General features: G+C 61.0%; 58 protein-coding genes and 1 pseudogene (2 of these 59 only partly in view). 24 read left to right on the forward strand and 35 right to left on the reverse strand.

Annotated features, from left to right (window positions below; translation table 11 throughout):
- From WA302_RS11795 to WA302_RS11805, 3 genes are all read left to right on the forward strand, one after another.
- Positions 1 to 296, forward strand: partial view of a UbiD family decarboxylase gene (locus WA302_RS11795; RefSeq protein ID WP_315903101.1) — the end only. Its footprint begins 1,192 nt before the window's first position; the window shows 296 of its 1,488 coding nt (coding positions 1,193-1,488); its start codon lies off the left edge, out of view; the stop codon is at positions 294 to 296.
- The gene (locus WA302_RS11800) at positions 286 to 756 is read left to right on the forward strand and encodes a MarR family winged helix-turn-helix transcriptional regulator (protein WP_025303393.1); all 471 of its coding nucleotides are present in this window, start codon (positions 286 to 288) and stop codon (positions 754 to 756) included. The genes WA302_RS11795 and WA302_RS11800 overlap by 11 nt, the downstream gene beginning before the upstream one ends.
- A gap of 155 nt (positions 757 to 911) precedes the next feature.
- Entirely contained in the window at positions 912 to 1,544 is a 633-nt protein-coding gene (locus WA302_RS11805; RefSeq protein ID WP_261456522.1) for a helix-turn-helix domain-containing protein, read from the forward strand.
- A 57-nt stretch (positions 1,545 to 1,601) separates the two neighbouring features.
- Here the strand turns inward: WA302_RS11805 and WA302_RS11810 are convergent, their stop codons facing one another.
- On the reverse strand, positions 1,602 to 2,036 hold the full coding sequence (locus WA302_RS11810) for a DoxX family protein (protein WP_049203985.1): 435 nt from the start codon (positions 2,034 to 2,036) through the stop codon (positions 1,602 to 1,604).
- 217 nt (positions 2,037 to 2,253) lie between these two features.
- Here WA302_RS11810 and WA302_RS11815 point away from each other — a divergent pair, with 217 nt between their 5' ends.
- The 3 genes from WA302_RS11815 (at position 2,254) to WA302_RS11825 (ending at position 4,476) form a co-directional block, all read left to right on the forward strand.
- On the forward strand, positions 2,254 to 2,454 hold the full coding sequence (locus WA302_RS11815) for a hypothetical protein (RefSeq protein WP_016927170.1): 201 nt from the start codon (positions 2,254 to 2,256) through the stop codon (positions 2,452 to 2,454).
- A gap of 76 nt (positions 2,455 to 2,530) precedes the next feature.
- Positions 2,531 to 2,929, forward strand: a complete 399-nt coding sequence (gspS, locus tag WA302_RS11820; protein ID WP_025303389.1) for a type II secretion system pilot lipoprotein GspS — start codon at positions 2,531 to 2,533, stop codon at positions 2,927 to 2,929.
- 113 nt (positions 2,930 to 3,042) lie between these two features.
- Positions 3,043 to 4,476 carry an EmmdR/YeeO family multidrug/toxin efflux MATE transporter gene (locus WA302_RS11825; RefSeq protein WP_025303388.1) on the forward strand — a complete coding sequence of 478 codons (1,434 nt, stop codon included), beginning with the start codon at positions 3,043 to 3,045 and terminating at the stop codon, positions 4,474 to 4,476.
- A gap of 30 nt (positions 4,477 to 4,506) precedes the next feature.
- Here the strand turns inward: WA302_RS11825 and WA302_RS11830 are convergent, their stop codons facing one another.
- From WA302_RS11830 to pqqU, 3 genes are all read right to left on the reverse strand, one after another.
- Positions 4,507 to 4,686 carry a hypothetical protein gene (locus WA302_RS11830; protein WP_019453466.1) on the reverse strand — a complete coding sequence of 60 codons (180 nt, stop codon included), beginning with the start codon at positions 4,684 to 4,686 and terminating at the stop codon, positions 4,507 to 4,509.
- A gap of 409 nt (positions 4,687 to 5,095) precedes the next feature.
- On the reverse strand, positions 5,096 to 7,468 hold the full coding sequence (locus tag WA302_RS11835; protein ID WP_025303386.1) for a glucose/quinate/shikimate family membrane-bound PQQ-dependent dehydrogenase: 2,373 nt from the start codon (positions 7,466 to 7,468) through the stop codon (positions 5,096 to 5,098).
- 147 nt (positions 7,469 to 7,615) lie between these two features.
- The gene (gene pqqU, locus WA302_RS11840; protein ID WP_025303385.1) at positions 7,616 to 9,754 is read right to left on the reverse strand and encodes a TonB-dependent receptor PqqU; all 2,139 of its coding nucleotides are present in this window, start codon (positions 9,752 to 9,754) and stop codon (positions 7,616 to 7,618) included.
- Between the two features lie 305 nt (positions 9,755 to 10,059).
- On the opposite strand from pqqU, the gene WA302_RS11845 reads away from it, so the two are divergent.
- Positions 10,060 to 11,049, forward strand: coding sequence for an aldo/keto reductase (locus tag WA302_RS11845; RefSeq protein ID WP_049278899.1), 990 nt, complete (start codon positions 10,060 to 10,062; stop codon positions 11,047 to 11,049).
- Here the strand turns inward: WA302_RS11845 and WA302_RS11850 are convergent.
- Entirely contained in the window at positions 11,046 to 11,939 is an 894-nt protein-coding gene (locus WA302_RS11850) for a LysR family transcriptional regulator (protein WP_041038040.1), read from the reverse strand. The genes WA302_RS11845 and WA302_RS11850 overlap by 4 nt on opposite strands.
- Positions 11,940 to 12,111: 172 nt before the next feature.
- Here WA302_RS11850 and WA302_RS11855 point away from each other — a divergent pair, with 172 nt between their 5' ends.
- A complete protein-coding gene (locus WA302_RS11855; protein ID WP_060433478.1) occupies positions 12,112 to 12,507 on the forward strand; it encodes a (R)-mandelonitrile lyase in 396 nt (131 codons plus the stop codon).
- Positions 12,508 to 12,513: 6 nt separating this feature from the next.
- Here WA302_RS11855 and WA302_RS11860 read toward each other — a convergent pair whose 3' ends face one another.
- The 3 genes from WA302_RS11860 to gabD all read right to left on the reverse strand — a co-directional run bounded on the left by WA302_RS11860 (position 12,514) and on the right by gabD (position 14,893).
- Positions 12,514 to 12,882 carry a glyoxalase superfamily protein gene (locus WA302_RS11860; RefSeq protein ID WP_025303381.1) on the reverse strand — a complete coding sequence of 123 codons (369 nt, stop codon included), beginning with the start codon at positions 12,880 to 12,882 and terminating at the stop codon, positions 12,514 to 12,516.
- Positions 12,883 to 12,904: 22 nt separating this feature from the next.
- A complete protein-coding gene (locus WA302_RS11865) occupies positions 12,905 to 13,318 on the reverse strand; it encodes a GyrI-like domain-containing protein (protein ID WP_197759105.1) in 414 nt (137 codons plus the stop codon).
- Between the two features lie 99 nt (positions 13,319 to 13,417).
- Positions 13,418 to 14,893, reverse strand: a complete 1,476-nt coding sequence (gene gabD / locus WA302_RS11870; protein ID WP_025303379.1) for an NADP-dependent succinate-semialdehyde dehydrogenase — start codon at positions 14,891 to 14,893, stop codon at positions 13,418 to 13,420.
- Between the two features lie 214 nt (positions 14,894 to 15,107).
- Here gabD and WA302_RS11875 point away from each other — a divergent pair, with 214 nt between their 5' ends.
- Positions 15,108 to 15,323 carry a glycogen synthase gene (locus WA302_RS11875; RefSeq protein WP_004935234.1) on the forward strand — a complete coding sequence of 72 codons (216 nt, stop codon included), beginning with the start codon at positions 15,108 to 15,110 and terminating at the stop codon, positions 15,321 to 15,323.
- 37 nt (positions 15,324 to 15,360) lie between these two features.
- On the opposite strand, the gene WA302_RS11880 is transcribed toward WA302_RS11875, so the two are convergent.
- A complete protein-coding gene (locus WA302_RS11880; RefSeq protein WP_049203979.1) occupies positions 15,361 to 16,275 on the reverse strand; it encodes a pyridoxamine 5'-phosphate oxidase family protein in 915 nt (304 codons plus the stop codon).
- Positions 16,276 to 16,279: 4 nt separating this feature from the next.
- On the reverse strand, positions 16,280 to 16,897 hold the full coding sequence (locus tag WA302_RS11885; protein ID WP_261456473.1) for a glutathione S-transferase: 618 nt from the start codon (positions 16,895 to 16,897) through the stop codon (positions 16,280 to 16,282).
- A 98-nt stretch (positions 16,898 to 16,995) separates the two neighbouring features.
- Here WA302_RS11885 and WA302_RS11890 point away from each other — a divergent pair, with 98 nt between their 5' ends.
- The 5 genes from WA302_RS11890 to WA302_RS11910 all read left to right on the forward strand — a co-directional run bounded on the left by WA302_RS11890 (position 16,996) and on the right by WA302_RS11910 (position 21,889).
- Complete coding sequence (locus WA302_RS11890; protein WP_261456472.1) at positions 16,996 to 17,907, forward strand: LysR family transcriptional regulator; 912 nt, start codon at positions 16,996 to 16,998, stop codon at positions 17,905 to 17,907.
- Between the two features lie 147 nt (positions 17,908 to 18,054).
- Positions 18,055 to 18,852 (forward strand): alpha/beta hydrolase, encoded by a 798-nt coding sequence (locus tag WA302_RS11895; protein ID WP_151429327.1) that lies wholly within the window; start codon positions 18,055 to 18,057, stop codon positions 18,850 to 18,852.
- A gap of 1 nt (position 18,853) precedes the next feature.
- Complete coding sequence (locus tag WA302_RS11900) at positions 18,854 to 19,225, forward strand: RidA family protein (RefSeq protein WP_025303374.1); 372 nt, start codon at positions 18,854 to 18,856, stop codon at positions 19,223 to 19,225.
- Positions 19,226 to 19,283: 58 nt separating this feature from the next.
- Positions 19,284 to 20,471, forward strand: a complete 1,188-nt coding sequence (locus tag WA302_RS11905) for an amino acid aminotransferase (RefSeq protein WP_025303373.1) — start codon at positions 19,284 to 19,286, stop codon at positions 20,469 to 20,471.
- 20 nt (positions 20,472 to 20,491) lie between these two features.
- Positions 20,492 to 21,889, forward strand: a complete 1,398-nt coding sequence (locus WA302_RS11910) for an amino acid permease (RefSeq protein ID WP_049203973.1) — start codon at positions 20,492 to 20,494, stop codon at positions 21,887 to 21,889.
- A gap of 37 nt (positions 21,890 to 21,926) precedes the next feature.
- Here WA302_RS11910 and paaY read toward each other — a convergent pair whose 3' ends face one another.
- The 13 genes from paaY to paaA all read right to left on the reverse strand — a co-directional run bounded on the left by paaY (position 21,927) and on the right by paaA (position 33,221).
- The gene (gene paaY, locus WA302_RS11915; protein WP_021505794.1) at positions 21,927 to 22,523 is read right to left on the reverse strand and encodes a phenylacetic acid degradation protein PaaY; all 597 of its coding nucleotides are present in this window, start codon (positions 22,521 to 22,523) and stop codon (positions 21,927 to 21,929) included.
- Between the two features lie 12 nt (positions 22,524 to 22,535).
- Positions 22,536 to 23,474, reverse strand: a complete 939-nt coding sequence (gene paaX, locus WA302_RS11920) for a phenylacetic acid degradation operon negative regulatory protein PaaX (RefSeq protein WP_025303371.1) — start codon at positions 23,472 to 23,474, stop codon at positions 22,536 to 22,538.
- Between the two features lie 79 nt (positions 23,475 to 23,553).
- On the reverse strand, positions 23,554 to 24,861 hold the full coding sequence (gene paaK / locus WA302_RS11925; protein WP_016927188.1) for a phenylacetate--CoA ligase PaaK: 1,308 nt from the start codon (positions 24,859 to 24,861) through the stop codon (positions 23,554 to 23,556).
- A gap of 15 nt (positions 24,862 to 24,876) precedes the next feature.
- Entirely contained in the window at positions 24,877 to 26,082 is a 1,206-nt protein-coding gene (pcaF, locus tag WA302_RS11930; protein ID WP_025303370.1) for a 3-oxoadipyl-CoA thiolase, read from the reverse strand.
- On the reverse strand, positions 26,079 to 26,519 hold the full coding sequence (gene paaI, locus WA302_RS11935) for a hydroxyphenylacetyl-CoA thioesterase PaaI (protein WP_016927190.1): 441 nt from the start codon (positions 26,517 to 26,519) through the stop codon (positions 26,079 to 26,081). The genes pcaF and paaI overlap by 4 nt, the downstream gene beginning before the upstream one ends.
- Positions 26,516 to 28,048, reverse strand: coding sequence for a 3-hydroxyacyl-CoA dehydrogenase (locus WA302_RS11940; RefSeq protein ID WP_197837139.1), 1,533 nt, complete (start codon positions 28,046 to 28,048; stop codon positions 26,516 to 26,518). The genes paaI and WA302_RS11940 overlap by 4 nt, the downstream gene beginning before the upstream one ends.
- A gap of 2 nt (positions 28,049 to 28,050) precedes the next feature.
- Positions 28,051 to 28,842 carry a 2-(1,2-epoxy-1,2-dihydrophenyl)acetyl-CoA isomerase PaaG gene (paaG, locus tag WA302_RS11945; RefSeq protein WP_025303368.1) on the reverse strand — a complete coding sequence of 264 codons (792 nt, stop codon included), beginning with the start codon at positions 28,840 to 28,842 and terminating at the stop codon, positions 28,051 to 28,053.
- Between the two features lie 3 nt (positions 28,843 to 28,845).
- Complete coding sequence (paaF, locus tag WA302_RS11950; protein WP_025303367.1) at positions 28,846 to 29,619, reverse strand: 2,3-dehydroadipyl-CoA hydratase PaaF; 774 nt, start codon at positions 29,617 to 29,619, stop codon at positions 28,846 to 28,848.
- A gap of 8 nt (positions 29,620 to 29,627) precedes the next feature.
- Positions 29,628 to 30,686 (reverse strand): 1,2-phenylacetyl-CoA epoxidase subunit PaaE, encoded by a 1,059-nt coding sequence (gene paaE, locus WA302_RS11955; RefSeq protein ID WP_197825368.1) that lies wholly within the window; start codon positions 30,684 to 30,686, stop codon positions 29,628 to 29,630.
- A gap of 13 nt (positions 30,687 to 30,699) precedes the next feature.
- Positions 30,700 to 31,197, reverse strand: coding sequence for a 1,2-phenylacetyl-CoA epoxidase subunit PaaD (gene paaD / locus WA302_RS11960; RefSeq protein ID WP_025303365.1), 498 nt, complete (start codon positions 31,195 to 31,197; stop codon positions 30,700 to 30,702).
- Between the two features lie 9 nt (positions 31,198 to 31,206).
- Positions 31,207 to 31,965: a 1,2-phenylacetyl-CoA epoxidase subunit PaaC gene (gene paaC, locus WA302_RS11965; RefSeq protein ID WP_197825369.1), complete on the reverse strand. Its 759-nt coding sequence runs from the start codon at positions 31,963 to 31,965 to the stop codon at positions 31,207 to 31,209.
- A gap of 8 nt (positions 31,966 to 31,973) precedes the next feature.
- On the reverse strand, positions 31,974 to 32,261 hold the full coding sequence (gene paaB, locus WA302_RS11970) for a 1,2-phenylacetyl-CoA epoxidase subunit PaaB (protein WP_004935173.1): 288 nt from the start codon (positions 32,259 to 32,261) through the stop codon (positions 31,974 to 31,976).
- 21 nt (positions 32,262 to 32,282) lie between these two features.
- Positions 32,283 to 33,221, reverse strand: coding sequence for a 1,2-phenylacetyl-CoA epoxidase subunit PaaA (paaA, locus tag WA302_RS11975; protein ID WP_033647856.1), 939 nt, complete (start codon positions 33,219 to 33,221; stop codon positions 32,283 to 32,285).
- A gap of 317 nt (positions 33,222 to 33,538) precedes the next feature.
- Here paaA and paaZ point away from each other — a divergent pair, with 317 nt between their 5' ends.
- Entirely contained in the window at positions 33,539 to 35,605 is a 2,067-nt protein-coding gene (paaZ, locus tag WA302_RS11980; RefSeq protein WP_049295901.1) for a phenylacetic acid degradation bifunctional protein PaaZ, read from the forward strand.
- A 43-nt stretch (positions 35,606 to 35,648) separates the two neighbouring features.
- On the opposite strand, the gene WA302_RS11985 is transcribed toward paaZ, so the two are convergent.
- Both WA302_RS11985 and WA302_RS11990 read right to left on the reverse strand, forming a co-directional pair.
- Positions 35,649 to 36,542 carry a Kdo hydroxylase family protein gene (locus tag WA302_RS11985; RefSeq protein WP_025303361.1) on the reverse strand — a complete coding sequence of 298 codons (894 nt, stop codon included), beginning with the start codon at positions 36,540 to 36,542 and terminating at the stop codon, positions 35,649 to 35,651.
- Between the two features lie 479 nt (positions 36,543 to 37,021).
- Positions 37,022 to 38,575 carry a sensor domain-containing diguanylate cyclase gene (locus WA302_RS11990; RefSeq protein ID WP_025303360.1) on the reverse strand — a complete coding sequence of 518 codons (1,554 nt, stop codon included), beginning with the start codon at positions 38,573 to 38,575 and terminating at the stop codon, positions 37,022 to 37,024.
- A gap of 160 nt (positions 38,576 to 38,735) precedes the next feature.
- Between WA302_RS11990 and WA302_RS11995 the strand changes: the two genes are divergently transcribed.
- A complete protein-coding gene (locus tag WA302_RS11995) occupies positions 38,736 to 38,930 on the forward strand; it encodes a hypothetical protein (RefSeq protein ID WP_043140533.1) in 195 nt (64 codons plus the stop codon).
- A 15-nt stretch (positions 38,931 to 38,945) separates the two neighbouring features.
- Here the strand turns inward: WA302_RS11995 and yjdN are convergent, their stop codons facing one another.
- Both yjdN and WA302_RS12005 read right to left on the reverse strand, forming a co-directional pair.
- Positions 38,946 to 39,365, reverse strand: coding sequence for a VOC family metalloprotein YjdN (gene yjdN / locus WA302_RS12000; protein ID WP_025303359.1), 420 nt, complete (start codon positions 39,363 to 39,365; stop codon positions 38,946 to 38,948).
- Positions 39,366 to 39,541: 176 nt separating this feature from the next.
- Entirely contained in the window at positions 39,542 to 40,462 is a 921-nt protein-coding gene (locus WA302_RS12005) for a Kdo(2)-lipid IV(A) acyltransferase (protein WP_261456470.1), read from the reverse strand.
- A gap of 628 nt (positions 40,463 to 41,090) precedes the next feature.
- Here WA302_RS12005 and WA302_RS12010 point away from each other — a divergent pair.
- From WA302_RS12010 to WA302_RS12020, 3 genes are all read left to right on the forward strand, one after another.
- On the forward strand, positions 41,091 to 41,288 hold the full coding sequence (locus WA302_RS12010; RefSeq protein WP_025303357.1) for a glycine zipper domain-containing protein: 198 nt from the start codon (positions 41,091 to 41,093) through the stop codon (positions 41,286 to 41,288).
- Positions 41,289 to 41,302: 14 nt separating this feature from the next.
- Positions 41,303 to 41,551, forward strand: a complete 249-nt coding sequence (locus WA302_RS12015; RefSeq protein WP_004935146.1) for a GlsB/YeaQ/YmgE family stress response membrane protein — start codon at positions 41,303 to 41,305, stop codon at positions 41,549 to 41,551.
- Between the two features lie 95 nt (positions 41,552 to 41,646).
- The gene (locus WA302_RS12020) at positions 41,647 to 42,036 is read left to right on the forward strand and encodes a YidB family protein (RefSeq protein ID WP_025303356.1); all 390 of its coding nucleotides are present in this window, start codon (positions 41,647 to 41,649) and stop codon (positions 42,034 to 42,036) included.
- Positions 42,037 to 42,039: 3 nt separating this feature from the next.
- Here the strand turns inward: WA302_RS12020 and WA302_RS12025 are convergent, their stop codons facing one another.
- The gene (locus WA302_RS12025) at positions 42,040 to 42,972 is read right to left on the reverse strand and encodes a LysR family transcriptional regulator (protein ID WP_043140541.1); all 933 of its coding nucleotides are present in this window, start codon (positions 42,970 to 42,972) and stop codon (positions 42,040 to 42,042) included.
- A gap of 110 nt (positions 42,973 to 43,082) precedes the next feature.
- On the opposite strand from WA302_RS12025, the gene WA302_RS12030 reads away from it, so the two are divergent.
- Complete coding sequence (locus WA302_RS12030; protein WP_060433450.1) at positions 43,083 to 44,135, forward strand: SDR family oxidoreductase; 1,053 nt, start codon at positions 43,083 to 43,085, stop codon at positions 44,133 to 44,135.
- 44 nt (positions 44,136 to 44,179) lie between these two features.
- On the opposite strand, the pseudogene WA302_RS12035 reads toward WA302_RS12030, so the two are convergent.
- The 3 genes and pseudogenes from WA302_RS12035 to WA302_RS12045 form a co-directional block, all read right to left on the reverse strand.
- Positions 44,180 to 45,188: pseudogene (locus tag WA302_RS12035) on the reverse strand (NAD(P)H-quinone oxidoreductase).
- A 153-nt stretch (positions 45,189 to 45,341) separates the two neighbouring features.
- Positions 45,342 to 45,551, reverse strand: coding sequence for a hypothetical protein (locus tag WA302_RS12040; protein ID WP_004935132.1), 210 nt, complete (start codon positions 45,549 to 45,551; stop codon positions 45,342 to 45,344).
- A gap of 509 nt (positions 45,552 to 46,060) precedes the next feature.
- Positions 46,061 to 46,438, reverse strand: a complete 378-nt coding sequence (locus WA302_RS12045) for a hypothetical protein (RefSeq protein WP_025303352.1) — start codon at positions 46,436 to 46,438, stop codon at positions 46,061 to 46,063.
- A gap of 375 nt (positions 46,439 to 46,813) precedes the next feature.
- On the opposite strand from WA302_RS12045, the gene cspE reads away from it, so the two are divergent.
- Together cspE and dsrB are read left to right on the forward strand one after the other, a co-directional pair.
- Positions 46,814 to 47,026, forward strand: a complete 213-nt coding sequence (gene cspE / locus WA302_RS12050) for a transcription antiterminator/RNA stability regulator CspE (protein WP_004935122.1) — start codon at positions 46,814 to 46,816, stop codon at positions 47,024 to 47,026.
- A gap of 316 nt (positions 47,027 to 47,342) precedes the next feature.
- Positions 47,343 to 47,543, forward strand: coding sequence for a protein DsrB (gene dsrB, locus WA302_RS12055; protein ID WP_004935117.1), 201 nt, complete (start codon positions 47,343 to 47,345; stop codon positions 47,541 to 47,543).
- A 217-nt stretch (positions 47,544 to 47,760) separates the two neighbouring features.
- On the opposite strand, the gene rcsA is transcribed toward dsrB, so the two are convergent.
- Positions 47,761 to 48,390, reverse strand: a complete 630-nt coding sequence (gene rcsA, locus WA302_RS12060) for a transcriptional regulator RcsA (RefSeq protein ID WP_025303351.1) — start codon at positions 48,388 to 48,390, stop codon at positions 47,761 to 47,763.
- Between the two features lie 795 nt (positions 48,391 to 49,185).
- On the opposite strand from rcsA, the gene WA302_RS12065 reads away from it, so the two are divergent.
- Complete coding sequence (locus WA302_RS12065; RefSeq protein WP_080271281.1) at positions 49,186 to 49,827, forward strand: GNAT family N-acetyltransferase; 642 nt, start codon at positions 49,186 to 49,188, stop codon at positions 49,825 to 49,827.
- 12 nt (positions 49,828 to 49,839) lie between these two features.
- Here WA302_RS12065 and WA302_RS12070 read toward each other — a convergent pair whose 3' ends face one another.
- Complete coding sequence (locus WA302_RS12070; RefSeq protein ID WP_049296076.1) at positions 49,840 to 51,255, reverse strand: pyridoxal phosphate-dependent decarboxylase family protein; 1,416 nt, start codon at positions 51,253 to 51,255, stop codon at positions 49,840 to 49,842.
- 101 nt (positions 51,256 to 51,356) lie between these two features.
- On the opposite strand from WA302_RS12070, the gene WA302_RS12075 reads away from it, so the two are divergent.
- Complete coding sequence (locus WA302_RS12075; protein WP_336063995.1) at positions 51,357 to 52,232, forward strand: LysR substrate-binding domain-containing protein; 876 nt, start codon at positions 51,357 to 51,359, stop codon at positions 52,230 to 52,232.
- Here WA302_RS12075 and WA302_RS12080 read toward each other — a convergent pair.
- Both WA302_RS12080 and WA302_RS12085 read right to left on the reverse strand, forming a co-directional pair.
- Positions 52,229 to 53,614 (reverse strand): CoA transferase, encoded by a 1,386-nt coding sequence (locus WA302_RS12080; RefSeq protein ID WP_336063996.1) that lies wholly within the window; start codon positions 53,612 to 53,614, stop codon positions 52,229 to 52,231. The genes WA302_RS12075 and WA302_RS12080 overlap by 4 nt on opposite strands.
- A gap of 33 nt (positions 53,615 to 53,647) precedes the next feature.
- A protein-coding gene (locus WA302_RS12085; RefSeq protein ID WP_238476121.1) for a glycoside hydrolase crosses the window boundary here: on the reverse strand, positions 53,648 to 53,676 show its 3' end. 220 nt of this gene lie beyond the right edge of the window; the window shows 29 of its 249 coding nt (coding positions 221-249); its start codon lies beyond the right edge, outside the window — the gene reads right to left on this strand; the stop codon is at positions 53,648 to 53,650.

Here is a 53,676-nt window from a genome sequence, read left to right on the forward strand (position 1 = left end):
TGGTCGGCAATGACATTGATATTGTCGATATCAATCAGGTGGTTTGGGCGTTGGCTACGCGCTCACATCCGGCGCGCGATCATTTTATTTTCCCGGACGTACGCGAGTTCCCGATGGTGCCGTACCTGTCGGAAGAAGACAAGGCGCGCGGCAGCGGCGGCAAAGCCATCATCAACTGCCTGTTCCCCGAGCAGTTCAGCGGCGTAACACGTGCGGGTACCGCCTCTTTCAGGCACTCGTATCCGGAACAGGTCAGGGTAAAAGTCGAGGCTAATTGGAAACAGTATGGGTTCTGAAAAAAAAGACAGGCATAGCGGCCGACAGGGAATGGGATTGCCCGACGGTGCGCTTTACAGGATGACGGAGGTGGTGCGTCACCGCGAAAAACGGCTGTCTGCGTTACTCGCATTGCAAGGGCTCAGCCTCCATGAGTGGCGCGCGTTGCGTATTCTCTACAGTTTTCCGGGCGACGTGGCCATGAGCGAGGTGATAGCGCATTCGCAGACCGATCGCACCGCGCTAGGCCGTACGATCACCCAACTGGTTAATCGGGGGTGGGTCGCGCGCTTCCCCGATCCGGAAGATAAGCGCGCGGTATATCTGCGCGTCATGCCGGCGTCTCGCCCCATTTTTGACCAGGCGAGGCAATGGGTGGCGGATTATGACGCCCAGCTGATGGCCTGCCTGGATGACGCGGGGCTCAGTGCCCTGGATGACGCGTTGCAACGCATGATGTTGTTTATCGATACCCCTTAGCTATTCCGGTCCCAGTTGCGGAGAAAATGCTCGGTGGCGGGGGCGCCGTTTTATCCCGCTTGACCGCATTCTGCTGCACGATGCGGTGTTGTACTGTTGACCGCAGGTAAGGTAATTTGCTGATGGCAATGATGACTGACGCGGGGGCAACGGACATGAACGAAAGAATCGACTACCACATCGAGAAATACCATTTCGCGTCGCTGGATGAAGCCCCGCGGCTCGCGCACCAGTGGAGCGAGGTGTTGAACGAGTGCCGCGAGACGCAGGCCGGGGCGGAAGAGCGTCTGCGCATTGCGCTGCTCAATGTGGACTACGTGACCAGTTTCGAATTGCCATTTCGCTTATTGCTGGTGCGGGCACCGCAGCTGATTGCCGGCCTGCGTGATGAGTTGTCGATCAGTCAAAAAAATGTGGTGTTCAACGGCAAGCGCTTTGGCTGTGTCTACAGCCTGAAAAGCGATTTGAGCGGCGTGCCGGAGGCTTTCCAATACGGCCTGTCGACCCGTATTCACCGAACATCTGCGTCGGGCGTGGATGCGCTGCCTTACCGGGAAATTGCCAAAGCGCTCAAGGCGCCGCGTGAGCGGCTTAAGCTGGCGCTGGAGCAAGGGTTGCCGGTGACGGCGCTGGATGGCTTGTTTTGGTTCGGCATCCAGCGCATTGCTGCCGAGGTGCGCAGGCTAAGAAAAACTGGCATGGCGATCGTGACGGCGGAAACGGAGATCTTCGACACCCTGACCGGCACGACGCGCAAGGTCCCAGTGTACCGCCTGGCCGAGAGTTAAACGCCGTTTCCGCACCGAGGAGGTTCAAACCAAGAACCTCCCTATTAATGCTACCGCTTACCGATAGGCTTCATTACGCGCGATCGTGTATTTGCCGCTGCCCAGCAGCAGAATGGCGAGCCCGCCCATAAAGAACACCAGTTCGTTTTCAATGCCCCAGGCGCCGACGTCAGTGACGCTGAACACCTTGCCGGTGCCCACCATCAAAAATGCCACCACCAGCGTAAAGGCGTAAACCAGCGCGGCGGGGCGGGTGAACAGCCCCAAAATGATCAGTATCGGCGCCAGGATCTCCCCTACATACACGCCGTAGGCGATGAAGGCGGGCAGCCCCTGTTCCTGCAACGCACCGGCAATCCAGCCGACGCCGTGCTGAATTTTCGCCACGCCGTGAAACAGCATCAGCCCGCCGAAGGTCAGTCTGAGTGCCAGCTTGCCGGCGTCCGGACGATCAAAAAGGCGCGTGAACAATGCATTCAATGACTTAACCATGGCCCTTCCTCCTGAATAGGAATGATTTTCAATCAATATATCAATAAGGTGAATGCGAAAGATGTTCTGGATCAGTAAAACGGCGGACTTTACGCCGAATCACCGGGTGAGATTTAGCGGGTGCTTCACACGGCAACGCAGGCTGTCCCCGCGACCCAAATCGCGGTAAAATGCAGCAGTTCACCTTATCGCACGTCATCAGGCCGTCGTACTCGCTATGAAAATGCGCAAACCCCGTCGTCCGCCCGGGCGGTGGATTTATTACATCCTGCATGAAGACATGCTGTGGCCCTGCCCGGTCAAATGGGAGTGGGAGAGCGGCTATAACGCCTGGCTGCCGTTTTATTATTCCCCTACGCTGGAATTCGTCGCCGGCAACCCCGCTCGCGCCACCAAGGTCAGCAGCGGCCGGCGCTAAGCGCGCTGCCCGCCTTGCCGCCCGGCATCCGCTCACCTAAGATAATTGCATCACCCACAGGTTTCCGGGAGCGCCCATGTCTACTCTGTTTCGCACGTTTCTTTGCGGCGCGGTGGCGTTGCTGCTGCTTGCGGGTTGTCAGCAGACGGCGCATCGACCGGCGCCGCCGCTGCAGGCGCAATTGGATCACATCGCTCTGATGCTGGCCGGCGGGCATTTCCTGCGCGTGGACTGCGGGCGCAGCGACGTGCCGGACGACGTGAAATTGCAACGCACCGCGATGCGTGCGGCGCAGCATCGCGGCTGGGATACGCATGCGGTAGGGTATCGACAGTTGCCGACGCTCACCCAGGCGCGTTACCTGACTCTGCAGCAGGACAATCAGCTGCTGACGGACAAATGCGCCACGCTCAGCCGCAGTACCGCGCGTTTTATCGCGGCGGCGCAGGCCGATCAGGAAGACTACATGGAGTAGCGTTGGGTAAGCCTGTCGTGCGCTCGTTACGGGCGCCTAAAAATTCTTTGCAGGATAACGATTTATCGATCATCATTTGAAATGATGTTTCACTTTTATCCATCGAGCCCACCTTGAATCTGTATGCCGCACTGCGTCAGCGCGTGGAAAATACGCCCTGGTACGCCAAACGGAAAAGCTACCGCGTGCTGTTCTGGCGCGAGATCACGCCGCTGGCGGTGCCGATCTTTCTGGAGAATGCCTGCGTTTTGCTGATGGGGGTGCTGAGCACCTTTCTGGTGAGCTGGCTCGGCAAAGAGGCGATGGCCGGGGTGGGGCTGGCGGACAGCTTCAACATGGTGATCATTGCCTTTTTTGCCGCGGTGGATCTCGGCACCACCGTGGTGGTGGCCTTCAGCCTCGGCAAGCGCGATCGCCGGCGTGCGCGGGCGGCGGCGCGTCAGTCGCTGGTCTTGATGACCGGCGTGGCGGTGCTGTTGGCGGCGGGCATTCACCTGGCGGGCGAATCGATCATCGATGTGATCGCCGGCGCGGCGTCGCCGGAGGTGAAAGCGCTGGCGCTCTCTTACCTGCAGACCACGGTGTGGAGCTACCCGGCGGCGGCGATTGCGCTGATCGGCAGCGGCGCGTTGCGCGGCGCGGGTAATACCAAGATCCCGCTGCTGATCAATGGTGGCATGAATATCCTCAATATCATCATCAGCAGCATCCTGATTTACGGCATGCTCGGCTGGCACGGGCTGGGCTTTGTCGGCGCCGGGCTGGGGCTGACGATTTCCCGCTATATCGGCGCCATCGCCATCCTCTATGTGCTGGCGATCGGCTTTAATCCGGCGCTGCACATTACGCTGAAAAGTTATTTCACGCCGCTCAAGATGAGCATCCTGTGGGAAGTGTTGGGGATCGGCATTCCCGCCAGCGTCGAATCGGTGCTGTTCAACGGCGGCAAGCTGTTGACGCAGATGTTCGTCGCCGGCATGGGCACCAACGTTATCGCCGGCAACTTCATCGCCTTCTCCATCGCTTCGTTGATTAACTTGCCGGGCAACGCATTGGGATCGGCCTCGACCATCATCGTCGGTCGGCGGCTCGGCAAGGGCGAGATCGGTCAGGCGGAGCGGCAACTGCGCCATATTTTCTGGCTATCGACCCTTGGGCTGACCGCCATCGCCTGGGGCACGGCACCGCTGGCCGGGGTATTCGCCGCGTTTTATACCTCGCAGGATGATGTGAAAACGGTGGTGAAAACCCTGATTTGGCTCAACGCCGCCTTTATGCCGATCTGGGCCGCTTCATGGGTGTTGCCTGCCGGGCTGAAAGGCGCGCGCGACGCCCGCTTTGCCATGTGGGTGACGATGCTCGGCATGTGGGGCTGCCGCGTGGTGGCTGGCTATGTGCTGGGTATCGAACTGGGCATGGGCGTGGTGGGCGTCTGGTTGGGGATGTTCTTCGATTGGGCGGTGCGCGGCGCCTTGTTCTACTGGCGCATGATCAGCGGGCGCTGGCTGTGGAAATATCCGCGGGCCAAACGCCGGGAGGCCGAGTAACGTCGGCCGCGGGGCACCGGCGAGATGGCCTCAGTATAAAAGCGTCATCGCGCTGAAGAACAACAGCGTCAACGCGATAATGATGACGTTTTGCGTGGCTTTGCGCACCAGTCTGCTGGCGCTCAGTCGGCTGTCGATGACGTAGAGCAGCGGCACCATCAGCAGCACGTAGGCGAACATCAGCATGGCGGTAAAGGGTTGCAGGTTCATTTATGCTTCTCCTGTACGTCATCATGGCCGACTAGGTGCACCAGCACCGCCTCCGTCTGATGGGCCAAGCCAATAAAGGGCGGGGCGACAGGGGGATCCGCTGCGAACGGCAGGCCGGCGCGCCGCGTGTTCACCGCCGCTTGCAGAATTTTCTTTCTATGCTTCCGAGTATGGTCGACCATGCGCCTCCGAATAAGGCCGCCCGCAGGCGGCTGATCGTAGTATTACCATTAAGCTGGAGTAGGATTGCAGGCCGCTGCCGGGGCCATGTATTCATAATATTGCGAATGATAACCATTATCAATAATGAAAGTGAAAAAATTAAGGGTATTGCGAGAGGGGTGTCAGCGGGGAGGGAAAAGAAAAAGCACGCCTTGCGGCGTGCTTTGCGAGGTACTAACGGCGGTGGTTACTTCTGATCGGGCAGGGCGTAAGCGATCACATAGTCGCCCAGCTTGGTGCCGAAGGAACCGTGGCCACCGGCGTAGATCAGCACGTACTGCTTGCCATTGACCTCATAGGTCATCGGCGTCGCCTGGCCGCCGGCCGGCAAGCGTGCTTCCCACAGTTTTTCACCGTTGGTCACGCTGAAAGCGCGCAGGTAGTTGTCAGCGGTGGCGCCGATGAAGAACACGTTACCGGCGGTGGTTACCGGGCCGCCCAGCATCGGCATGCCCATTTTGAACGGCAGTGGCAGCGGTGAGCTGTCGCGCACGGTGCCGATGCGTTTTTTCCACACGATGTCGTTGGTTTTCAGATCCACGGCGGAAATGTAACCCCAGGCCGGCTGTTTGCACGGCAGGCCGAACGGTGACAGGAACGGGTTGAGGGTAACGCCGAACGGCACGCCATATTGCGGCTGTACGCCGGACTCGGTGCCGCTGCCGCCTTTGTCGCCTTCCGGCGGCTCAATCGGGTTGCCTGGGCCGCGCGGGATCAGTTTGGAGACGAACGGCAGCGCGATCGGGTTGGCGATGGCGATTTCGCGATCGGTATCGACGGCCAGGCCGCCCCATTCGAACATGCCCAGGTTACCCGGGAACACCAGCGTGCCCTGCTCGGAAGGCGGGGTGAAGGTGCCTTCATAACGCAGGCTGTGGAACATCACGCGGCAGACCAGTTGGTCATAGATGGTCGCGCCCCACATGTCCGCACCGGTCAGCTTCTTCTCAGGACGGAAGGTCAGCTCGGAGAACGGCTGGGTCGGTGACAGGCGGTCGCCTTTGGCTGGGCCCTGCGGTACCGGTTTCTCCGGCGCCGGCACCACCAGCTCGCCGTTGGTGCGGTTCAGCACGAAGATGTTGCCGGTTTTGGTCGGCACATAGATGACCGGCACTTTTTTACCGCTCTTGTCGGTAATGTCCGCCAGGGTCGGCTGCGCCGGCACGTCCATATCCCACAGGTCGTGGTGGACCGTCTGATAGAACCAGGCCAGTTTGCCGGTGGAGGCGTTCAGCGCCAGCAGGCCGCTGGCGTAGCGCTCCATTTCCGGGGTGCGGTTGCCGCCCCAGATGTCCGGCGTGGCGACGCCCATCGGCAGATAGACGATATCCAGCTTGGCGTCATAGGCGGCCGGCGCCCAAGAGTTCGGCGAGTTCGGCACGAAATGGTGCTCGTCCGCCGGGATGGCGTTCGGATCTTTCGCGCCCGGATCGAAGGCCCACAGCAGCTTGCCGCTGTTGATGTCGAAGCCGCGGATCACGCCGGAAGGCTCACGGTTGGAGTAGTTGTCGGTCACGGCACCGGCAACGACGATCACGTTATCGGTGATCACCGGCGGCGAGGTCGGCTCGTAGTGGCCCGGCGTCGCATACGGCATGTTGCTCTGCAGGTTCAGCTCGCCGTTGTTGGCGAAGTCCGGGCACGGTTTGCCGGTTTCGGCGTCCAGCGCGAACAGGCGGCCGTCGTTGACCGGCAGAATGATGCGGCGTGCGCACATCGCCGGTGCGGCATCGCCGGCGGCGCCCGCGGCTGCAGCGGTTTCGTGGTAAGACACGCCGCGGCAGGTGATGTGCTGGAAGGTCGGGTTGTACTTCAGCTGCGGATCAAATTTCCACTTTTCTTTACCGGTGGCGGCATCCAGCGCGAACAGCTTCTGGTGCGGCGTACACATGTAAAGGGTATCGCGGATCTTGATCGGCGTGACTTCGTTGGTGATCTCACCCGGATCGTTGGCGGTCTTCAGATCGCCGGTCTGGAAACGCCAGGCTTCTTGCAGCTGGCCAACGTTTTTGTCGTTGATCTGGCTCAGCGGCGAGTAACGGGTGCCTTCCTGGGTGCGGCCATAGGCCGGCCAGTCGGCGCCAGTGGCGTCTTTCGGCTGGACTTGCGCGGCGTCAAGGGTGCCGTTGATCTCTTGCGGATCGTTGAATACGGCATAGGCCAGTGCGATGACGGTGATCGCCAGCGCCGCGCTCAGCGCACCGTAGGCGAATTTGCCGTTGGCGACCAGCTTACGGTAGATAAACGGCAGCACCAGCCACAGGCCGAAGAAGAAGGTGACGTCCAGGCGCGGCGTCAGCGCCCAGAAGTCCGGGCCGACTTCCCACAGGGCCCAAATAGTGGTGCCCAGCAGGAACACCGCGTACAGCAGCAGCGCGGTGGCGCGGCGGCGGAACAGCAGCCAGGAGGTCGCCAGCAGCACCAGCCCGGCGATGATGTAATACAGCGAACCGCCCAACTTGGCCAGCCAGATGCCGCCGCCGAGCAGATAAAGCCCGCTCAGCGCGGCAAACAGCGCCGTTATGACGATAAGCGGCGATAGTGACGCTTTATTTTGCATAGCAATACCCTTACCAAAAATGAAAGTCCCCGATTTAGAGATTAAGCCAAATCGGAAAAAACACGCGGTTTCTCCCTATTATTTCAGCGGGAAGCCGCTAGGGTGACGTAAAACCCATCCCGTCTTTTAACCTTAAGGTGCTTTGCCTTATTCAAAGCGGTAAGACAAGGTGGCGCCGCCACCCCAGTTGCGACCCGGCGCCGGCTCGAAATAGCGGCCATTGCCTTCGTTGACGATCACCGAACCGACGTAACGGCGGTCGAAAATATTGTCCACCCGGCTGAACACGTCCAGCGCCCAGCGGTTCCAGGTAAAGCGATAACCGGCGTTTACGCCGGCCACGGTGTAAGAGGGGGCCTGCGCGCTGTTGGCGTCGTTGGCCTGAATGTCGCTCATGTAGCGCAGTTCCGCGCCGGCGTGCCAGCCTTCCGGCGGTGCAAAGGCCAGCGAGGCGTAGCCCATGTTGCGGGCGATGCCTGGCAGGTGATTGCCGGCGGGGGTACAGCCGGATTTACCGCACATTTCGCTGCGGTAGGTGGCGTCCAGCAGCGTCCAGGCCATATGCAGGCGCCAGTCCAGCGCGAACTCTTGATCCAGCGCCAGCTCCAGGCCGCGCCGCCGGGTTTTGCCGGCGTTGGCGTAGCTGGTGCGTCCGCCGCTGCTTTCCGCCACCACCAGCTCGTTGTCGGTATCGGTCTGGAACAGCGCAGCGCTCACCAGGCCGTTGCCGAGGCGCAGCTTGCTGCCCAGTTCGACGGTATCGCTGGTGGACGGCTGCAGGCCGATATTGAGGCCCGTCTGGCCGTCGGGGCGGTAGGAGAGTTCGTTGATGGTCGGGGTTTCAAAGCCGCGGCCGGCGGAGAGATAGACGTTCCACGCCGGATTGATCTTGTAGTTGAGCGAGCCCATCGGCAGCCACTGGTGGTAGCGTTTGCTGCCGCTGTCGTCGCCGTTGCGCGGCGTGATGTAATAGTCGGTCGAGTCGAAGCTGACGGTGCTGTAGCGCAGGCCGGCGTCCAGCGTCCAGCGCGGCGTCAGTTGCCAGGAGGTTTGCAGGTAAGGATCCAGGTTCCAGATACGGTTCTTCTCGTTGCGCCGCTGGTCGCCTTTCTCGCCGTAGTCCACAGTGCCGTCTCGCAGAATAAAGTTTTCGAACCCCTGGCGGCGTTCGGTCATGGTTTCATAATCCAGACCGCCGATCAGTGTTACCGGTAACGATGCGAGAGTATCCTCATGCTTCCAGCGAGTGTCAATGCCCTGATATTTTCTTTCCAGCACGATCACCCCGCCGGCGTGGGTGGGATTGAGCTGCGGCCCCATCGGGATGGACTGGTACTGCGTGGTGTGGCGCTCGCCGTGGTAGGCAGTCAGCGTCAGTTCGTCGCGCTCGCTCATCTGGCGCTGATAGCGCAGGCCGGCCTGGGTCTGATCGAGCGACTTGCGGGTGTTAAATTGATCCGCGCGCGGCGCCTGGCGCGGGTTTTCCTTCCACTCTGCCTCGGTCAGGCCGCCCGGATCGCCGGCATCGATTGAGACGCTGTTGAACATCAGCGTCAGGGTGCTGACGTCGTCCAGCCGCACACCGAGCTTGCCGTTGCCGAGGTTTTTCCGCGCGGCGCTGTGATCGCGGTAGCCCTGAGTGGTGAAGCGTGTGCCCGAGATGGCGTAGTTGACGTCGCCGGCCTGGGTACCGTCGCCGGTGGCGCCGGTCGCTTTCACCCCATAGCGCCAGGTATTGTCGCTGCCGAAATAGCCGCCGGCCTCCAGCGTTGGCGGCTGGGTGCCGGTCTGGGTGTCAACGTTGATCACCCCGCCCGAAGCGTTGCCGTACAGCGCGGAATAGGGGCCGCGCAGCACCTCGATGCGTTCGACGGAATTGATGTCGATATTGGAGGTTTGTCCCTGGCCGTCGGGCATGGTGGCGGGAATGCCGTCGACGTACATGCGCACGCCGCGCACGCCGAACATCGAACGGCTGCCGAACCCGCGTATCGACAGCTGCAGATCCTGCGCATAGTTTTGCCGGTTTTGAAGCTGCAGGCCCGGCACGCTGCCGAGGTTTTCCGACAGGTTAATCTGCGGGGCGGCGTTGCGCAGGTCCTGGCCGTCGATCACGCTGACGGACACCGGCGATCCCAGCTCGGTCAATCCGGTGGGTTGCGCCATCACCACCAGGGTGTCGCTTTTCTCTTCATTATTTTCTGCCGCCAGCGCCTGGCTGGCAAACATGGGATGTAGCAATAGCATTGCAGCCGGGGTCAGCACGGCGCTTTTCTTATTGGTCATGGGATAAATCTGCCACTGGTATTGAAAGGGAATCGCAGGTCGATTCAGAGTTAGCCATCTGTCGCTCCATCTACATGACGCTAAACGAAAAGGGTAAGGCATCCTGACATCAGTATAGAGTATCTCGGGCAGGAACGTTCCCGCAAAAACTCTGCTCCCAGCGACGGTTAACGGATTCATGAGCCTGGCTCATAAGCCCAAGCGTATTTCGCCCCATAGTCATGGCGGCAGTCGCGTTTTACAGTCACCACACCGGAGCGGCTCCGCGTCAGGCGGGGCCGGTATCAATCAGCGGGAGAGTGAAGATGCAAACACGCAAGTTGGGGCGCGAAGGACTGGAAGTATCGGCGTTGGGTCTGGGCTGTATGGGGCTGAGTTTTGGCTACGGCCCGGCCACCGACAAACGGCAGGCGATCGATCTGATCCGTGCCGCGGTTGACGAGGGCGTGACGTTCTTCGATACCGCCGAGATTTATGGTCCGTTCACCAACGAGGAATTGTTGGGCGAAGCGCTGGCGCCGGTGCGCGATCGGGTCGTCATCGCCACCAAGTTCGGTTTCGATCTGCCGCAGCCGGCGGGGCAACAGGTGTTGAACAGCCGTCCGGAGCATATTCGCCGGGCGGTGGAAGGTTCGTTGAAGCGCCTGCGGGTAGAGACGATCGATTTGCTGTATCAACATCGCGTCGATCCCGAAGTGCCTATCGAGGAGGTGGCCGGTACGGTGCAGCAACTGATTCGCGAAGGGAAAGTGAAGTACTTCGGCTTGTCGGAAGCCGGAGCGCAAACCATCCGGCGAGCCCATGCGGTGCAGCCGATTACGGCGCTGCAAAGCGAATATTCGCTATGGTGGCGCGAGCCGGAGCGTGAAATCTTGCCGACGCTGGCGGAACTGGGCATCGGTCTGGTGCCGTTCAGCCCGCTCGGCAAGGGCTTTCTCACCGGCGCCATCACCGAAGACACCGCCTTTGACAGCGGCGATTTTCGCAACCTGGTGCCGCGCTTCAGCGCCGAAGCGCGCCGGGCCAATCAGGCGCTGGTGAGCGTGCTGGGGCAGATAGCGCAGCGCAAGGACGTGACGTCGGCGCAGATCGCCTTGGCCTGGCTGTTGGCGCAACAGCCGTGGATCGTGCCAATCCCGGGAACCACCAAGCGTCATCGGCTGCAAGAGAATCTCGCGGCGGCGTCGGTGGTGTTGGCGGCGGACGAACTGGGCGAGATTGAGCGCGTGCTCTCCGCTATCGACGTGATCGGCGATCGTTACCCGGCGCATCTGCAGAAAAACGTCGGGCGTTAAGCCCCGCGCCGCAACGCCTCAATCAGCAGCGCAAAGGCGGTGGTGTGTTGCCTGCGGCTTGGATAATAGAGGTAATAACCGGGAAACGGCGGGCACCAGTCGTCCAGCGCCATCTGCAACCGCCCGTCGGCCAACGGCTCGGCGACGGTATCTTCCGGCACAAAGGCGATGCCGAGGCCGAGCTGCGCGGCGTCGATTCGCTGGCGCAGGCTGTTGAAGGTCAGTTGCCCCTCCACCCGCACTTTAATCTCCCGGCCATCGCGGGCAAATTCCCAGGCGTACAGCCCGCCGAGGGTGGGCAGGCGCATGTTGATGCAGCGATGGTTTTGCAGCGCTTGCGGCGTAGCGGGGAGGCCGTAACGGGCGAAATAGTCAGGGGAGGCGACGGGCACCATGCGCATGTCCGGCCCGATGCGCACCGCGACCATGTCCTTCGCCACCTGTTCCCCCAGCCGGATTCCGGCGTCGAATCGCCCGGCGACGATGTCGGTCAGGCTGTTGTCGACGGTGATTTCCACGTTGATATCCGGGTAATCGACGAGAAAAGTGCGCAGCACCGGCCACAGTACCGCATCCACCGCGTGTTCGCCGGCGGTGATGCGGATGTTGCCGGCGGGCCGATCGCGCATTTCACCCAGCGCGTTCAGCTCGCTTTCAATCTCCGCCAAGCGCGGGCCAATGCTGTTGAGCAGCCGCTCACCGGCCTCGGTGGGGGCGACGCTGCGAGTGGTGCGCGTGAGCAAGCGCAGCGCCAGGCGTTCTTCCAGGCCGCGAATAGCGTGGCTGAGTGCCGATTGGGAAACCCCAAGCTGCGCCGCCGCTTTGGTGAAGCTGCGCTCCCTGGCCACCATCAGGAAAGCGATCAGATCGTTAAAGTTTTCTTTCAACATACCGGCACCGGAGAGCAAAGTTGGGGCGCTGCCGCGCGTAGATTTATGAATTGAGCTCATAGCTCCTTGCGCATTTTACCCGCTAGTCACCGGAAAAGCATGGCGCTATCTTGGCATCGCTGACTTATAACTATCAGCGTCGGTTGGAAAGCCGACGTGGAGGACACGACAGATGAAAATACAACGCAGCGGTTCTATCCCATCACAGCGCGGTTCGGCGGATTACTTTACCGGGCAGGTACGCATCGATGCCCCCTTCGCCGGTGACGCGCCGGCCAGGGTGGGCGGCGCGACCGTCACCTTCGAACCCGGCGCCCGCACGGCCTGGCATACGCATCCGCTCGGCCAGACGCTGATCGTCACTCAGGGGCGCGGGTGGATCCAGATGTGGGGCGAGAAGACGCAGGAGATGCATCCCGGCGATATCGTTTGGATACCGGCCGACGTCAAACACTGGCACGGTGCGACATCGGACACCGCCATGACCCATATCGCCATCGCCGAAGCGGTGGACGGCAGCCCGGTGACCTGGCTTGAGCCGGTCAGCGAGGCGGAATATCGGCCATAACGCCGATCAGGCCGAGGGGCTCTGTTCGCAAAACCGCAGCCGGTTGCCGAACGGATCGGTGAGGTTCAGCTCTTTGCCCCAGTCGACAATCTCCAGGCCCGGCCGGGCATAGCGATAGTTTTTGGCCGTGAGCTCCCGGTGCAGCGCGTCGATATCGTGCACCGGGATGAAAATGGCGGCGCCGGGCGTGCTGTCGCCGTAGTGTTCGCTCAGGTGCAGCGTCAGCCCGGTGCGGGTCACCTGCATGTACAGCGGTAGGTCTTCGCTGAAGCGGTGCTCCCACGCCAGCGTGAAACCGAGAAAATCCAGATAAAACTCTTTGGCCTTGTCGACGGAAAAGATACGCAGGATCGGAATGGCGGGGGAGAGCGTCATCATTGTTGACCTCACTGTCGCGTTAGCGGCAGCCGATATGGATATCGACCGCGTCGGGGCCGGTATAGGCTTCGAAGTCGGTCAGGAAGCGACGTTCGATTTCCGGGTGTTGCTCGAAGTAGGCCCAGATGGCTTGCCAGCCTTCGATGACCGCCGCCGGCATGGCGCCTCGGGCCTGGAACACCAGATAGCGGCCAGGTTGGATGTGCAAACCGCTCTGTGCCTCACTGCCGGCGGTGACATCAAACGGCCCGCTGGCGTCGGAGGCGTAGTTGGAGTAGATCCCGTAAACCGGCATGGCGGGCGAGGTGGCGAAAAAGTCTGACCACAGCGCGGGGATTTTAGCCGTCTCGGGCCGGGTTTCGTCCTGATTGGTGGTTCTGATTGTCTGGCCGGCGACGTAAAAATCGGGCAGGTGTACCGAGAGGGGCTGCATAGAGGCAATTCCTTTTAACCGCTGAAAAGATGCCTAAAGGTAGCAAAGGCTCCCCAAAACCGCCAGACAGGGCCCCCGCAGGCGCGGGGAGCCCTCACATCAGGCGCCCAAACCGCCGAGGCACAGGTATTTGATTTCGAGATAGTCCTCGATGCCGTATTTTGAGCCTTCGCGGCCCAAACCGGAGTGCTTCATGCCGCCGAACGGCGCCACTTCGGTGGAAATCAGCCCTTCGTTGATGCCGACAATGCCGTACTCCAGCGCTTCGGCCACGCGCATCACCCGGCCGATGTCGCGGCTGTAGAAGTAAGCGGCCAGGCCGAACGGCGTGTCGTTGGCCAGTTCGACGGCGTCGGCCTCCTGGCTGAAGCGGATCAGGGGCGCCACCGGGCCGAACGTCTCCTCACGGAAGATTTTCGCCGTGCGCGGCACATCGGTCAGGATAGTCGGGGTGAAGAAATTGCCGCCCAGCGCGTCAGGCTTGCCGCCCAACAGCACCGAGGCGCCGTGCTCGACGGCGTCGGCGATATGCTCGCGCACTTTCTCCACCGCGTCCGAATTAATCAACGGGCCGATGGTGACGCCATCATCCAGGCCGTTGCCGACTTTCAGCTTGGCGACGGCGGCTTTCAGCTTGGCGGCGAACGCATCATATACGCCGTCCTGCACCAGAAAACGGTTGGTACAGACGCAGGTCTGGCCGGCGTTGCGGTATTTTGAGGCGACCGCGCCGGCCACGGCGGCGTCCAGATCGGCGTCATCAAACACGATAAACGGCGCGTTGCCGCCCAGCTCCATACTGGTTTTCTTGATGGTGGGCGCACACTGGGCCAGCAGCTGCGCGCCGACTTCGGTGCTGCCGGTGAAGGAGAGTTTGCGCACGTCCGGGTTGGCGGTGAGTTCGCCGCCGATGCCTTTGCTGGGGCCTGTTATCACGTTGCATACCCCGGCTGGCAGCCCGGCGCGCTCCGCCAGCACGGCGATCGCCAGCGCCGAGAACGGGGTCTGGCTGGCGGGGCGGATCACCCCGGTGCAGCCGGCGGCCCAGCCGGGGCCGGCTTTGCGGGTGATCATCGCCGCCGGGAAGTTCCACGGGGTGATGGCCGCGAACACGCCGATCGGCTCTTTTTGCACGATGATGCGGCGACCGGCCTGCGGCTGCGGAATGGTGTCGCCATATACCCGTTTGCCTTCTTCGGCGAACCATTCGATAAAGGAGGCGGCATAGGCGATTTCACCGCGGCTTTCGGCCAGCGGTTTGCCCTGTTCCGCCGTCATGATGCGCGCCAGATCTTCCTGATTTTCCATCATCAATTCAAACAGCCGCCGCAGCTTGCCGGCGCGCTCTTTGGCGGTCAGCGCGCGCCAGGCGGGCAGCGCTTTTCTGGCGGCGGCGATGGCGCGAGCGGTTTCTTCGGCGCCGAAGGCCGGTACGTGGCCGACCCGTTCTCCGTTGGCGGGGTTATGAATGGCGATCGAACGGCCTTCCTGGGCCGGCAACCATTGCCCGTCGATGTAGTTGGCCTCGCGGAACAGCGTGGGATCCTTGAGGGTAGCGCAGATGCTGGTGCTCATGAGTCTCTTCCTTCTTTCCTGAGTTCAACAGAGTGGTCTATCCCATACGGCTACCCTTTACCCTAGCAAATTTTGCCGCCGCCGTTTGCCCGCGCGGCAACAAGATGGTCGTTTTCTTTATGCGCACCTTCTGTACAAAAAATATCCTCCGTCGGGCCGATACTGAAAGAGCAGGCATATGACCCTTTTCGATGTAATTAAAAGGAGTGTGCGAATGATGAAATCAGTGGACAGACATCTCGCGGCCTACGGCAGCGAAATGGATTTTTTGGCGTCGAGCATCGCTCTGATGGAATGGCAAGGGCGGCAGATTGACGCCGGGCAGGTGGCCGGCAATATGTCGGAGCAGCAAAGCCGCCTGTTCTTTGCGCGGTTGAATTATTTTCGTCAGCTTTATCAGGCCGCATCGGCGGCCGAACACAGCCTGTAATTTCCGATCCAGCCCCGCCGCAGCGGGGCTTTTCATTTCAGCGGTGCCACACCCCGGTCGCCAGCGTTGCCGGCGAATACTCCAGATTTCGTCCCCGCCACGGCAGCGCTGCCGCAAAACGCCAGGCGCGGCGCACGTCAAACCGCCAATAGCGTTCTGCGCCTTCAACGGCGGGATGCCCCTCCGTTTGCCAGAGGATCTGCGTTTCCCCCTGCAGATGCAGCACGTCGCCGCGTTCAAAATCGATGAACAGCAGCGCCGCCCGCGGTTCGGCCAGCAGATTGCCCAGCGTGTTCATGTAGCGGTTGCCGCGAAAATCCGGCATCCACAGCGTGTCGCCTTCCAGATGGATAAAGCCGGGGCGGCCGCCGCGATGGGAAATATCCACGCCGCCCTGCGCCAGTGCCAGGTGCGCGCCGCTGGCGACGAAGCAGGTGTCCGCGGCGCGGATCAGCGCCTGCGCTGCCGCATCCAGCGAGGCTAAATGCTCAACCGGCTGCGGCCGGCTGTCCACCGGGTAGAGTTCGCGGCGCTGAATGTACTGCGGGCAGTTGCCGAAGCTTTGCTGAACGAGGATTTCCACCCGGTTTTTGTCGGTGCGGCTGACGGCGCCGTTGGCGCGGTTGCGCCGCCGGTTGCTGAAATCCAGCCCCAGCGCGCCGACCGGCTTGCCGGGCAGCAACAGCGCCTGGGCGGGATCGTCGCTGCGGCGCGGCGCGCTGATGCGTAAATGCGTGTCGTCCGGCGTGCGTAAAAATCCGGGCGGGCCGGTAAACAGGGTGGCGATGGGCCAGCCTTGTTCATCCAGCGTGGCGACGAACAGGTAGGGCAGCGCGGCGAAAAACGCGCGGTGCTGATCCGGCATCGCGGGGTAGATGCCGCCGCCTACGCCGCCAAACCCGGCCAGCGTCTGTGCGCGCAGCTCATCCGGATGGAACAGTTGCGGGATCATGGCGTCAGCTCACCGCCGGTTCCGGCAGGGCCGGCATGGCAAAGAAGCCGGGCAGTGCAACGATGCGCGCCGCCCAGCGCCGTATCGCAGGGTAAGGCGCCAACGAAATGCCGCCTTCGGCCGCGACCGCTACGTAGCTGTGGCAGGCCAGATCGGCGATGGTGGGCTGTTCGGTGGCCAGGTAGTCCCGCTCGCTCAGATGCTGTTCCATCTGCGGCAGAAAACGATCGCTGACCGCCCGCGCCGCCTGATAATCCTCCGGCACCGCGAATTGGGCGATCAGTCGGCAAGAGGCCGGGCCGTAGCGAACTTCACCGGCGGCTTTGGAAAGCCAGGCCTGCACCCGCGCGGCCGCCGCCGGCAGTTCCGGCAGCCAGTGACTGTCCGGCGCATAGCGCTTCACCAGATAGACCAGAATGGCGTTGCTGTCGGCCAGCGTCAGATCGCCATCCTGTAAGACCGGGATCTGGCCGAACGGATTGAGCCGGCGGAAGGCTGCGCTCTGCCGTACGTCCGCCGAGGCTTCGACCCATGCATAGGGCAGCGCCAGCATACGCAGCAGCAACGCCACGCGATGAACGTGGCCGGAAAGCGGGGTGCCGTAGAGTGTGATGGTGGACATGGCGTTTCTCCTCAGTGCTTTTTGTCAGCATACTCTTGCGTTGAACGAGCGAAATCCGGCAATGTGGAAATTGATAATTTCACTTTTCGGAAGAATCTATGGATCGGTTAGACGAGTTGGCGATCTTCGTGGCGGTGGTGCAGCAAGGCAGCCTGGCGGCGGCCGGGCGCAAACTGCGGCGTTCGGCGCCGGCGATCACCCGGGCGATCGCCGCGCTGGAACAGCGTTTCGGCACCCGATTGGTGGAGCGAACGACCCGGCGGCTGGCGCCCACCGAAGCGGGTATGCGGCTGTTGGAACGTGCGCAACAGCTGCTGCAGGATTATCAGGCGGTGGTGCAGGATACCGCCGAAGCGCAGCTGAGCGGCTTGCTGCGCGTTACTTCGCCGGTGCAGTTCGGCCGCCGCTACGTGGCGCCGGTGGTGATGGCGTTTCTCGATGATTACCCGCAGATGCAGATCGAAATGGTATTGAACGATCGCAATCTCGATCTGATTGACGAAGGGTTGGATATCGCGGTGCGCATCGGTCATCTGCAGGACTCTTCGCGCGTGGCGCGGCGGCTGGGGCAGGTCAGCCGGGTGACGGTCGCCAGCCCGGATTACCTGGCGCGCTGCGGTGAACCGCGTTCGCCGGCGCAACTGGCGGATCATGCCACCATCGTCGGCACCCAGCGGCCGTCGCTGCGCGAATGGCGCTTCGGCCCGCAGGAAAACGGCGAGCGCGTGCGATTGGCTCCCCGGCTGTTGCTCAACGACGTGGAAGCGCAACTGCTGGCGGTGCGCGCCGGCAAGGGCGTCGCCCGGTTGCTCTCGTATCAGGTGGCGGACGATTTGGCCGCCGGTACGCTGGTGCGGCTGTTGACGGATCACGAGCCGTTGCCTATGCCGGTACAGCTGGTGGCGCAGCAGGCGCAGCACATGCCGCTGAAGGTGCGCGCCTTTTGGGATTATGCATTTGAACGGCTCAGCGCCTTGCCGCAAATTCATCCGGGTGTGCGGGGGAAATAAGCGCAAAAAGTTTCATGGGTTAAACTTTTTCATTATTCATCAGGTTTTATTTTACCGGGCGCGCATTGCTGATGCGCCCGTCTTGACAATAATGTTGCCGGTGCTAATAGTTAATTCACATCTTAAATAATAAACGAAGTTTAATATATGAAACCACTTGCGGGGAGTTATGACAACGGCGCCACGGTGGATAATGAAGCGGCTATTTTGACTTCATTTCAAACCCGCAGTGCGGCTGTTTATAAACAGACGCGCCATGAAAACAATATTGCTTATGGCAACGGCGAACGCGAAACATTGGATTGGCTCTATTCTGCAAAGCAGCATCAGGGGACGTTAATTTTTATTCACGGCGGCTATTGGCAATTCTGCGATAAGGCAGATTTCGCCTTTATCGCCGCCGGGCCGTTGGCGTTGGGTTTTGACGTGGTGTTGGTGGAATATGCGCTCGCGCCGGCGGTGGATCTCGACGAAATATGCCGGCAGATCGGTATGGCGTTGAATGCCATTCAGCGCCGCCTGCCGCCGCACTATGCCTATCCGGTGCATCTGTGTGGCCATTCCGCCGGCGGCCATCTGGCGGCGTTTTGGCAGCAGCATGCGTTGGTGGATGCGGTCTTTCCCATCAGCGGCCTGTTCGAGCTGGCGCCGCTGCAACAAAGCTATGTCAATCGGGCGCTGCAGCTGACTGCGCGGCAAATTGAAACGCTCAGCCCGGCGCGCCACCTGCCGACGCGCGGCAAGCCGCTTACGCTGTATTACGGCGCATTGGAGCTGCCGGAACTGAGAGGCCAGTCGCAACACTATCATGCGGCGCTGCGCCAACGCGGGTTGTCGGCAGAACTGGTCGCGGTGCCCGGCGCCAATCATTTCACCATTCTGGATGCGTTGTTCGCCGCCGACGGCGCGCTGCTTCGCCAACTTAACCACCACGGGAACCACTGACATGCGCGAGATCGTAGATACCGGGCTGCCGGAGATCGGCCAGCCTTTTTCCTGGGCCACCCGGGGCGGCGGCATGCTGTTTACCGCTCACGGCCCGGTGCGGGCGGACGGCAGCATCGACACCGGCGCGCCGGAGCGACAGATTACGCTGACCTTCGATAATCTGGCGCAGACGCTGAAGGCGGCGGGCAGCCACAGCGATAAGGTTCTGCAGGTGATCGTGTATCTCACCGACGTCAACGACGTTAAATGTCTCGATGATATTTACCGGAAATACTTTAATTATCCTTATCCCAATCGCTCCACGGTCATTGTCGAAAAATTGGTGGTGCCGGGAATGAAAATAGAAATTACCGTCAGCGCCATCGCCTGATTTAATTTCTTCTTAAGTTCGCCTTTATATTAATTCAATAACGAGTTAAGGATGTGTCATGTTTAAACAGATTGCACCTTCCGCGGCCGATCCTATTATGTCGCTGATGGAAGCCTATTTGCAGGACCCCAATCCGCAAAAAGTGAATTTAGGCATTGGTCTGTATTACGACCGACAGGGGAATATTCCGCTGATGCGCGCGGTTGAGGCGGCCGAACAGCGATTGTTGGCGCTGCGTCGCCCACATGGCTATCCGCCGATCGAGGGTTCGTCGCAGTTTGCTCGCCAGGTGCAGACGCTGCTGTTCGGTGAGCAACAGGCGGCCGAGATCGCCACGGTGCAGACCGTCGGCGGCTCCGGCGCGTTGAAGCTGGCGGCGGATTTTTTGCGCCACTTTCTGGCGCGCGGTGAAATTTGGGTGTCCGATCCCACCTGGGCCAATCACTGGGCGATTTTCGAAGGCGCCGGGCTGCGGGTGAATACCTATCCCTACTTTGATGAAGCGGCGGGCGGCCTGCGTTTCGCCGCCATGCTCGACGCGTTGGACAGCCTGCCGCCGGGCAGCGTGGTCCTGTTGCATCCTTGTTGCCATAACCCGACCGGCACCGATCTGACGGCGGAGCAGTGGCGCGCCACGCTCGCCGTGCTGCAGCGACGCAGCCTGCTGCCGCTGTTCGATATCGCCTATCAGGGCTTCGGCGACGGGCTGGAGGAGGACTGCTTTGCGTTGCGCGAAGCGCTGAAAACCGATCTGCCGTTTTTGGTCTGCAATTCGTTTTCCAAAAACGTCGCGCTGTACGGCCAGCGTCTGGGCGCGCTGTCGGTGCGCTGCGCCGACGCGGAAAATGCCGCCAACGTCAAAGGGGCGTTAAAAACGCTGATCCGCCGCAGCTACTCCTGCCCGCCGACGCACGGCAGCCAGATCGTGGAAACCCTGCTCGGCGACGCCGAACTTGGCGAGCTTTGGCGCAATGAGCTGGCAGAAATGCGCTCGCGCATCAAGCAAATGCGTGAACAGCTGGCCGCCGGGCTGGCGCAGGGTGGCTCTTCGCTGGATCACCGGCGTATTCGCGATCAGCGCGGCATGTTCAGCTATACCGGCCTGAACGAAGCGCAGCTGCAGACCCTGCGGCAGCGCTATGCCATCTATCTGGTCTCGCCCGGCCGCATGTGCCTGCCGGGGCTCAATCCCGGCAACATTGACTATGTGACCGCCGCCATTCTCGACGTCACCCGTACCGCCTAACTCCGCTCGGGAACCCAGCCATGCCACAGATGAATGATTTTGAGCATATCGCCCGCCGTCAGGGCGGGTTGAACAAGCATCTTACCGCCGGGCAGATGTCGATGCTGGCGATCGGCGGCGCCATCGGCACCGGGCTGTTTCTCGGCAGCGCCTACGCCATTCAGATGGCGGGGCCGTCGGTATTGTTGAGCTACCTGATCGGCGGCGTCATTGCGCTGCTGCTGATGGGCAGCCTGGCGGAGATGACCTCCGAGCACCCGACGCCCGGCTCGTTCGGCGACTACGCCGAATTCTATCTCGGCCCGCTGTTCGGTTTTCTGGTGCGTTATTCTTACTGGTCCTGTGTGGTGCTGGCGGTGGGTACCGAAGTCACCGCCATCGGCATGTACATGCAGTTCTGGTTCCCGGCGACGCCGACCTGGCCGTGGGTGCTGCTGTTCTCGGCGGCGGTGATCGTCGTCAACGTGATCGGGGTGAAGTCGTTCGGCCAGGTGGAATACGCGCTGTCCACCGTCAAAGTGACGGCGATCGTGGCGTTTATTCTGATCGGCATCGGCATTCTGGCATTCTCGGGCAACCCGGCCTACGGCCTGCGCAACCTGACCGCCGGCGGCTTCATGCCGTTTGGCGTCAAGGGCATGTGGTTCGCGGTGATCGTGTCCATCTTCAGCTACCTGAGCATTGAAATGATTGCGGTAGCCGCCGGCGAGGCGAAAAATCCGGTGATTGCGGTGAAGGCGGCGTTCAAGGGCACCATCGTGCGGCTGTTCATCTTCTACATGCTGTCGATCGCCCTGATGCTGGCCATCGTGCCCTGGCGCCAGTCCGGCACCGGCGAAAGCCCGTTCCTGATGGCGATGAACGTGATCCATCTGCCCGCCGCCGCCGGTATTTTCAACTTTATCGTGCTGGTGGCAGCGCTGTCGGCAATGAACAGCCAGCTGTACATCACCACCCGCATGATGTTCTCGCTGTCGCGTGCCGGGCAGGCGCCGGCGGCATTGGGGCGCGTCAGCCGGCGCGGCATTCCGGTCAATGCGTTGGCGATGTCGTGCATCGGTATCGTGGTGTCCATCGTGCTGAGCCTGGTGGCGCCGGAAACCTCGTTCGCCGCCATGATGTCTATCTCGGTGTATGGCGCCTGCTTTACCTGGCTGATGATTTTCGTCACCCACCTGTTCTTCCGCCGCCGGCATCGGCAGACCCACCTGAAGTTCCGCATGTGGGGCTTTCCTTATACCACCTTGCTCGGCGCCGGGCTGATGGCGGCGCTGATGATCTCGACGGCGTTTACCGAATTCTTCCGCATGACGCTGTGGTTCGGTATTCCGTTCACCTTGCTGCTGGTGGTGGCTTATCACTTCCAGAGCCGCCACGCGGCTACACCGTCGCCGTTCAAGGCGCCGGAGGTGGAGTAATAAGGGGAGGGGCTGAGGCGCATCTCAGCCCCGGGGATTAAAGCTGGCTTTTCGGGATCAGGTGGTCGCCGAAGCTCAGGCGTTGGCGGCCCGGTTCGATTTCGGTCAGCGGCGCCACTTCGTGCAGCGAGGATTTGCAGCGCTGTACCAGATCCTGATACTCGCGGGTGCCGGCGATCTTCCAGGCCAGCTCCTGTTCGGTCAGATCGCGCAGCACGCGCGCCGGGCTGCCGACCACCAGCTTGTTGGCTTCGATCACCGCCGCGGCTTTGACGAACGCCATCGCGCCGACGATGGTGTTCTCGCCGATCTCCGCACCGTCCATCACCACCGCGTTCATGCCCACCATCGCGTTGCGGCGAATGCGGCAGCCGTGCAGGATGGCGCCGTGGCCGATATGGCCGTCTTCTTCCACCACCGTGTCCTGCTGCGGGAAGCCGTGCATCACGCAGTTGTCCTGAATGTTGGCGCCGTCGCAGATTACCAGGCGGCCAAAATCGCCGCGCAGGCTGGCGTTCGGGCCGATATACACGTGTTTGCCGACGATCACGTCGCCGATCAGCACCGCCGTCGGGTGCACGTAACTGCTGGGGTCAACGACCGGCGTCAGGCCGTCAATCTGATACACAGGCATAGCGTGAGTTCCTTAATATGTAGGGTCGCGCGGCAGGCCGCCGAAGCGCCGATAGTAGCCGGCGGCCGGCGCGGGCAGGGCGCCGATGGTGGTCTCCGCCAGCGCACTGACGTACTCCGTCGCGGCGCGATCGACCTGCTGATAGAGATTGATGCACAGATTACGGGCGATTTGGCCCTCCCACTGGGCGGGCAGCAGCGCGTCCGGCAGCAGCGGATCTTTCAACACCACGCGACGGAAGAAGTGAATCAATAATAGCTTAATCTGGAAACCGCGCAGCGGCGTCAGCGCCGCCGGGTCGACTTCGCGCAGCAGCGCCATCAGCGGCCGGAAGGAGACGATAAACTCGTGATAGCCGGCCGCCACATCGCTGAGCGACCAGCAGTCGGCCACCAGTTTCTGCAGCGTTTGCTCGGAGCGGTTGTAGGGGTAATCGGCGCGAAAGTAGATCACCTGCTCACTGGCGTTCAATTCGCCGAGCAGCGCCGTCACGTCGGTTTGCGCATGGGTGGGGGCGGCCATCAGATTGTTGGCGATCTGCCCGAACCCGAGCCAGCCCAGCTCTTTTTTCAGCCGCGCGCGCGCGTTTTTTTCGGCGCATTCCAGCAGCAACAGCTCCCACTTGCCGTCCCAGGCGGGCTGCTCGCGCAGATAGATTTTCGATTCGGCGTGGCGGAACTGGCGCATTCCCTGCTCGGTCACGCGGTAGAAGCTGCGGCGGCCGATTTTCTCCACCGCCAGCCAACCCTCTTTCTGCAGGCGGAACACCGAGGTGCGCACGAAGCGATCGCCGAAACCGAAGGCCTCCAGCAGCGCGCTCAGGCTGCCGAGCCACACTTCGCCGCCGCGGTGGCTGAGCGCGTCGCCGTACAGCGAAATGATCAGCGAGGTGCCGCTGATCGGCTGCGCGTCGACGGCATGGCGAATGAACTCATCCAGTTTATGTTCCATATTTTTCCATGGGTTAGCCTTCGATGAGCCATAACATTACGCCTAATTTGGGGCGGCGTCATCCGTGACGCCGTGCGCCTCAGCGCGGCCGCAGATCGACCACGCGCTGCGCCTTGCCTTCCGAGCGCGGAATATCGCCGCAGTTGGCGATGCTGACGTCGGTGCTGACGCCCACGATCGATTTGATGTGGTGGCGCAGCTGGTGGCAGATATCGCAACGCTGCTGGTGGCTGAGGCTGAGCGCCGACTCCTTGAGCTCGACGCGCACCGCCAGCGTGTCCAGATGCCCGCTGCGGCTGACCTGCAGCTGGTAGTGCGGCGACAGCTGCTCGAACTGCATGATCTGCTCTTCCACCTGCGACGGGAAGACGTTGACACCGCGAATGATCAGCATGTCGTCGGAGCGGCCGGTGATCTTGCCCATGCGGCGCATCTGGCGCGCGTCGCCCGGCAGCAGCCGAGTAAGATCGCGGGTGCGGTAGCGGATCACCGGCAGCGCCTCTTTGGTCAGGGTGGTGAACACCAGTTCGCCGTGCTCGCCGTCCGGCAGGGCAATGCCGGTTTCCGGGCAAATGATCTCCGGCAGGAAGTGGTCTTCCCAAATGGTCGGGCCACCGCCGCTCTCCAGACACTCCATCGCTACGCCCGGCCCCATCACTTCCGACAGGCCGTAAATATCCAGCGCCTTGATGCCCATGCGGGTTTCGATCTCGTGGCGCAGGGCTTCGGTCCAGGGTTCGGCGCCGAACACGCCGAGCCGCAGAGAGCAGCCGCGCGCATCGCCGCCCATTTTGCGCTCCAGTTCGTCGATCAGCGTCAGGCAATAGGACGGCGTCACCATGATGATGTCGGGCTTGAAGTCGAGGATCAGCTGCGCCTGGCGCTCCGTCTGGCCGCCGGACATCGGGATCACCGTCGCGCCGAGCCGCTCTGCGCCGTAGTGCGCGCCGAGGCCGCCGGTGAACAGGCCGTAGCCGTAGGCGACGTGCACCTTGTCTTTGGCGGTGGCGCCGCCGGCGCGCAGGCAGCGGGCGACGATATCGGCCCAATTATCGATGTCGCGCTGGGTGTAACCGACCACCGTCGGGCGGCCGGTGGTGCCCGAGGAGGCGTGGATGCGCACCACCTGTTCCATCGGCACCGCGAAGGTGTCGAACGGGTAGTTGTCGCGCAGATCCTGCTTGGTGGTGTAGGGGAAGCGCGCCAGATCGCTCAGCTGTTTGAGATCGTCGGGGTGTACGCCGGCCTGGTCGAATTTGCGTTTGTACATCGGCACATTGTCGTAGGCGTGGTGCAGCGTCCACTTCAGACGCGCCAACTGCAACGCTTCAATCTCATCGCGCGAGGCGAATTCGATCGTTTCGAGGGGCTGTGGATTTATTGTCATGGTTAGCCTCAGGGGTCAGACACGCTCAATGATCATGGCGATGCCTTGGCCTACGCCGATGCACATGGTGCACAGGGCGTAGCGGCCGGCTCGCCGTTCCAGTTCAAACAGGGCGGCTAGCGCCAGGCGCGCGCCGCTCATGCCCAACGGATGCCCCAGAGCGATCGCGCCGCCGTTGGGGTTAACCTGTGGGGCATCGTCCGGCAGGCCAAGCTGGCGCATCACCGCCAACGCCTGGGCGGCGAACGCTTCGTTCAATTCGATGACGTCCATCTGCGCCAGGCTCAGCCCGGCGATCTCCAGCACCTTGCGGGTGGCCGGCAGCGGGCCGATGCCCATCAGCCGCGGCTCTACGCCGCAGGTGGCGGTGGCGACGATGCGCGCCCGCGGCGTCAGCCCCTGGCGTGCTGCCATCGCTTCAGAGGCGACGATCAGCGCCGCCGCGCCGTCGTTCAGGCCCGAGGCGTTGCCGGCGGTGACGCTGCCGGGCTGACGGAACGGGGTTTTCAGCGCCTGCAACTGCTCGAAGGTGGTGTCGGCGCGCGGGTGTTCATCCTGGCTGAACAGGGTGACCGCGCCTTTTTTGCCGGTGAGGCTGACCGGCGCTATCTCCTGCGCCAGGTGGCCCAGCGCCTGCGCCCGGGCGGCACGCTGCTGGCTGCGCAGCGCAAAGGCGTCCTGATCGGCGCGGCTGATGTTGAACTGCGCCGCGACGTTTTCGGCGGTCTCCGGCATCGAATCGGTGCCGAACTCGGCCTGCATCCGCGGGTTGACAAAGCGCCAGCCGAGGGTGGTGTCGTACAGCTGCGCCTGGCGGCTGAAGGCGCTGTCGGCCTTGCCCATCACCAGCGGCGCACGGGTCATCGATTCCGCGCCGCCCGCCAGCAGCAACCCGGCGTCGCCGGCCTTGATGCTGCGCGCCGCCATCGCCAGCGCATCCAGGCCCGAACCGCACAGGCGGTTCACCGTGGTGCCGGAAACGCCGATCGGCACTCCGGCCAGCAGCAGCGCCATGCGTGCCAGGTTGCGGTTGTCTTCCCCGGCCTGGTTGGCGCAGCCGAGGATCACGTCGTCCAACTGCGCCCAATCCACCTGCGGATGGCGTTCCAGCAGCACGCGCAGCGGCAGGGCGGCGAGATCGTCAGCGCGCACCTGGGCCAGCGCGCCGCCATAGCGACCGATCGGGGTGCGCACGCCGTCGCAGATAAATGCCTGATTCATGCCTGATCTCCTAAAATACTGTGGCCGAGGCGGTGCGCGCGGCCGCGGAACCAGGCGACGGTTTTGCCCAGTTGGTTGACGATCTCGACGTCGTACAGCCCGGTGGCTTTGCCTTGGTGGCGCACCGCCGCGCTGGCGGTGAGGCGATCGCCGGCCAGTGCCGGGCGGACGAAATCGATGCTGCAGCCGGAGGCCACCGCCGCCAATCCCTGGCTGTTGCAGGCGTAGGCGAAGGCGGTATCCGCCAGGCTGAACAGCTGGCCGCCGTGGCAGGTCTGGTGGCCATTGAGCATCTGCGGGCCGACGGTCATGCTGACCTGTGCGTACCCTGCATCGACGGCGTCGATATGCATCCCCATCGCCTGAGCGCAGGTATCTTGCTGGAACATCTGTTCGGCGCAGCGCTGAGCCAGCGCGCGCGGCGTATTGGCGTTCATCGTTCGGCTCCTGAGAAAGAGGCGGGGGAAGCGTAGCGGCGCAGCAGTGGCATCGGGCGATAGCGCGCTTCGCCGTAATAGCGTTGCAGGTTTTCCAGCGTCGTCAGAATGTGGCGCCAGCCGAGTGCGGCGCCCCAGGCCAGCGGGCCGCGCGGATAGTTGACGCCGCGCAGCATCGCCAGATCGGTATCTTCGGCGCCGGCGACGCCTTTGTTCACCACGTCGAGCGCTTCGTTGGCCAGCATGGCCAGAGTGCGCATCGTCAGCAGGCCGGGATAATCCGGCAGTTGAATGACCTGCTTGCCGAGGGACTGCAGCAGGCGAATCGCGTTGGCATTGTGTTGCGCGCCGTTTTGCGCAGCGCAGCTGATGGCGATGGCGGAGGCATGCGCATAGTCGGCACAGAGATCGAACAGCACCACGGGCGTTCCACGTTCGTCGGCCAGTTGGCCGGCGGTTTTACCATTGGTTAACATCATTGTAACGTCGTCGATCGTGAGGTACGGGCTGGTCTGGCCAGGTTGTTTGATCGCCCCCGCATTTTCGATCAACAGTTCCGCCAAATCGGCCAGCGAAGACCAGTCGCCGTGCAGCGTGACGCGTTGCGGCGGCGCGGCCTGCGCCGGCGGCGCAAAGGCGATCATCTCTGCGGCGGGCCGTTGCGCGTCGTAGCGGTAGAAGCCGCGGCCGGATTTGCGGCCGAGGCGCCCGGCGGCCACCAGCTCCTGCTGCACCAGTGAGGGGGTGAAGCGCGGATCCTGGTAGAAGGCCTGATACACCGAGTCGGTCACGGCGTAATTGACGTCCTGGCCGATCAGATCGGTCAACTGCAGCGGGCCCATGGCGAAGCCGCCGGCGTCGCGCATGACTGCATCCAGGGTGGCGGCGTCGGCCACCCGTTCCTCCAGCGCGCGCAGGGTTTCGGCGTAGAATGGCCGCGCCACGCGGTTGACGATGAATCCCGGCGTCGAGCGGCATACAACGCTCTGCTTACCCCAGCGCTGCGCCAGGGCCTGCAGCGCGGCGAGGGTCTCGACCCCGGTCTCCAGACCGCTGACGATCTCCACCAGCTTCATCAGCGGCGCCGGGTTGAAGAAGTGCAGCCCGGCCATGCGCGCCGGGCGCTGCAGTGCCCCGGCGATGGCGGTGATTGACAGCGAGGAGGTATTGCTGGCGAACAGCGCCGTGGGCGAGCAGACCGCTTCCAGATCGCGGAACAGGCTCTGCTTGATCGCCAGATTTTCCGCCACCGCTTCAATCACCAGTGCGCAGTCGGCCAGCTGCTCGAGCGAATCGGCGCGTTCGAGGCGCGCCAGCAGCGCTTCGGTGGTCGCGGCGTCGGCCTTGCCGCCGTCGACCCGCTGGCGCAGGCGGCGAGCGAGATCGTCGATCGCGCGCTGGGCGGCGGCGGGCGCGATATCGAACAGCCGCACCGGATGGCCGGCGGCAGCGGCCACCTGGGCGATGCCGATGCCCATAGTGCCGGCGCCGATCACCGCCACCTGGCCGTTAAGAAGGGGCGCGTTCATGGCTATTTCCCGCTGAAGTTTGGCGTGCGTTTGGCGAAGAACGCGCTGACGCCTTCGCGGTAGTCGTCGCTGCGGCCGCCCAATCGCTGCAGATCGCGCTCCAGATCGAGCTGTTGATCGAGGCTGTTGGTGGCCGAGCTGTAGAGGGCTTTCTTGATTAGCCCCAAACCGTAGGTCGGCTGGGTGGCCAGATGGCGCGCCAGCGTTTGCGTGCGGTCGGCCAATTCATCCGCCGGCACCACCTGCCAGATCATGCCCCACTCCAGCGCCTGTTGGGCGCTGATTTTGTCACCCAGCAAGGCCATGCCCATCGCGCGGGCGTGTCCGGCCAGCCGCGGCAGGAACCAGCTGCCGCCGGAATCCGGCACCAGCCCCAAACGGCAGAACGACTGAATAAAGCCGGCGTTGTCGGCGGCGATGACGATATCGCACGCCAGGGCCAGCGCGGCGCCGGCGCCGGCCGCCACGCCGTTGACTGCGCATACCACCGGTTTCGGCAGGGCGGTCAGGCGGCGGATCAGGGGGTTGTAGAAACGTTCGACCGACAGGCCGAGATCCGGCGCCTGTTGATCGGCGCTGACGTTGCGATCGTTGAGATCCTGCCCGGCGCAGAAACCGCGCCCGGCACCGGCGATCAGCAGGCAGCGCACGCTGTCGTCGCGCTCGGCTTGCGTCAGCGCTTCGCTCAGCTGGCGATGCATCTCGTCGTTAAAGCTGTTGAGCCGATCCGGCCGGTTGAGGGTCAGCGTCAACACGCCGGCGTCGAGATGGCTGAGAATCAATGCGTTATCCATAAATCAGCGCCCCTGATAGTTTGGCGTACGTTTTTCGAAAAAGGCGGCGATGCCTTCGCGGCGATCGTCGGTGGCGGCCAGGGTGACGAACTGCTGACGCTCCATCGCTAGCCCCTGGCTAAGGCCGGTTTCCTCGGCCTGTTTCAGCGCCTGCTTGGCGGCGCGCAGCGCCAGCGGCGCCTGACGGCTGATGCGATCGGCAATCTGCTGCGTGCGCTCCAGCGTCAGGGCATCGACGCACACTTCGCTGATAAGGCCAGCCTGCAACGCAGTGCGGGCGTCGATGGCTTCGCCGGTCAGCACCATCTGGCTGGCGCGCGCCTTGCCGACGCAGCGGATCAGGCGCTGGGTGCCCCCGGCGCCCGGCATCAGGCCGAGGGTGATCTCCGGCAGGCCGAAGCGGGCGCTTTCGCCGCCGATGGCGATGTCGCAGGCCAGCGCCAGCTCGCAGCCGGCGCCCAGGGCATAACCGTTCACCGCCGCCAGCAGCGGCTTGCTGAACTGCGCCAGACGCTGCCACAGCTGTGGACGGCGATCCGCCAGCGCGGCCGGCAGATCCTGCTGTTGCAGTTCGCGCAGATCGGCGCCGGCGGCGAAAAAGCGCGCCGCGCCGGCGATCACCACGGCGCCCACGCCACTGTCGGCATCTGCCTGCTCCAGACGGGCAACCAGCTGTTCCAGGCACGGCGTGCTCAGGGCGTTGCGCGCCTCCGGGCGGTGCAGCGTCAGCGTGACCACGCGGTGTTGCTGCTGATGCAAAATAAAGGGGGTATCCATCGCGGCTCCTAGACGTCGAAGTCCAATACCACGCCGTCGCCTTTCGGCCACGACTGGCAGCTCAATACGTAGCCCGCCGCCAGCTGATCCGGCTCCAGGCTGTAGTTGACGCCCATCTCCACCTGGCCGGCCTTCAGACGGCATTTGCAGGTGGCGCACACGCCGCCTTTGCAGGCGTAGGGCAGATCGGCGCCCTGGCGCAGCGCGGCATCGAGAATGCTGTCGTCCTGTTCGCCGATCTCGATATCCAACCGGCGGCCGTCGAGCAGGATCGCCACCCGGGTAGCGTTGCGATCGCCGCTGTGGCGCGGGCGGGTGACCAGGCCGCTGGTGTTGAAGCGTTCGCTGTGGATGTGATTGGCCGGTACGCCGGCCTGCACCAGCACGGTTTGCGCGTCGTCCATCATCGATTCCGGCCCGCAGATAAAGGCGTGGTCATAGTCGCGGAAATCCAGCAGCGCGCCGCCGATCGCCGCCAGGCGTTCACGGTCGATGCGGCCGCTGAGCAGCGGGCTGTCGAGACTTTCCTGGCTGAACAGGTACAGCGGCTGAAAACGCTGCGGGTAGCGGTTTTTCAGATCCGACAGCGCCTCTTTGAACATCATTGAACGGCTGTTGCGGTTGCCGTAGATCAGGGTGAAGCTGCTGCCCGGTTCGAGCAGCAGCGTCGCCTTGATGATCGACAGCATTGGCGTGATGCCGGAGCCGGCGGCGATCGCCAGGTAGTTGCCGTGGCGCTCTGCCTGCGGCTGGTAGCCGAAGCGCCCCTGCGGCACCATCACCTCCAGTGCGTCGCCGACTTTCAGCATGCGGTTGACGAAGCCGGAGAAACGGCCCTGATCAATCGCTTTTACGCCGATCTGCAGCAGGCCTTCCTGCGGCGAACTGCAGATGGAGTAGCAACGCCGCAGTTCTTCGCCGTTGACTAGCGCCTTGAGCGTCAGGTGCTGACCGGGGGTATAGCGGTATTGGTTTTGCAGCTCTTCAGGCACCCGCAGGGTGATGGCTACGGCGTCAGGCGTTTCGCGCTCGATGGCGGCGACGCTCAGGCGATGAAAGACCGTCATGGTGTCAGCGCTCCTATATGCATTTGAAATAGTCGAACGGTTCCCGGCAGTCGCAGCAGCGGTACAGCGCTTTACAGGCGGTGGATCCGAACTCGCTGATCTTCTCGCTGTGGGTGCTGCCGCAGCGCGGGCAGGCGACCGGGCCGTGGGCATGCGGCCGATCGCAGGTGTGGCCCTGCGGGGGCGCTACGCCGTATTGCCGCAGCCGCTCGCGGGCGTCGGCGTTCATCCAGTCGGTGGTCCAGGCCGGGCTGAGGCGAATGTCCACCTGCACCGGGCTGAAACCGGCGGCCGCCAGCCGCTGCTCGATGGCGTTGAGCAAAAATTCGGTGGCCGGGCAGCCGGAATAGGTTGGGGTGAAGGTCACGCGCCAGCCGCTGCCGTCGCGTACCACGTCGCGCACCATGCCCAAATCGGTGATCGACAGCACCGGCAGCTCGGGATCGCTGATCTGCTGCAGGCAGTGCCAAATCTGCGGGATTTCGGCGGGTTGCAAACGAGTGACGTTCATCGCGGCCTCCTACCAATGACTGTTTGGGTAGGCGCGCTGCAGGAACTGCATCTCCGCCAGCAACGGGCCGAGGTGTTCGCTGTGCTGACCTTGCTTGCCGCCGTGACGGAACGCCTGCTCGGCGGGCAGCGCCAGCGTCGCCTGGCGCAGCGTCTCCTCCACCTGCGCTTGCCAGGGAGCCTGCAGCTGGCGCGGATCGACGGCGATGCCCTGTTCCGCCAGCTCAAGCTCCAGCGCGTCGGCGTGGAACAGCTCGGCGGTGAAACGCCACAGGTTATCCAGCGACTGTTGGATCTTGCGGTGGCTGATATCGTTGCCGTCACCGAGGCGGATCATCCAGCCGTGGCTGAAGCGCAGGTGATAATCGGCCTCCTTCAACGATTTGGCGGCGATGGCGGCGATCTGCGCATCGTGGCTGCGGCTCAGCGCCTGGTGCAGCTGTACGTGGTAGGCATCGAGCAGGAATTGGCGCACCAGCGTGTCGTTGAAACCGCCGTTCGGCTGTTCCGCCAGCAACAGGTTATGAAACTGGCGTTCGTCGCGGCCGAAGGCCAGGCTGTCTTCGCTGCAGGGCGGCCCGGCCAGTTCGGCGGCGTAGCCCAGGAAGTGGCGCGCCTGGCCGAGCAGATCGAGGCCGATGTTGGCCAACGCCAGATCGATTTCCAGTTCGGGCGCGTGGCCGCACCAGGCGCACAGACGCTGGGCGAGGATCAGAGGCGTGTCGCCCTGGCGGAGCAAATAGCTGATGCGCGGATCGTTAACCGTCATGGTCGCCTCTACATGTTCTTGATGCCGTCGGGGATGGTGTAAAACGTCGGATGACGGTAGATCTTGTCTTCGGACGGATCGAAGAACGCGCCGCGATCTTCCGGCTGCGAGGCGATCAGATGGCGCGATTGCACCACCCAGATCGAACAGCCTTCGTTGCGGCGCGTGTAGGCGTCGCGGGCGTTTTCCAGCGCCATTTGGTCGTCGGCGGCGTGCAGGCTGCCGACGTGGCGATGCGCCAACCCTTGTTTGCTGCGGATAAACACTTCATACAGCGGCCATTCAACGTGGCTCATGATCTTGGTTCCTTATGTTGGCTATGCGGCGGAAGCGGCGTTTTTCGCGGCGTGGGCCATGGCGCCGTCGCGCACCCAGGCGCCGTCTTCCCAGGCGCGGCGTTTGGCCTGCAGGCGTTCGTGGTTGCATTGGCCGCGTCCTTTGATCACTTCATGCAGTTCGCTCCAGTCGATCTCGCCGAAGCGATAGTGGCCGGCGGCCTCGTCCCAGGTAAGACTCGGGTCTGGCGCCGTCATGCCCAGCGCCTCAAGCTGCGGCACGGTGTTGTCGACGAATTTCTGCCGCAGCTCATCGTTGCTGTGGCGTTTGATTTTCCACGCCATGCTCTGGGCGCTGTGAGGGGAGTCGGCGTCGCTCGGGCCGAACATCATCAGCACCGGCCACCAGAAGCGATCGATAGCGTCCTGCAACATGGCACGCTGCGTGTCGCTGCCGTTGGCCATCGCCATCACCGCCTCGTAGCCCTGGCGCTGGTGGAAGCTTTCTTCTTTGCAGATTTTCACCATCGCCCGCGCATAGGGGCCGTAGGAGGCGCGGCACAGCGCTACCTGGTTGACGATGGCGGCGCCGTCGACCAGCCAGCCGATCACGCCGATATCCGCCCAGTTGAGCGTGGGGTAATTGAAGATGGAGGAATACTTCATCTTGCCGTCGAGCATCTTTTGGTAGATGTCCTGGCGCGAACAGCCGAGGGTCTCGGCGGCGCTGTAGAGGTACAGACCGTGGCCGGCCTCATCTTGCACTTTGGCCAGCAGCACCGCCTTGCGGCGCAGCGTGGGGGCGCGCGTCAGCCAGTTGGCTTCCGGCAGCATGCCGATGACTTCCGAGTGGGCGTGTTGGCCGATCTGCCGAATCAGGTTCTGACGGTAGGCGTCCGGCATCCAGTCTTTGGCCTCAATGGCGATATCCGCCGCGATCTTGTCGTCGAAATGCTGCTGATATTGTGCGTCAGTTGTCATGCTCGCCTCTTGGTGATTCGTATTTTTCACATTAAACATAAAAATGTGAATCACTTTAACTAACCATAAGGCTACAAACTGATAACAAAAAGATCAAACGAGATTCATGTGGTTTTGCGAGTTCACTCACAAGGTTTTTTGTTATTTTGTTGATTTAATTTGATAAATAAAACCATCGATTCCGTATTAATGACAGGGTAAGCGGCTTGAAAACGGGTTTTGTTCTGTTTTTGTTAAAATTTGATTTGGCGTTGACTGGCATTTATGTGATACGTAATTAAGCTGTAGGGTGAAAATTTATGAATTTTGGAGGGCACATGCAGCAGTTACACAGTTATCTATCTGGCGCCTGGGTGTATGGGCAGGGAGAGGGCCGCGAGATCCGTCACGCCGTGACCGGCGAAGCGCTGTACCAGGTCTGCTCCGACGGCCTGCCGTTAGCGGCGAGCCTGAGCTATGCCCGCAGCCACGGCGGCCCGGCGCTGGCGAACATGACATTCCAGCAGCGCGCCCAGATGCTGAAAGCGGTGGCGAAACACCTGCTGGCGCATAAAGAGGCGCTGTATCAGATTTCCTATCAAACCGGTGCGACGCGCAGCGACGGGTGGGTCGATATCGAAGGCGGCATCGCCACGCTGTTCGCCTATGCCGGCATGGCCGGCCGCGATCTGCCGGATGATACGCTGTGGCCGGAAGACGAGTTGATCCCGCTGTCGAAACAGGCGCAGTTCGCCGCCCGCCACGTGCTCACTTCGCGCCCTGGCGTGGCGCTGCACATCAACGCCTTCAACTTCCCGTGCTGGGGCATGCTGGAAAAACTGGCGCCGACCTGGCTGGCGGGCATGCCGGCCATCATCAAGCCGGCCACCGCCACCGCGCAGCTGACGCAGGCGATGGTCAGGCTGATCGTCGACAGCGGGCTGGTGCCGGAAGGGGCGTTGCAGTTGGTTTGCGGCGGCGTCGGCGACATGTTTGCGCACCTGGATTATCAGGATGCGGTGACTTTCACCGGCTCGGCGCAGACCGGGCAGCGGCTGCGTGCGCATCCGCGCCTGCTGGAAAAATCGATCGCCTTCACCATGGAGGCGGATTCGCTCAACTGCTGCGTGCTGGCGGAGGACGTGACGCCGGAGATGCCGGAGTTTGCGCTGTTCATCAAAGAAGTGTGCCGTGAAATGACCGCCAAGGCGGGGCAGAAATGTACTGCGATCCGCCGCATCATCGTGCCGGCGGCGCAGGTGACGGCGGTGCGTCAGGCCTTGTTGCAGCGCCTGGCGGGGGTGACGGTGGGCGACCCGCAGCTGGAGCCGGTGCGCATGGGGGCGTTGGTCAGCCACGAGCAGCGTGAGGATGTGCAAAGCAAGGTAGAGTTCCTGCTGCGCAATGGTTGCGAACCGCTCTGTGGCGCGGCGCTGGATAAGCTGGAGATCCTGGGCGACGGCGCGCGCGGTGGGGCGTTTTATCCACCGACCCTGCTGTATTGCGCCGATCCGTTCACCCATCAGGCGGTGCACGGCACCGAGGCCTTTGGGCCGGTGGCAACGCTGATGCCGTATGCGGATACCGAGCAGGCGATCGCGCTGGCGTTGCTGGGGCAGGGCAGCCTGGCGGGATCGCTGGTGACCGCCGATCCGGCGTTGGCCAAGCGCTTCATTCGCGCGGCGGCCTGCGCCCACGGCCGAATGCTGATTTTGGATGAACAGGCGGCGGCGGAGTCCACCGGCCACGGTTCGCCACTGCCGATGCTGGTACACGGCGGCCCGGGGCGCGCCGGTGGCGGGGAAGAGCTGGGCGGACTGCGTGCGGTGAAGCACTATATGCAGCGCACGGCGATCCAGGGCAGCCCGGCGATGCTGGCGGCCATCGGCGGTGAATGGGTGCGCGGCGCGCCGGTCGCCGAGCATCCGGTACATCCGTTCCGTAAATACTTCGAGCAGCTGCAGCTGGGCGACAGCCTGTTGACCGCGCGCCGCACCGTGACCGAAGCGGATATCGTCAACTTCGCCTGCCTGAGCGGCGATCATTTCTACGCGCACATGGACAAGATCGGCGCCGCCGATTCCCTGTTCGGCGAGCGAGTGGCGCACGGTTACTTTGTGGTGTCCGCCGCGGCCGGGCTGTTTGTCGATGCCGCCGTCGGGCCGGTGATCGCCAACTACGGCATGGAGAATCTGCGCTTTATCGAACCGGTGAAGATCGGCGACACCATTCAGGTGCGGCTGACCTGCAAGAAGAAAATCCGCAAGCCGCAAAAAACCGCCGAGGATCGGCCGCACGGCGTGGTGGTGTGGGATGTGCAGGTGTTGAATCAGGAACAGCAGCCGGTGGCGCTGTACAGCATCCTGACGCTGGTGGCGCGCCAGCAGGGGGACTTCGAGGCGTAATACGCGTTTGCCGCCGCCGGCAGCCCCGGCGGCGGCAATCTATTCAGATCAGCGGCTGACCGCGCAGCTGTTCCAGCACTTTCAGCGGCGAGCGCTGCGGATCCTGCATCTTGTTCACCGGCAACAGGAAGGTCTGTTCCAGCATAAACTGGCCGCCCATCGCGGCGTGCGGCGTTTGATCCGAGAAACAAATCCAGCTGCTGCCCGGCGGAAACGCCAGCGCCAGCTGCGGCCCCTGCTGCTGATAATCGCCGTCGGCCTTCATGGCGTCGTGCAACTGCAGCATCAGGTGGTCATAATGGCTGCGGCGGGTCTTGGTGATGCGCACCTGATGCTGCAGCCAGCTGCTGAGGGCGGAGTAGCGTGCGAGGCGCGGCATAAAGCGTGCCGCCAGCTCAGGGAACGGTTCACCGACGCGCCATTGGCGGTGCTCGCCGTGCGGGTTGATGTTGGTAAAAATGCGCAGAATGCGTTCGCCGTAGTTCGGGCGCGACGGGAAAGCGTCAACGTGCAGGCGGCTGTCGTCTTTGCGCCAGGAACTGGTCGCCCGCCAGGCGGAAACCGGGTGCAAACGCAGGCTGCCGGTCGGATGGTGCAGCGCCTCCTGATACTCGGGCAACAGCCCGGCGATCAGCTGGCGGCACGACTGGTAATAGCGCTCCAGCAGTTGCTGAACCTGCTGCCGGCGTTCCGCGACGGCGACGCCGGTCAGCTTGCCGGACAGCGGCTGATAGCTGATGTTTTTGCGCTTCGGATCGACCAACGTCGGATCCAGCAGTGGCATTTCCTGTTCAGACAGGGTGAAGGCCAGCTCGGGCAGAAACAGTACCTTGCCCTGTTCCAGTTCGCTGACCGCGCTGGATGCTTCCGCTGCCGCCCATTGTCGCAACGGCAGCGTCAGGACGGCCTGTTCACGCATAATATCGCCAGTAGGCATGAGATCTCCTCGCAAATCTATATCGCTTTATTCCCGTCTTTCAGGTTGCCGCGTGATTGGCTGCACTGGCTTGCGCAGTGGCTGGCTGGAGCGGCGTCAGCAGGCCGCTCAATTGCAACGTGAAATTTGTGGGTTCTATTATGGATGTATCAGCAGGGCGCAGTGCGCCGAAGCGTGCGAAGGCTTCCTGATAGAGAGAATATTCCCAATAAGGATATCACCGGCAATACCAATGAAAAGTAAACGAGGGCTAAACGGGGCTGCGCGTAGGCACGAATAATCAAAAATGGCACGAATTGTCTGCGGAATGGTGTGTTTTTTATCTTATTGAATTGTAATGGAAATAAATATGCTGCTTATTTATTGGCGTTATTTCATTCAAATAGCAGGGCAAACCGGGGAAATAATGTTGCGGAGTGGAATTATTTCATCTTGTCGGGAATAAATCGGGCCGCCAAATTTGGAGACCCGATTATTGATTAAGCACCGTAAATGCAGTTTTTGCCTTTTTTCTTGGCCTGATACAGCGCGCTGTCCGCCTCATTGATAAAGCTGATCGGCGTATCGTTATACATATGTGGCACTTTGGCGCAGATGCCGATGCTGATGGTGACGATACCGTGCGGGTTGCCCTGATGCGGGATCTTCAGATCGCGTACCGCCTGGATGACGCGTTCGGCGAAAATCAGTGCGCCCTGAATGTCGGTATCCGGCAGGATAATCCCCATCTCTTCGCCGCCGTAGCGCGCTAAAACGTCGTTGCTGCGGCATGCCAACCCTTTGAGCGTTTGGCCGATCTGCTGCAGGCACTGGTCCCCGGCGACGTGGCCATAGCTGTCGTTGTACTGTTTGAAATAGTCGATATCCAGCATCAGCAGCGCCACGCTGCGGTAGTTGCGCGAAGCCCGCGCCAGCTCGTTCTTCAGCGCGATATCAAACTGGCGGCGGTTGGCCAGCCCGGTCAGGCCGTCCAGCAGCGCCAGTTCTTCGAGCATTTGGTTGATGCTGGTCAGCTGATCGCGGGTGCGCATCAGCTCGGCTTCGGTTTGCATGCTGTGCTTGATTTGCCGCAGCAGCACCATGCCCATCGCCAACAGGATCATCAGCAGCGAGAGGCCACCGGCGGCGAACAGCCCGGCGTCGGTGCGCCAGTCCGCCAGCGCGTCGCGTTTCGATAGCCCGGCGGCGATCACCAGCGGAAAGCGGTTGACCCGCGAATAGCCGTAGATGCGCTCCACTTTGTCGTACAGCGAGGTGATGGTGGCGTTGCCGAATTCCGAATGCGGCAAAATTTCGCTGAACAGCACGCCCTTGGCGATGTTTTTACCGATCGACGCCGCCGAGTAGGGGCGGCGGTAAAGGATGGTGCCGTCCGCCAGCAGCAGGTTCAGCGAGGCGTCAGTGTTGAGGGCGAAGCTGTCGTAAAACTGGCGGAAATAATCGACGTACAGCGTCGCCAGCACCACGCCGCCAAAGCTGCCATCCGGGTGGTTGAAGCGCCGCGAAACGGGAATGATCAGATCGCCGGTGGTGCGGCTGCGGATCACCTTGCCGATGTACAGGCCGCCGCCGTCGCGGTTTTGATGGTATTTGAAGTAATCGCGATCGGCGTTGTTGGCGTTCTTGATGAATTTGCCCGAGGAGGTCGCCAGCCAGCGGCCGCGCGCATCGTAGAGAAACAGCCCATGCAGCTGCGGCAGGTTGCCGACCTGCGTCTGCATGACGCGCTGCAGCCGCGTCAGCTGCGATGGACCCAGCCCGTCGTTCTGGAGACGTTCGGTCAGATCGAGCAGATTGCCGTCCACCTGCATGAAAGTATCGTCGGCATGCTGCGCCAGCGAACGGGCGAGGTTGGCGGATTCATGCTCGGCGCTGCGCAGATCGCGCTGGTGCGCGTTCCAGATTTGCCAGCTGTTAAAGAGGATCAGCGTGGCGGCAACGATGATGACAAACACGCCGGCCTGAAATAATAATGGGGAGCTTTTAACGCTGCGCGGCGGCACGGCATCCTGTATGGGTTGCTGCTGAGTCATGTCACCCTTGTTGTTTGATTACTATTTAGTTCGAGTTAAGAGCAATCTTATATTTTATGCATAAACGCGCCAGACCTCTAGCCCTTAACGAGGCGATAAGGCGAAAGGGCGATCGCAACCCGCATTTGCGGCGGCGTGAACGCGAAGGAGTAAAAGGGCCATGTCGGATTACATCATTATCGCTTTATTGACGCTGGCGGTGTATTACCCCCTCACGCTGGGGGGGCTGGCGGTGATGATGTTCTTCGCCTGGCGGCGGCGCCGGTCGCCCTATTGGCGGTTGGGATTGGCGCTGTTGGCGCTGCTGTTCGTGCTGTTCGCCAAGGTGGCGTATGACTGGCACCGCTACAGCTAGCGGCGCCATGACGGGTTATTCGACGTTGATCATCCAGTTGACGCCGAATTTGTCGGTCAGCATACCAAAGCCTTTGGCCCAGAAGGTGGCTTGGTAAGGCATCGTCACCTGGCCGCCCTGCGCCAGATTGTCGAACAGTTTGCGTCCTTGCTCCGCATCGCTGGGGTTCAGCGACAGCGAGAAGCCTTTGTGAGAAGCGCCGCCGCTGTCATCTTGTGGGCAGCCATCGGAGGCCATCAGTACACCGTCGCCGATCAGCAGACGCGCATGCATGATCGCTTCAGGATTGGCGTCCTGCGGCCCGCCTTGGCGGGCTTCTTCGGGCATGTCTTTGAAGCGCATGACCATTTCAATTTTGGCATTCAACTGCTGTACATAGAAGTTAATCGCTTGCTCACAGTTACCGCTGAAAAACAAATAGGGTTGTACCAGCATGACATTGACCTCGGTTGTGGCCCGACAGGCAACGACCGGCCCTCGGGCAGGAAGAAATGGTTGCTGGCGGCAATAATTGCCGTCGGTGACTTATTAGTGTAGTTCCCCTGACGCAGAATGCTCGTGCGAGGTGAGCGCCTTCGCCGCCGGCAGGGCGGGCGAAGGCGCGAAGGCGGTTAATACAGCGAAGGTTCGCCGGGTGGGCGGGTTTTAAAGCGGCGGTGCAACCACATGTATTGATCGGGTGCCAGCAGCACCTGTTCTTCCACCACGCGGTTCATCATGGTCGCCGCGCGCGTTTCATCGTCCAGCGGGAAGTCCGTCAGCGGTGGCTGTACGATCAGCTCATAACCCTGCGCATGCGGCAGGCGGCGCGGCACGAATGGCACGATCGACGGCCGCCCCATGCGCGCCAGGATATAGGTGCCGGTCGTCGTGGCGGCGTTTTCCACGGCGAAGAACGGTACGAACACGCTGCTTTGCGGGCCATAATCGTGGTCCGGCGCATACCACAGGATTTCACCCTGTTTCAGGTTGCGGATCATGCCTTTGATATCTTTACGATCGATCATGAATTTATTCGAGCGTAGCCGGCCGCGGGTCTGCACCCATTCCATCAGTTTGTTATTGTGCGGGCGATGCACGCCGATGCCGGGGTTTTGCATGCCGAAGATGCGCGCACCCAGCTCCAGAGTGAGGAAATGCAGGCCGATCAGCAGCACGCCTTTCCCGTCCTGACGCGCCAACTGCATGTTTTCCATGCCGCTCACCTTAAACCAACGGGCGATGCGCCAGTCAGGCCAGAACCAGGCCATGCCGACTTCGAACAGGCCCATGCCGACGGACTCAAAATTTTTGACAATCAGCGCCTCGCGCTCGGCGGCGAGCATCTCAGGGAAGCAGAGTTCTACATTGCGGCGTGCTATTTTTACCCGGCGTTTCATCAGGCGCATGGCTATTCTGCCAAGGCCGTGTCCGAGTCGATAAATGAGCGGGTAGGGCAGTAACACCAAGAGATAGAGTATTCCCAGCCCTATCCACAGCAACCAATAACGAGGGCGCAAGAATTTGCGCTCAAAGCGTTGGTTATAAAGCATTTTTTCTATGATTCCTTTTCTTTCCCAATGGGACCTTAACCCAAATTTTTATAAGGCGAATAGTAGAACATTTCGTGCTAAATAGGATTTTCCATTAATGCTTTTTTTTCACTTTATTTAATCGCAGGCGAAAAATGGAGTGAGATAGGATTTTTACCGAGGGAAGGGAAGATATTTTCCGCTATTTCAACCGGCTGGTGCAATTGAAAAATAAAGACACAATTAAGCGCATCGCAAAAGTGACAACTGCTATGTAACCTTAATGAAACAGTAACGCGACGGAACCGTCCCAAACGGCGGCCAGTGCGTACAGTAGCGCGAGAATCAGGACAAAGGGGGCATTGAACATGGATGTTTCCTCCATGAGGATTTGTTTAAAGTTTAGCCTCTCGAGATGACGGCAGGATGAAGTTAGATCGTTTTTTGTACGGTGAAATTCAGACGGACGGAAATGGGTAAACCGCTGATTTTTTACTATAGTCATAGTGTGAAGTTGTGCGTTTGTCGGCGTACGCCTCTGCATTGAGCGGCAGCGGGCAGGTTGCCCAGAGCAAGATCGCGGAGCGGACGGCGCCTGGCGCGAAACATGTGACGAGATTCTCAGAGGGTTGGTCTGTAAGGATTTGACATGTCATATGAAAATGACGAACTAAACGGTGTTGAGCAACCGAGCGACTACGTGAAAGCCACCGCCTGCGAAGTGCGCAGCGGTGTAAAAGCGGCGCTCGAGCAATCATGTGCCTGCCTTAAGGATAACCCTTGGGCGGGGATAGGCGCCGGCGCCGTCGTGGGCCTGGTAATAGGATTTCTGTTAGGCAAAAGGTAATAGGGAGAGTAAAGATGGGCATCATTTCCTGGATCATTTTTGGTTTAATCGCCGGTATCCTGGCCAAGTGGATTATGCCGGGCAAAGACGGCGGCGGCTTTATTGTGACCGTTATATTGGGGATCGTGGGCGCCGTCGTCGGCGGCTATATCAGCACCTTCTTCGGTATGGGCCGCGTTGACGGTTTTAACCTGGGCAGCTTTGTGGTGGCGGTAATCGGTGCCCTGGTGGTGCTTTTTGTCTACAGGAAGATCAAAGGCTAAGCAGCCGTTGCTCAACAGGGTCGCCGCGGCGGCCCTTTTTCGTGAAATCAATCCGGCGGTGCGGCGCGGGCCGTACCGGCTGAAAGGGGAATATCATGGGTCTGTTCGATAGCGTATTGGGTAACATTCTGGGTGGCGGCGCCAACGGTAAAGGCATCGACTACATCGCCATTATGCAGTGGGTTGAGCAACAAGGCGGCCTACAGGCCATTTTGGACAAATTCCGTCAGGGGCAGTTCGGCGATATCGTCGGTTCCTGGCTCGGCAATGGCGAAAATCAGCAGATTACCGGCGATCATGTGCAGCAGGCGTTGGGTAGCGATGCGATCAACCAACTGGCTGAAAAGCTGGGCATCGATCCTGCACAAGCCTCCAGCACCATTGCACAGTTCTTGCCAACGGTCGCGGATGCCGCCTCGCCAAATGGTGAAGTGCAGCAAGACAGCAACGAACTGGGCGACATGGTCGGCAAACTGTTCAAATAATGATTAGGCTCCCGGCATCTGGCCGGGAGCATTCACTCCGCTAATTCCCTCGATCGCCGTCAACGCTTGCTGCAGATGCGCCACCCAGGCGCGCACTTTCTCCGGAATAAATCGTAAGGCGGGATAGACCGCGTGCAGCGCCATGGGCGGGTAGCGGTATTCCGGCAAAACGGGCACCAGCGCCCCCGTCGCCAGCTGCTCGGCGATTAAAGGCCGTTGGGCGCCGCCGATACCCACTCCAGCCTCGATGGCGGCCAGCAGCGATAGCGTATTGTTGGCGCGGAACGTGGGCCGCAGAGCAACCATCTCGGGGCCGTGCGGCCCGAACAGAGTGAGCGTATCGCCGTCGTTCAAACCGCTATAACGAATGTGCGCATGTTTCGCCAACTCCGCCGGCGAACGGGGCGTGCCATGCTTGTCCAGATAGGCCGGCGATGCCACCAGCAGGCGTTGCAACTCGCCCAAACGTTTCGCCACCATGCCGGGCGCATGGAGTTCACCGAAGCGCAGCGCCACGTCGATGCCTTCGCCGATCACGTCGGCGCGACGATCGTCCAGCAGCAGTTCGATGGCGAGGTTCGGATGACGTTGCTGGAAAGCGATGGCCAGCGGTGTGACGTGCAACTGCCCGAATCCGGTAGGGGCGTGAATGCGCAGATTGCCCTGCAACTGGTGGTGCTGGTCGTGCAGTGCGTCTTCCGCTTCGTCGACCGCCGCCAGAATCGGTTTGAGGCGCTGATAATAACCGCTGCCGGCATCGGTCAGCGTGACCGCCCGGGTGCTGCGAAACAGCAGCTGGGCCCCCAGTTGCTGCTCCAGGCCGGCGATTTGCTGACTGACCGCCGGCTGCGTCAAACGCAGATCGCGAGCGGCGGCCGATAGACTGCCCAGTTCGGCCACTCGCATAAAGGTTTTCATTGCGTTCAGCTTATCCATGTCGATCTTGCCTATAGATTTTTCTTATAAGTGTTAGTGAAAATCCTCTTCTACCGCAAGTATTACTAATCAATAACACTCAGGGTATCGATAACCTGAGGAGTGGCAAGATGAATGCAAAGCGACAGGCATTGGTGATCGGCGCCAATGGCGTGATTGGGCGCCGATTGATTGAGGAGCTGATTGATCAAGGTTGGCAAGTGGTGGGCGTCTCGCGCCGGGGGGGCGAACCGGCATCTGGGGTGCGCCACCTTCAGGTTGATCTGCTGGATGCGGCGGCGACGCGGGACGCGCTGCGGCCGCTGAGCGCGATTAGCCACGTTTTCTATGCCGCCTATCAGGATGCGCCGGACTGGGCGGGGCTGGTGGCGCCCAATCTGCAGATGTTGCAACACGTCGTCGAGGGGCTGGAGCCGGTCGCGCCGGCGTTGGAGCATATCAGCCTAATGCAAGGTTACAAAGTGTATGGCGCGCATTTGGGGCCGTTTAAAACGCCGGCGCGCGAAAGCGACGCCGGGCATATGCCGCCGGAGTTTAACGTGGCGCAGCAGCAGTATCTGGCGCTGTGCCAGGCAGGCAAGCGCTGGCGTTGGAGCGCCATTCGTCCGAGCGTGGTGGGGGGCTTCTCTCTTGGCAATCCGATGAACCTGGCGTTGAGCATCGCGGTTTATGCCTCAATCAGTAAAGCGCTCGGGCTGCCGCTGCGCTTTCCCGGTAAGCCAGGCGCTTACCACAGTCTGCTGGAAATGACCGACGCCGGGCTGTTGGCGCGCGCCACGCTTTGGGCGGCGACCGAGCCGGCGGCGGCCAATCAGGCGTTTAATATCAACAACGGCGATCTCTTTCGCTGGAGCGAGATGTGGCCGAAAATCGCCGCTTACTTCGGGCTGGAATGCGCGCCGCCGCTGCCGATGCCGCTGGAGAGCACGATGGCGGACAAAGCGCCGCTGTGGCGAGAGCTGGTGCAACGGCACCAATTGACCGAACCGGACTATCGCGCGGTGGCCGGCTGGCGTTTCGCCGACTTCGTCTTTTCCTGGGACTATGACATGTTCGCGGATGGCAGCAAGGCGCGGCGTTTCGGTTTCCATCAGTTTGTCGAAACCGAAGCCATGTTTTTCTCGCTGTTCGAGGAGTTCCGCCGCCGCCGCATCATTCCCTGAGCGTGGCATCGGTTTCCCCGCAGCACAGGCTGCGGGGAATGGCCTCAGAACGTCAGCATGATCTTGCCGATGTGCTCGCTGGACTCCATCAGCGTATGCGCGGCGGCGGCCTGCTCAAGCGGGAAGGTTTTAAAAATTTGCGGTTTCAGCACGCCGCGCTCCAGCAGCGGCCAAACCTTCTCGCGCAGCTCGGCGGCAATCAGTGCTTTGTCCGCCACGCTGCGCGAGCGCAGCGTCGACCCGGTATGGGTCAGGCGTTTCAACAGCAGCGGCATCAGATTGAGCTCTTTTACCACGCCGTTTTGCGTGCCGATTTGCACGATGCGGCCTTCCATCGCCGCAGCCTGATAGTTTTTGGCGACATAATCGCCGGCGATCAGGTCGACGATGACGTCGGCGCCTTTGCCGTTGGTGGCGTCTTTGGTGCGTGCGACAAAGTCTTCGCTGCGGTAATTAATCGCCACGTCGGCGCCCAGCGCCAGGCTGGCCTGACGTTTCTCTTCGGATCCGACGGTGGTGATCACTTGGGCGCAGAAGGCTTTCGCCAGCATGGTGGCGACCGTGCCGATACCGGAGGTGCCACCATGGATCAACACGGTTTCGCCGGCTTTGAGATGACCGCGCTGGAACACGTTGACCCAGACGGTAAAGAAGGTTTCCGGCAGTGCGGCGGCCTCGGTCAGGCTCAGACCCGCCGGTACCGGTAGCGCATTGCTTTCATGCACGGTGCAGTATTCCGCATAGCCCCCCCCCGGCGATAAGGGCGCAAACCCGATCGCCGAGCGCGAAGTGGGTCACGCCTTCACCGATGGCCACCACTTCGCCGGCAATTTCCAGGCCGGGGATATCCGAGGCGCCGGGCGGTGGCGCATAGTTCCCCTGGCGCTGCAGCACGTCGGGGCGGTTAACGCCAGCGGCGGCGATTTTCACCAGCAGTTCGCCCGCCTGTGGCTCGGGTACCGGGCGTTCGGTGACAACCAGAACCTCGGGGGCGCCCGGTTGGCTAATCTCAATCGCTTTCATCGTGCCGGGCTGCGCTGCATTTGTTGACATGGTCACTCTCCTCATCGTGGCGGACGTGGTTATCAGGCTGAACGCCCGCAATAAAGTCTGCTGTTAGCTTAGCGAAATCGAAGGAGGTGCGCGTGGTCGAATAGAGCGGTTTTGCGAGGAGGAGAGGACGCCGCCGCGATGGGCGGCTGGATATCAATCGTTAGGGGGGATGCGGAAGCCTTTCAACGAGACGATAAAATGTTCTTTCCCTTTGGAGATCTTGGCGCCTTTATCGCACCACAGGCTGGCAAGCTGGAAGAAGTCATCGCTGCCGATATCGTAGGCCAGTTCGATTTTCTTGGCTGTGCCGGCGCGGATGAGCTTTTCTGCTTCCTGATGGTTTGCAGCTTTAATTATGGTCATGGGCGAAATCCTTGGTGTTAAGCCAGAGCGGATAATCGCGAATCATCATATGGCCATAGTGTGACAATTTTGTGATGAAAACATGACGGTCCACGAAGGTGCGGCGTGCGGCGTGCCGCGCCTTCGCGGTGAAAATGCGTTATCGATTACCGATCGTGCGGGCGAACGAATGTGCTTTTTTTCTGAGATTTGAAATGCTTATAGAGCGAATAGCCCGCAATGCCGGCTAAGACAGCCAAGAGGGCAAGGGATCCTGTGGCCATGAACATCACCTCCGAATAAGAATGGCAAGGAGGCGTATTTGTGACATTCATCACTTTACGGGGCAATGAGAGCAATCTGTAATCGGGAAACTGGCATGAGGGAGGAGCAAAAAAAAGCGCCTATAGGGAGGCGCATAAAGATTTGCAACACAGCTTGTTGTGTTCAACACCAGGAGGAGTGGTGAACCGGCGCTATTCTATGCAGCGGCGAGGGCGGCTGATATAGGTATTACTCCGAAAGCGGCGCTACCACTCATAGCCCAACTGGATGTTGTAATCGGGATCCTGGTTGGTGGAGTAAGGATCGGATTGGCGGCGGCGATCGGTTTTCTTCACCGGGCCTTCATACGCGGGATAAGGTTTGGTGCGCGGTTTGCTGCAGCCCGGATGATCGCATTCGATATCGACGCGAAAGCCGTTCTTGTCGCGTGCCTCTGCCCAAGTAATCGGCGGTTTCGCCGCCTTAGGGGCTGGCCCTGACGGTGCTGTCGGCTTGGGAGCGGGAGTCACACTGGGTTCTGGAGCTTGATAATTCAGCTCCAGTGCACTCTGCGGAGCGCTGTAAGCGGCAAAGGCCAGCAGGGCGGCGGCACTGGCAGTTGGTAAGGTAAGCCATCTCGGCATGATGAATCTCCCTGAATGATTTCTGTAGGCAACTATAAAACAGCAGAACGAGAATTACTATCATTTACCTTGGCTGTTACGGGGGGCCAGGCGGTGATTCTATCGACCGACAGGGTCAAATCCTGTGCGTTTAGCCGAGATTCACGCCCCATCACGGCGAAAAAGGTTGCTATTGCCGCTCGCTCATGAGTTAATGATGTCGGCCTGTGGTACAGACCTATTTATGCACGACATTTTGAGTAAAGTAGTTCAAATTTAAAGCGTTATCCCGGATAGCCCTTCTCTGACGAATTTCCTTTCCAGTGCCTCCATAAGTAACTGATGACCGGCTATCTCGCCCATGGCGGCTAACATTATTATTGAAGGAAATTAGACATGTCCAACATGATCAAAGGTCAAGTGAAGTGGTTCAACGAAGCTAAAGGTTTTGGTTTCATCACCCCAGCAGACGGCAGCAAAGACGTATTCGTACACTTCTCTGCTATCCAGGATCAAGGCTTCAAGACCCTGGCTGAAGGCCAGAACGTACAGTTCTCTATCGAGAACGGTGCGAAAGGTCCATCTGCGGCTAACGTTACCGCTATCTAATTGGCGTCTACCGCTGATTGAAAAGAACCCGCTGCGGCGGGTTTTTTTATGCCTGCAATTTGGCAGCGCGTAAAAAAAGCCCGCAAGTCTGCGGGCAAAAGTTCCTTGTTACTTCATTTGCGAGCGCTTCTCTGGGGGGGAAACGCCTGAAGACAGGCTACGCGAGACCGGCTTAAGATTCTGCGGCCAAACCGTTAAGAAAGTGAAAATCCAGGCGGCTGCTACGCTGATAGCAGAGGCCGGCAGGGCTGGAGTGGTGTCCATTGCCCTCGCTTTTGTAATACACTGACGGCAATCGCAAATAATGGGGAAGGGTATGCAGGTTAACGATCGAGTGACGGTAAAAACAGACGGAGGCCCGCGGCGTGAAGGCGTCATTTTGGCCGTAGAGGTGTTCAACGAAGGCACCATGTATCTGGTTTCTCTTGACGACTACCCGGCGGGCGTATGGTTTTTTAATGAAATCGACAGCCGTGACGGCACGTTTGTGGAGCCCTGCCGCGAGCACGGGCAGTAACTTAGGTTAATCTCATTAATTTGCTAATGAAATTGTCCATTTTGAGATTATTTCATTGCGGTAAGATTTTTTTTATCGACGGCAAAAAAATACCCGTTGCGCTAGCGGGGGATAACGCAGCAGGTATTTTTTTGTGGTTCCAGCGGCTGCTATCCAGATGACATTATCACCGGGTATTTAACGGCTGGTAAAACAGAGCGGGGGCGTTCTCTGTGGTTCAGCGGCTATTGACGAATATTCCACTGGTCAATGTATCGGTCAAACGAACAACGTGATAAATGATCTGCTTGTTGTGCGTTTTTATTTTCCGCTTGATGTTTCCCTTGTGGGAAGAGACCGTTTTGGCCTTTATTTGCATCTGGTCTGATATCTGGATGGTACCTTGACCGGACATCCACATGCGTAGCATGTTTGATTCAGTCTGGCTCAGCGTTACCGGCGTTTGATCCAGAGAGGATTTCTCCGTACGGAGGGACGTTCTCTCGAGATAGTGACTAAGTAGCTGATTCATAGTCTCTGGTTTGATGGATTTTGACGATATGATGACGTTCTTGCGAACATATAAATAATCGTCGAAATGTACGTTGGTAATGGCCATGAAGATGAAGAATAACGTATCCGGGTGCAGTGAAATCACCCGTTTTATTCGCTCGGTGGCGTTTGCTTCGTGGATGAAGCAGTCCTCGTTAATAAACACCAGGCTCGGATTTAACTTGCTGCATTTTTCATGCAGGCTGTCAATGTCCTCGATGGCATTAATATGGCGCCTCTTCACGCCATGCGAAGTCAGATAGTCGGTTAACCCCAATCTGGTATAGCTACATGAATCCATGATAATCGTTGGCATATCGCACCCCCACTTAAATCCGTTTTACTGCGGTAATATGAGAAAAAGCCTAAAAAGCCGAAAGGCAAAATGGAACAATAATTCAGTGTAGCGAGTGTTCTATCAATAAACACGACGGCACTCAATGATATTTTCATACTAAACTTATTAATTGCATGAATCTATAAGTTTGGCTTAAGTCAGGGCGATCTGCTGCTCGTCCAGCTTAGGCATGTTGAGCCTGATTTGCGCTTGGCGCCCGTGCCTGTCTGCATTGCTTGCCGCTAATCTGTTCATCATGTCACGAAACAAAATTTTAGTTTGCTAGGAAAAATCTTAAAAAAAATTCATGTGTCGTTTTTTTGATGTCTTTCAGCGCGTTTTTTGAGTGGTCAAAAAGCGCCCCCTCTGGTGTTTTTGACTTTTTACATATAAAAATCATTATCTTATAGATGTTTTTGCTCTCCATGATAATGATAAGCACTTCTTTTTTTATCATAACAACAAACAAAAGTTAACATTATGACCGGAATGTGTAGCTTAATTGTTGCTATAAATCACCGTTTTACAATGAGTTATATAGATATTTATTTCGCATGAAATAGTTTTCGTGAATGTTTAACGGTGATTGAGTGATTTCTCTAAACTATCATCCTGCAGTCCGATCCACGGGGAGGAATGGCAGGTCGGAGTTGTCTCTGGCCCGCGTTGGTTTTAACTTGCCTCTCCACCTTTCAAAAACAGGATGTCGCGGTGAGACAGAATCAGTATGGGCAGCCGATAGGTGAGGCCCTTCCTCATTGGCAGCCGGCAGGCATACCCGGGCACACGCCGCTGCAAGGGCGGTTTTGCCGCCTCGAACCGCTTAACCTCGCGCGCTGGGGGGATGCGCTTTATCAGGCTTACCAAACCGCTGAGGACGATCGTGACTGGACCTATCTGTTTTGGGAACGGCCGCAGTCGCACGCAGATTTCCAGCGCTATCTTCAGGCACAGGTGTCCAGCGCAGACAGAAACACGATGGTGGTGATCGATCAGACGAACGGGCACGCCGTGGGAACCTGCGCTTTTTTACGCATCGATCCTGGCAACGGCGTGGCCGAACTGGGCACCATCAACTGGTCGCCGCTGATGAAGCGCAGTGCGCTGGGCAGCGAGGCGATTTTCTTGATGCTGCGGCATCTTTTCGACGATCTTGGCTACCGGCGCTGCGAATGGAAATGCGATAGCCTCAATCTGCCTTCACGCCAGGCCGCCGAGCGCTTGGGTTTCCGCTATGAAGGCACGTTCCGCCAGGCCGTCGTTGTTAAAGGACGCTCGCGCGACACCGACTGGCTGTCGATCGTTGATGGAGAATGGCCGGCACGATACGCGGCGTTTGCCGCCTGGCTGTCGCCGGATAACATCAGCGAAGACGGGCGGCAAGAACGTCGTTTGCAGGCCTTCCAACTCGGGTAATCGCCGCGCGCGTTAGGCCGTTTCCGCCAGGCAATGGCGCAGCGAGTCCAACGTCAAGCGGATGTCCTGTTCTTCTGTCATCCAGTTGACCAGCGCGGCGCGGATCCCCGGCTGGCCGTTGTAACGCGTAGGGGTGCAACGCACCACGCCATGCCGGCTAAGGCGTTCGAGAAAGCGATCGCGCGCCGCTTCGCTCTCACCCTGTGGATGACTGAGGGCGAAGCACACCACGTTCAAATTCACCGGCGCCAGCAGATGGAAACCGTCATCGGCCGCTAACGCCGCCCCCAGCGCCTGCGCCAGTTCGACGTTGCGCTCGACGATATCTCGTATACCGCTGCGGCCATAGGCTTTCAGCGTCAGCCAAAGCGGCAAGGCGCGGAAGCGGCGCGAATTTTCTGGCGTCAGATGCAGATAGTTGTCTGGCCGCAGCGTCGGTGCTTCCAGGTAAGCCGAATGGTTCTGAAATACCTGCATTTGCAGATCCAAATGGCGGGTAAATTGGATCGCGCTGTCATAAGGCACATTCAGCCATTTATGCGCATCGACGGTGATGGAATCGGCATGCTGCCAGCCCTCGAGCTTTGAGGCGTATAGCGGTGAGCAGGCCGCCACGCCGCCGAATGCCGCATCGACATGCAGCCAAAATGGATAACGCTCCCGCAGCGCCAGCAGCTGCGGCAGATCGTCGAAAGCGACAGTGTTGACCGTACCGGCGCTGGCCAGTACCAACGTTGGCTGGCCAGCGCCGGCGGCGAGCTGCCGCGCCAGCGCTTCCATATCCATGGCTTCAGACTCCGGCAGGCTGGCGACGATCGTCAACGCCTCGCGGCCGATGCCGAGCATGCTGAGCGCCTTCACGCTGCTGGAATGCGGATTGGCCGCCAATACCCGGATGGGGCCCAGCGCCGCCAGGCCTTGTTGGGCGATATCCACGCCTTGCTGTTGTCCCAGCCACTGCCGGCCAATGGCCAACCCGGTGAAATTGGCCATGGTCGCGCCGCTGACCAGGCTGCCGCTGAACGTTTCCGGCAGGCCCAGCAGGGATTTCAACTGCGTCACGGCCGCCAGCTCGATCGTGGCTGCAATGGTATCATGGCTGAGCAGGCTATTTTGGTCTGTCACGCTAACCAGCCAGTCCGCTGCGACCGCCGCCGGGGTGCCGCCGCCGGTGACGAAGCCGAAATAACGCGGGCCGGCGCTGGCGGAAATGCCGGCCTGATAACGTTGCCAAAAGCGCTCCAGCGCTGCCAGGGCGCCTTCGCCGTTTTCCTCCAGCCGATCGTCGCCCGGTTGCAGCTGCTGATGCTCGAGCGGTGGGCAGACCGAGCGTTGCTGCAGCCCGGCCAGGAAATCCTCCGCCAACTGGCGGGTGTGGTCGAGGATCTGCGGAAACTGCGCGAGGTCCTGTTGTAAACGTGGGTGCATGGTGGCTCCGAAAGCGTCAGGGATGATGGGGTAAACATAGAACATTTGCCTGCCGCTCAAAATCGATGAAAAATAACCTTTTTGGATAGCCTGGTTAACCAATGATGAATGAACGCATTCCCTTGCATGTCTTGCCGACCTTTGCGATCGCCGCCAGGTTGGAAAATTTGCGCGCTGCGGCGCAACAGGTGCATTTGACGCACGGCGCGGTCAGCCAGCAAATTCAGTTGCTGGAGCAGGCGGTCGGCTATCCGCTGTTTGAACGGCGCGGGCGCGGTGTACGCCTGAATGCCGCCGGGCGAGAGTTGTTGGCGGCGGTAGAGCCGGCGCTGCAGGCACTGCAGCAGGGCGTCGCCCGCGCCCGGCGTGCGGTGACAAGCCAGACGCTGCGTATCAGCGTGTTGCCGTCTTTTGCCCATTATTGGCTGTTGCCGCGTCTGCCTGCTTTTCATGAGGCCTGCGCCGATATTGCGCTGGATATTGATGCGTCACTGGCGTTGCAGGATCTGTCGCAGCGAGGGTTCGATGCGGCGATCCGTATCGGCAGCGGTCAATGGACGGGGCTGCAGGCGCAGCGCATCGCGTCGGGTGACGTGCTGCCGGTCGCTTCGCCGGATATGGCGCGAGAATGGAGGGCGGCGTTCGAGAACGGTGGCGATATTCCGTTGCTCGAGCACGACGTCAGTCCCTGGCGCGACTGGTTCAACGCGCAGGGGCGGCCGTTATGCGGGCGACAACAGGCGTTATTCAACGATGCCGGATTGTTGATTCGCGCGGCGGAGCAAGGGTTTGGCATCGCGTTGGCGAAAAAGCTGCTGGTGCAGGATGCGCTTGACGCGGGGAGACTGGTGGCGTTGGCCGCGCCCCGTCGTCTGAGCGATGACGACGTTTACCTGGTGTGGCCGCAGACCGCCGGGTTGACGCCGGCGGTTACCCGCTTGCTGCAGTGGCTTCAGCGACAGTTGGCGGCGATTTAGCGGCGTAGCCATTCCGGTTGCGAGGTGCCGAGCGTAGTCGCCGGCAGCGCCCATTGCAGCGCCGTACCCTGCAGGCTTAACGGGGCGCGCAGGCGTTGCGCGGCCCCCCAGTAAGTCAGTTCTGTTTCCGGGTTCTCGTCGGCGGGGCCGGCCGGTGCCAGCGGTTCCGGTCGATAATCTGCCGAACAGGGGTGCGCCAGCAGCAGTTGCGCCGTGCGCGCCAGCGACAGCCGCGCGTGGTAGCCGGTACCGCGGCTCAGGCGCTGTGTCATACCGTTCAGCACCGCTGCCGCCATCAAATAGCCGGTGGCGTGATCCAGAGCCTGTACCGGCAGCGGCACCGGCAAACTGGCGCTGCGCCAAACCATACCCGCCTCCGCCAACCCGCAGCTCATCTGTACCAGGCTGTCGAAACCGCGCCGGGTCCGCCACGGCCCGCTCCAGCCGTAGGCATTCAGGCAGACGTCGATCAGGCCCGGCGCCAGCGCGCGTCTTTCCTCCGCGCCATAGCCCAATTTCTCCAACGCACCGGCACGGTAGCCGTGCACGAGCACGTCGGTGTTTTTCAGCAGATGTTCAAACGTATGGCGATCGCGCGCATTGGTCAGGTTGAGGCGTGTGCTGCGCTTGCCCAGCATCACCTCGTGCTCGACGCCGGGTTCATCCCAGCCGTAGGGGTCGATGCGCAGCACGTCGGCGCCCAAACCGGCAAGAAAACGGGTGGCGATCGGCCCGGCGAGAATGCGCGTCAGATCCAGTACCCGCACGCCGTGCAGCGGCCGGGCGACGGGTAGCGCCCAGCCCGGCGGTGGCGTTTCCGGCTGCAGCGAGGCGTGGATAAGCGGTTCGAGCGCTACGCTTTTGCCTTGAATATGTTGTCGCCACGCGGCCGCCGAGCGCATTTGGGCCGCGCAGCCGCCGGCCTCGATCACGGCTTCCTCCAGCTCGCTTTTTTTCCAGTCCAGCACACGTTCCGCCAGCGTGCCTTTATCCGATGCCGAACCCAGCACCTGTTCCACCGCTCGCCGATGGTGCGGCGCATTGGTATGCAGACGTATCCAGCCATCCGCCGTCGCGTAGTCGCCGGCCAGTGCGTCCCAGGCCGCAGGCAGCGTCCATCCCAGCGGCCGCAGCGTCCAGCCAAACCAGAGTGAGGCCAGGCGTTGATCGATCCAGACCTGCGGCGCGTCGGCGGCCTCGCAGCGAAGCAACTCGGCGCAGGCCAAACCGGCGGCGCTCCAGGCGGCGGTCGCCAATTCTGTGACGGGAAAAGCCGAAGGCAATGCGCCGACGCCGCTAACGGTTAACCGGTCGGTAGGGGCGGGGCGCTGCCCCAGGCTTTGCCAAATCTCGTCGAGCAGAGTGTGGATCAGAGGCGTCATCGGCCACTCCTTGCGGATCGTCGGAAATATAGCCTAGCGTAGCCCACCGCCGGCGACCTTGC

Source organism: Serratia sp. 201 (assembly GCF_037027545.1).
Classification (GTDB): domain Bacteria; phylum Pseudomonadota; class Gammaproteobacteria; order Enterobacterales; family Enterobacteriaceae; genus Serratia; species Serratia bockelmannii.

What these genes read in the sequence shown, in the direction of transcription:
- yjdN (WP_025303359.1), bottom strand. Translation starts at nt 39,365, where the DNA reads ATGCTGGTACAACCCTATTTGTTTTTCAGCGGTAACTGTGAGCAAGCG.
- paaX (WP_025303371.1), bottom strand. Translation starts at nt 23,474, where the DNA reads ATGGAACATAAACTGGATGAGTTCATTCGCCATGCCGTCGACGCGCAG.
- WA302_RS12020 (WP_025303356.1), top strand. Translation starts at nt 41,647, where the DNA reads ATGGGTCTGTTCGATAGCGTATTGGGTAACATTCTGGGTGGCGGCGCC.
- WA302_RS11800 (WP_025303393.1), top strand. Translation starts at nt 286, where the DNA reads ATGGGTTCTGAAAAAAAAGACAGGCATAGCGGCCGACAGGGAATGGGA.
- WA302_RS11845 (WP_049278899.1), top strand. Translation starts at nt 10,060, where the DNA reads ATGCAAACACGCAAGTTGGGGCGCGAAGGACTGGAAGTATCGGCGTTG.
- WA302_RS11805 (WP_261456522.1), top strand. Translation starts at nt 912, where the DNA reads ATGAACGAAAGAATCGACTACCACATCGAGAAATACCATTTCGCGTCG.
- gspS (WP_025303389.1), top strand. Translation starts at nt 2,531, where the DNA reads ATGTCTACTCTGTTTCGCACGTTTCTTTGCGGCGCGGTGGCGTTGCTG.
- WA302_RS11885 (WP_261456473.1), bottom strand. Translation starts at nt 16,897, where the DNA reads ATGTCCACCATCACACTCTACGGCACCCCGCTTTCCGGCCACGTTCAT.
- WA302_RS12030 (WP_060433450.1), top strand. Translation starts at nt 43,083, where the DNA reads ATGAATGCAAAGCGACAGGCATTGGTGATCGGCGCCAATGGCGTGATT.
- paaE (WP_197825368.1), bottom strand. Translation starts at nt 30,686, where the DNA reads ATGACGGTCTTTCATCGCCTGAGCGTCGCCGCCATCGAGCGCGAAACG.
- gabD (WP_025303379.1), bottom strand. Translation starts at nt 14,893, where the DNA reads ATGAGCACCAGCATCTGCGCTACCCTCAAGGATCCCACGCTGTTCCGC.
- WA302_RS11880 (WP_049203979.1), bottom strand. Translation starts at nt 16,275, where the DNA reads ATGATCCCGCAACTGTTCCATCCGGATGAGCTGCGCGCACAGACGCTG.
- paaB (WP_004935173.1), bottom strand. Translation starts at nt 32,261, where the DNA reads ATGAGCCACGTTGAATGGCCGCTGTATGAAGTGTTTATCCGCAGCAAA.
- WA302_RS11900 (WP_025303374.1), top strand. Translation starts at nt 18,854, where the DNA reads ATGCGCGAGATCGTAGATACCGGGCTGCCGGAGATCGGCCAGCCTTTT.
- WA302_RS12010 (WP_025303357.1), top strand. Translation starts at nt 41,091, where the DNA reads ATGTCATATGAAAATGACGAACTAAACGGTGTTGAGCAACCGAGCGAC.
- dsrB (WP_004935117.1), top strand. Translation starts at nt 47,343, where the DNA reads ATGCAGGTTAACGATCGAGTGACGGTAAAAACAGACGGAGGCCCGCGG.
- rcsA (WP_025303351.1), bottom strand. Translation starts at nt 48,390, where the DNA reads ATGCCAACGATTATCATGGATTCATGTAGCTATACCAGATTGGGGTTA.
- WA302_RS12070 (WP_049296076.1), bottom strand. Translation starts at nt 51,255, where the DNA reads ATGCACCCACGTTTACAACAGGACCTCGCGCAGTTTCCGCAGATCCTC.
- paaC (WP_197825369.1), bottom strand. Translation starts at nt 31,965, where the DNA reads ATGACGGTTAACGATCCGCGCATCAGCTATTTGCTCCGCCAGGGCGAC.
- WA302_RS11815 (WP_016927170.1), top strand. Translation starts at nt 2,254, where the DNA reads ATGAAAATGCGCAAACCCCGTCGTCCGCCCGGGCGGTGGATTTATTAC.
- WA302_RS11985 (WP_025303361.1), bottom strand. Translation starts at nt 36,542, where the DNA reads ATGCCTACTGGCGATATTATGCGTGAACAGGCCGTCCTGACGCTGCCG.
- WA302_RS11875 (WP_004935234.1), top strand. Translation starts at nt 15,108, where the DNA reads ATGATGAAATCAGTGGACAGACATCTCGCGGCCTACGGCAGCGAAATG.
- WA302_RS12005 (WP_261456470.1), bottom strand. Translation starts at nt 40,462, where the DNA reads ATGCTTTATAACCAACGCTTTGAGCGCAAATTCTTGCGCCCTCGTTAT.
- paaZ (WP_049295901.1), top strand. Translation starts at nt 33,539, where the DNA reads ATGCAGCAGTTACACAGTTATCTATCTGGCGCCTGGGTGTATGGGCAG.
- cspE (WP_004935122.1), top strand. Translation starts at nt 46,814, where the DNA reads ATGTCCAACATGATCAAAGGTCAAGTGAAGTGGTTCAACGAAGCTAAA.
- WA302_RS12045 (WP_025303352.1), bottom strand. Translation starts at nt 46,438, where the DNA reads ATGCCGAGATGGCTTACCTTACCAACTGCCAGTGCCGCCGCCCTGCTG.
- WA302_RS12040 (WP_004935132.1), bottom strand. Translation starts at nt 45,551, where the DNA reads ATGACCATAATTAAAGCTGCAAACCATCAGGAAGCAGAAAAGCTCATC.
- WA302_RS12080 (WP_336063996.1), bottom strand. Translation starts at nt 53,614, where the DNA reads ATGACGCCTCTGATCCACACTCTGCTCGACGAGATTTGGCAAAGCCTG.
- WA302_RS11890 (WP_261456472.1), top strand. Translation starts at nt 16,996, where the DNA reads ATGGATCGGTTAGACGAGTTGGCGATCTTCGTGGCGGTGGTGCAGCAA.
- paaG (WP_025303368.1), bottom strand. Translation starts at nt 28,842, where the DNA reads ATGGATAACGCATTGATTCTCAGCCATCTCGACGCCGGCGTGTTGACG.
- WA302_RS11835 (WP_025303386.1), bottom strand. Translation starts at nt 7,468, where the DNA reads ATGCAAAATAAAGCGTCACTATCGCCGCTTATCGTCATAACGGCGCTG.
- WA302_RS11850 (WP_041038040.1), bottom strand. Translation starts at nt 11,939, where the DNA reads ATGTTGAAAGAAAACTTTAACGATCTGATCGCTTTCCTGATGGTGGCC.
- WA302_RS11865 (WP_197759105.1), bottom strand. Translation starts at nt 13,318, where the DNA reads ATGCAGCCCCTCTCGGTACACCTGCCCGATTTTTACGTCGCCGGCCAG.
- WA302_RS11905 (WP_025303373.1), top strand. Translation starts at nt 19,284, where the DNA reads ATGTTTAAACAGATTGCACCTTCCGCGGCCGATCCTATTATGTCGCTG.
- paaF (WP_025303367.1), bottom strand. Translation starts at nt 29,619, where the DNA reads ATGGATACCCCCTTTATTTTGCATCAGCAGCAACACCGCGTGGTCACG.
- paaI (WP_016927190.1), bottom strand. Translation starts at nt 26,519, where the DNA reads ATGAACGCCAATACGCCGCGCGCGCTGGCTCAGCGCTGCGCCGAACAG.
- pcaF (WP_025303370.1), bottom strand. Translation starts at nt 26,082, where the DNA reads ATGAATCAGGCATTTATCTGCGACGGCGTGCGCACCCCGATCGGTCGC.
- paaK (WP_016927188.1), bottom strand. Translation starts at nt 24,861, where the DNA reads ATGACAATAAATCCACAGCCCCTCGAAACGATCGAATTCGCCTCGCGC.
- WA302_RS12015 (WP_004935146.1), top strand. Translation starts at nt 41,303, where the DNA reads ATGGGCATCATTTCCTGGATCATTTTTGGTTTAATCGCCGGTATCCTG.
- WA302_RS11855 (WP_060433478.1), top strand. Translation starts at nt 12,112, where the DNA reads ATGAAAATACAACGCAGCGGTTCTATCCCATCACAGCGCGGTTCGGCG.
- WA302_RS11990 (WP_025303360.1), bottom strand. Translation starts at nt 38,575, where the DNA reads ATGACTCAGCAGCAACCCATACAGGATGCCGTGCCGCCGCGCAGCGTT.
- paaY (WP_021505794.1), bottom strand. Translation starts at nt 22,523, where the DNA reads ATGCCTGTGTATCAGATTGACGGCCTGACGCCGGTCGTTGACCCCAGC.
- WA302_RS11940 (WP_197837139.1), bottom strand. Translation starts at nt 28,048, where the DNA reads ATGAACGCGCCCCTTCTTAACGGCCAGGTGGCGGTGATCGGCGCCGGC.
- WA302_RS11860 (WP_025303381.1), bottom strand. Translation starts at nt 12,882, where the DNA reads ATGACGCTCTCCCCCGCCATTCCGATCCTGCGTATCTTTTCCGTCGAC.
- WA302_RS11830 (WP_019453466.1), bottom strand. Translation starts at nt 4,686, where the DNA reads ATGAACCTGCAACCCTTTACCGCCATGCTGATGTTCGCCTACGTGCTG.
- WA302_RS11910 (WP_049203973.1), top strand. Translation starts at nt 20,492, where the DNA reads ATGCCACAGATGAATGATTTTGAGCATATCGCCCGCCGTCAGGGCGGG.
- WA302_RS11995 (WP_043140533.1), top strand. Translation starts at nt 38,736, where the DNA reads ATGTCGGATTACATCATTATCGCTTTATTGACGCTGGCGGTGTATTAC.
- WA302_RS11810 (WP_049203985.1), bottom strand. Translation starts at nt 2,036, where the DNA reads ATGGTTAAGTCATTGAATGCATTGTTCACGCGCCTTTTTGATCGTCCG.
- WA302_RS11895 (WP_151429327.1), top strand. Translation starts at nt 18,055, where the DNA reads ATGAAACCACTTGCGGGGAGTTATGACAACGGCGCCACGGTGGATAAT.
- WA302_RS12025 (WP_043140541.1), bottom strand. Translation starts at nt 42,972, where the DNA reads ATGGATAAGCTGAACGCAATGAAAACCTTTATGCGAGTGGCCGAACTG.
- pqqU (WP_025303385.1), bottom strand. Translation starts at nt 9,754, where the DNA reads ATGACCAATAAGAAAAGCGCCGTGCTGACCCCGGCTGCAATGCTATTG.
- paaD (WP_025303365.1), bottom strand. Translation starts at nt 31,197, where the DNA reads ATGAACGTCACTCGTTTGCAACCCGCCGAAATCCCGCAGATTTGGCAC.
- WA302_RS12075 (WP_336063995.1), top strand. Translation starts at nt 51,357, where the DNA reads ATGATGAATGAACGCATTCCCTTGCATGTCTTGCCGACCTTTGCGATC.
- paaA (WP_033647856.1), bottom strand. Translation starts at nt 33,221, where the DNA reads ATGACAACTGACGCACAATATCAGCAGCATTTCGACGACAAGATCGCG.